We start from the raw sequence: 57,671 nt of genomic DNA on the forward strand, positions 1-57,671 counted from the left end.
GTCGCCACTACGCCTTTCTGTGCGGTAAAGATCCGCATGCTATAGTTCGTGTCCGAGTACTACAGTCGAGGTAAATGGAAGACGGCTCGACCAAATCAGTGAAACGAGAGACTGCCACATACACATTTACCACCATTGCCGACTGCACGGAGCACCCCATCTGGCCAAACGCGGACTTTGCATGCCGCCCCACAATCGTCGCACAGACCGTCTCTTGTTGGCATTTTTTCGAGAGTGCCCATATTCCCTACAAAGAGGGGCCCACATCGGATAAGACTTGGTACCAGATAGCATGATTGGTAGGGCCGTGCTAAATCCGAATGAGGGCGATATTTCTGCCACAGTTCTCGGGGATAGCACGACGCTCTCTATTCACCCCTCATACCGGTCCGTGTAGCTAACTATCGCTGTCTTTGAAGACCGGTATCGTAGATCGCGGAAGACCTCCGTCAAGGCACAGTATTGACCGTATTACTAACTATCTATCATTATATTTATCGCGGTGTGAGGGGGCCAATAGATTTTCAGGAAGACAGCGTTTTGACCAACCACTCACTGCAGAATCTGGCCACGATACTGCAGACCCTGAAAGCAGCTTTGTTGGCCCTTCTTTTCTGGGCCTCGATCTTCTTGCCGGTGATTTACATTCCGCTACTTATTGTTGGGCTTAACACTCCCCAAGAGGCAGTACTCTTCGTCGGGTTACTTGGAATACATCTGCTAACGATACTCTCGGTCCAAGTATTCCATCCGTAACTGCCGACTTCTCGGTTCATGCCGACCCCGACAGCCACTAGCTACTCAGTGGACGGGTCGCACCGAACAAAGCGAGGAGACGAAGACTTGGACGCTCGGACTTACGCTTCCGATTCTTCGAATTGGTCTACGAGGTGAACTGCGATAGGGATCGGGTCTTCTTCGACGAAGCGAGCGACTTCCTCCTCGTCGCGTTCGGCAATGACGGTCAGAATCAACTCAATCTTGTAGGCTTCGACCTTCGGCCAGAGTTTCGACCCGTCGTCTTCTCTTCTGACAGGGTACTGATGGACCCGCTCTTCAGGGATGTCGGCTGCCTCTAGTGCGACTCCGAAGTCGGGAAGCTGCGCCCGGCAGTCTGTACACCAGTCCCCACCTCAGACATGGTACTCCAACTCGTCTCTGCGCTTGCGAAGGGCGTCTACGGTGTCATCGTAGGCGTCTTCCAACCTATACTGGGTTCGGCTCCAACGTCTTAAGTGTCCACTCCTCGCTCATATCACAGAAGTATGGTCACGAGTGGCTTGAACCTCTTGGCCCCGAACTCCGGCGAAACGGGTTTCATAGTTGAAATCAGGAGATGTATCTGCAAGGGGAAGTGGACCGACAGATATGCCCGAACGAGAGATGAATGGCGTTATCATGGAGAAGTACGCCGGTGCTCGACCGCCGGCCTCCGCACCCGCTGTCGACCACTGTGGCGAGGACAAGATCCACCGAAGGGGATCCTTCAGAACCCTAACGATGCGCCAACAGCAGCTAGCGGCGGCTCAAGGGAATGAAGAGAAGACCGGTGAGATAGCATGACTAGCGAGGACAAGATCAACGATGCGTTCGTTGAGAGACTCACGAATACCGTCCAGCGCCTTCAGCGAGAGTCTTACCCGGTAAGCAAATCGCAGCTCTATGGGAAGCTCAACTGGGAAGTCGAGACGCTCGAAGACGCAATTGAGCGGGCGGTTGACGACGGGGTAGTTTACGATGCGAGCGCCGCGGAGTCCGCAAATCCCCTTCTCGCACACCCTGATGAGCCCCTCTCGGGCGATCCCGCCATCGTCGACGCCGAGGCTGTCGCCAAGCACGGCAAGCAAGCTGAATGACTATACGTCGATTATCTCGTAGATATTGGCACGAAACAAGACAGTAGATGCTGATATGTGATTATGTGCTCAGCAGTCATCGCTAGTAGCGGTGAACCGAAATGGCAACCACCGAACCAACAGTAGTCAACGGCGTCGACGTCTCCGCGCTCGAGGGCGCGGTCGAAGCAATTAGTGACGACCCCGAGGTCGGACGATTCACTTTCCGGGCCGAAACAGCGTGGCAGGACGCGCTCAAGTCCGTGACGACGATCGACGAGTTCGACCAAGCAGGCGAGACAATCCACACGCAAGCATTCACGCTACAGGGCGACGAACCCGAACAGATTCTCGGCGAGCGCACCGGGCCAAACGCCGTCGAGCTACTCCTCGGTGCACTCGGGTCCTGTCTGAGCGTCGGCTACGCAGCCAACGCTGCACACATGGGCATCGAGCTCGAGGAGCTCCGCTTCGAGATGAGCGGTGACGTCGATCTCCGCGGGTTCCTCGGCATCTCCGAGGACGTTCGTCCCGGCTACGAATCGCTCACCTGCACGGCCTACGTAACCGCCGATGCAAGCGAGGAAGAACTCGCGGAACTCTGCGAGCGCGTCGAAGCAACCTCGCCACTAATGGACGTGATCATGAACGAGGTTCCGCTCGAAACCCGTCTCGTTGCGGAATAACCCGTTGTTTTTTGTGAGCTGTCGATTCCACGAGCTACCCATAGAGAGAGCTATCACTGTCGTTCACAAGTCGTAGTCCGTCGAACAGATACTTAGCTATCACACCGCATCATCCGGCTCGTGACGGTCGCGCATCCGTTCGGCCTCCGCTGCGTATCGCTCCCGGAGCGACGTGTCGTCGACGGAAGCCAGCTGTTCCTCGTCGACGTCGATTGCGGCCGTAACCGTTGGACCGGGTTGACTCCCAAAGCGGTTGAACGCTCGTTCCTTGCGAAGATAGCGTTGACCGTCTGGCGTCGCGTAGACGACGACGAGGATGTGTGGCGAGTCCGCCGAGAATGTCCGTTCGACCATCCAGACCCGTTCGGTCTCCGCCTCCGGCTGTAATTCTGTGTCGGCCATACCTGACTGTACGCGCTCAACAGCCAATAACCGACAGCCGATTCTCAGCAGATGGGAATCGAAACCCCCGATATCCGCACCAGCTCAGCTACAGAAAGAGCTACGCGTCCGGATGATAGTAGCACTACTATGGCGTCCACTGATGATTCTGACGAGCTAGCGACGATTCAAGACCAGCTGGACGAGCTGACAGCCGTGCTCGCCTACGATGCCGGACTGCCAGTGAGTCAAACCACCGGTGGGCCGCCGTCTGTCGAGACATCGCTTGATTCCTGGGTCAACTCGAAATCCGGGCAGGCAGGGACCGTGTATCTCGTTGACCCTGACGATGGCTCGGTCTCCAGCGAGGAGTACGATTTGATAAATATCGATGGGAGTGGCTGGGTACGGTGTCGGGATGAGACTGATGAGAGCGCCACGGTCAGCTATCCGCCACATCGTGTTCGGCGGATTGAACAGTAGCTCACGTAGCCGTATTCTATGTAGCTCAGGTACCGCCGAACGAATGTGTTGCTCGTGACACACCTTTTTACACTGTTGTATAGTCCTCCTCCATATGGATCCGAGAGATTTTCTCCAGAACGGGACAGTCAGCGTCTCGGACACATATGCAGTCTGCCGGACCGATCACACTCATCCCTGTGCATTTGCGACCATCCAAGACGAGACAGAAACCACGGTGGTCGTCGAGCAGGATACCGTCGAGACGGTCGATGCCAATGAGATTGAGTCGGGGTGGACACGACTGACTTTCGAGATGGACCTCCCGTTCGAGCTCGTTGGCTTTCTGGCGGCGGTCACAGTGGTAACAGCGCGGAAGCCCACGGCTTCAGCCGTGGGAGGAAGCGCGTAAGCCACACTCCGTAAACCACCGAAACAGTACTGCTTACTCTCCCACGCTGTTCATAATTATTAATAAATAATAGACACTACTGTGACACAGATGGCGTGGGAGCTGACTCGAACAGTTCGCGTCTGCCTTGACGTACCCGATGACCGCAAGAGCGATCTCCACGCCACCAACACCAAATTCCAATACTGCGCCAACCGCACCGCAGACTGGGCATGGCGCTATCCTAACGAGGACTGCGTGACCAGTAAAAGCGAAGCCGAAGCCGCCATCTACGACGATCTCCGCGACGAAACAGACTACTTGCACGCGAACCTCGTGCAGAAAGCCATCAAACGCGCCACCGACGACATCGACAACTGCGTTGACAGGCTTGCTGACGGCGAAAACACCAGCAAACCACAGTACGATACGTTCAGCATCGTCTACGACAAGCGAGCCGCCACGTACCACCGTGACAGGGTTAGCCTCGCCACCGTCAACGGTCGGGTCGAATGCGAGTACGACCTACCCGAGAATCCCGACGGTACGCCCCACGGCAAGTATTTGCTGAACGAGGACTATTCCTTCGCAACCAGTGCCGTCCACTACGACAGTGAAAGCAACGAGTTCTACTTGCACGCGACGATGGAACGGGAACTTGCCGTGACCAGTCCTGAGAAAGCCGAGGATTCGAACGTCCTCGGCGTGGACTGTAACATCGATGACCACATCGCCGTCACCAGCACAGGGAGGTTCATCGGCAACGCTGACTCCCTCAACCATCAGCGGCGCGAATTTGAAAAGCGGCGTGCCAGCCTGCAACAGACAGGCACGCGAAGTGCCCACCTAACCTTCCAGCGTATCGGTACCAAGTTCGGACGCTGGAGTGAAGACTACCTCCACCAGTGTTCGAAAGCAATCGTGGCGGAAGCTTGTCGCCATGAGTGTACGCATATAGCATTCGAGAACTTGGAACGGATTCGAGAGCGTCTCAGCGACGAGAAGAAGTTCCAACAGTGGGCATTCAACGCGCTGCAAACGATTGTTGAGTACAAGGCCGAAGAGTACGGTCTCGTGGTGGACACAGTGAATCCGCAGTACACGAGTCAACAATGCTCGAAGTGCGGGTGTACGTTGGAGGAGAACCGCGACGGCCAGCATTTCGAGTGCCTTGAGTGTAGGTACACGACGAACGCGGATTACAACGCCGCGAAAAACATAGCGCGAAAGCTTGCGTTGCAGATCCAGCGGGGGCAGAAGTCCCCTGCTGGAGGGGTGTTCTGTCAGTACGCCCTGAAGTCAGGGAGCATGACCGTGAGCGCTACTGAAGTGGCGTCCGACACACCCGTGTCGGTAGAACGAGAGTCCACTGACAAACCCACCCCTTTAGGGGTGGGTAGCTGACGAGTCGCTATACGCGTCAAGGAGGTCCCATTCCTCGCGCATCAGTTCTCGAACACCATGTTCGAGGATTCCCTCACCGAGTGCAGTGGCTTGATAGTACGAGTAAAGACTGTCGCTGTCGGGCGTCTTCCGTTTTCGATTCTCGACGAGTCCCACGTCGACGAGGGTGTCAAGATGGTAATGCAGCGTGTTCGACGGAAGGTCGAGTTCCTGTGCAAGCTCTTTCGCACTCTGTGCTCCCTGTTCGGTGAGGAAATGGAGAATCCGAAACCGGGTTTCGTTCCCGATCGCTCGCTGCATGTCCAGATACGCTTCGAGCGAGAGCAGACTCTGCTCCGGCAGGAGGCCGGCCAGATCATCTCTATCAGCAGACGAGCGCTCGGTTTCGGCCATACATGCTAGTCACACAGGCAAATGCATAAGTGGTCGCTGACTCAGCATTCGCAGAAAAGTAGCTTATTTATTCTGCCATCACCGACCCCGCAAGACTCGCCAGCTCCCTCCTCGAAAGCGGTTCAATCCCAACCCGCTCACCTTCGGCAGTATAGAATAGACTCGCCGTCACCGCTCGATCACCGAACCACTCGTCTAACACGTGGTAGTACACACTGAGCTGTTTCCGATACTCCTCCTCACCATGCCGCCCGAGATCGGTCTTGAAATCAACAATCTCCACTATCCCGTCCCGAATATGTACGAGATCCACGATTCCTGAAATTGTCACCTGCTCACCATCGACAGTCACTGGCAGATACATATCTTCCTCCAGCCGCAATTCCCCATCGAGTGAATCAAGCAACGCCGCAACGTTGCGCTCATCGTCGTTCGACGGCGCCACATCTTTCCCAAGCGCATACTGCTCGGCGAACTCGTGTGTTTGTGTGCCAAACTCCGTCCCACGCCCACCCTCACCCGCTTCGAATACATCGTCTCGCATCAACGTATGCGGTGAGTGACCGACTGGACCGTCTGGTGTTGGCACCGATATCTGCAGGTTCGCCTGTGTTGTTCCACCACCGCGCTCCGTATCGACGTCAGGCACCACCGACTCGATCTCGACAGGCAACTTCTCAAGAAACGTATTCGGCGTCTCACCGGCGGTAAAGACGAGATGACTCTCCGCACGCGTCATCGCCACATAGAGCAACCGCCGTTCCTCGTCATACCCACGTGGCAGACACGTTCGGAGGACGTCGGTCCGCCAGTTGTCGTAGATGTGGGGATGCCCATGATCCTCGCCGAAGACGTTCCGCTGGCGTATCCCGATCGGTTCATCGAAGGTAATCGTTCCACTCTCTCCACCGGAGGGCGGGAAACGGCGCTCGTTCATGTTCGCGAGCACAACGATAGGATGTTCGAGGCCCTTCGCGGCGTGAATCGTCTGGACCGTCACCGAGTTCACGCCCGCACTAGCATGGACCTCTTGGGTCTGGCCACTCTCGATGCCACGTTCGATAAAGCGAATGAGCTCTCCCCGTGTCACCGTCGTCGTACTGTGTAGTGACTGAATCGTCGTCAACAACACATCAGCCGTCGCTCCATCATACCCGTACCGAGTACACACCCGCTTGGCGACCGCACCGACCGTCTCCAAGGCCTCTAGTTCTGTCTTGAACGTCTGCATGTTGGACGGATAGTCCTCGGTTTCTAGGTACTGCTGTACTTCGTCCAGCGTGTAGCCAGCTTCCTCAAGGACGACTGCCCACCCACGCTCCGCGTCGGACTCGAGAATGCGCAACCAGGCTAACAACAACTTCGCAGGATCGGTTCGGAACAACTCAATCCCACCCTCGTATGCCATCGGCACCGCGTAGTCCTCGGCAGTAGCCAGCAGCTCCCGGCCGAAATCACGCGTTCGAGTGAGCACGGCGATATCACCGTACTCCGGACACCGCAACTCACCGTCGTCCGCTTCGACCTGATAGTCCTCGTTGCCGACAATCTCCTGCAGTTTCGTCAGGACCGCCTCGTGTTCGTCCTCGTGACTGAACGCCTCGATCTGAGAGTTCTCGTACTCTGCATTCGAGGCAAGCGACACCATCCGTTCCTGCACCGCTTCACCATCGACCACGTCCGAACTCGCTGCGGGCGTCACCAGACTGTGTTCGGCAAAATCCAGAATCGCCTGTGTCGAGCGATAGTTCTCGATCAGTTCGATGTCGGTGATTGGCTGGGCCTCCCACGCGACTCGCTCGTGATCTGCGTTCAGCTCCGCAACGAACCGATCTAGCCGCGCCTCGAACTCGGTAATGTTCTCGACAGCTGCATACTGAAATGAGTAGATGCTCTGTTTCCAGTCCCCGACGACACAGACATTGTTCGTGTCGGCGAGTAGCAGCGCGAGCTTGAACTGGATCTCGCTAGAGTCTTGGAACTCGTCGACCATCGTGTACTCGTAGGCGATCGATTCTCGGAGCTGGTGGTCCTCACACAACAGCACGAACGCGAACAACTGGAGGAAGCCGAAGTTCAGGTAGTTCCGACTGAGCGCGAACTCGAGATACTCGTAATAGACGTCGTGGACGAACTGCTGCAACGCCGCACGATCTTCGTCGAACACCTGCTGGGCCACAGACGCAGGCACTTGCTTCGTGCCCCGCTCGCCACGAAGGTCAGCCTTCGCCGGCGCCTCCGGCCGGTAACATTTATCTCGCCCGTAGCTGCCGAGCTTCGAGCGCAGCCGGGACTGCTTGCTCCCGCCATTTCGGGGTTGATTCAGCTCGTCGAATCGGTCTTGAAACGCCGCAAAGTCTCCATCCAGATGCTGTTCACCGTTTCGATACCAGCCCTCCGTCGTCGGAAACACGCCCTTCGCGGCGAGTTGATTGAGCAAACCGAGGAGCTCGTCGGGCTCTGTGACCGCCCGAAACAGATCGTCGTACTCGGGATGAGCATCGCTGAACTGCCGAATGAACTCACGGAACTGTGCCTGCTCGACGTTTTCATCCTCAAGGATGCGCGTCGACCCGGTGATCCGGTCGTCGATGCCCAAATGTGTTGGCGCCTCGAAGCCGTGTTCCATGAGGATGTCGTGACAGAGACTATGGAACGTCTGAATCGGGGCCTCGGAAAGATCACGCATCCCGTACTCACAGTGGCCGACGATGCGCTCTTTCATCTCCGTCGCGGCGTTGTTCGTAAACGTCACCAGCAAGACGTCTGCAGGCTCGACATCGTTCTGCCCAACGATCTCAGCGTACCGGCGCGTGACAGTGAAGGTCTTTCCAGTTCCGGCCCCAGCGTCGACAACATGCAGTCCGTCGGTACTGTCGATCAGGCGCTGTTGTTGGTCGTTCGGTGACGTCATCGTGAGCCCTCCTCCAAGAGACAGTCCCGGTGATCGACGTACCGATAGTTCGGCTCGCCGCCGGCCCCCTCTACGGGGAACCGTTCGTCACCGTCACGACGAGCATTCAATTCAGCAAGCCGATCTTCGACGAACGCCTCGAAGGCATCCACATCGTCGGTGAAGTAGTTCTGAGTACGGATTCGGAGCAAGTGCCGTAGTGCCTGCTCACACCCGTTCCTCACATATTTGTAGTCGCCGACCACCTCCTGCATGCGCTCGATGAGCGCTTGCCCGAATGAGGAAGCAATGAGTTCGTCGCTATCACGTGTCGCTGGGAACGCTTCGGCCTCGAGCACAGCCTGATACGTCTCGTAGCCTACCTTCGAGAAGGTCTTATTGCAGTCGTTCGCCGCGTCTTCCTGTAACTCCGTAAAGACGGCCGGCCGCTGGATATACGCCTCGTAACTGCAGGGATAATACGAAACCGTCGTCAGACAGTCATCCAGTGACGCGTCGCCAGCCACGAGCTCGTCGAGCGTCTCCAAGAAATGGAAGAACGTGAACTGAAGTTCCTCGTCGGGTTGCTCAGTGCGATAGTGAGCTAGATACAGCAGTGCCTGAAAATTCGGCGTGTCACTTGGCGGGTCGAGTGCCGAATTTTTGACCACCGAGTAAGCGGACTTCTTGGCTCCGCTCTTGTAATCGAGGAGCTGGGTCGGGCCGTGGACAAGGTCGAGCTTGCCCTTGAGGCTAATCTCGTCGTTCTCGAACCAGCACTCAGTATGTGGTGTCTCGACTGGCCGGTCATAGTACTCCGCAAAGAAGTTCTCTCCCCAGCCACCGTCGGCGGTGAGAAATGCCGTGCCCTGTGGTGGGTTCTCGTCGAGATACTCGACGATCGTCTGGAGCCCCAGCCGGTATTCGGTGCGCCGAACGTCTCGATCCACACGCCGCAGGAACGGCTCGACTTCCTCGAGCATGACGTCCGCAACTGCATCAAGCTCGTCCTCTGTAACGACGTCCGGGTGTGCTACGTAAAACTCCGCAAAGTCGTGGAAGAGATTTCCCTCCACGAAGTGGTCTTTGTCGGGTCCATCAACTAGACGACTATAGAAGTAATCGCGAGGCGAGTTGACGTAACTACTGAGACTCGATTGGCTGATCAGCTCGACTGAGTCCGTCGAGACATCGATGGCTTCTGTCTCGAACCCATCTTGGCTCGATCGAGATGTCCGTGAGTACGAAATTGACTCGAGATCGCTGAACCGCTCGAAGGACTCGTCGAACAGCTTCTCGAAATAGAGACACGGCGTGACTGGCGTTCCGCCAGCAGTGTCCTGAACGAGATAATACTGGTCGACGCCATTCTGCAGCAGTAACTGGAACTGCCGAATATTTCGTTCGAACTCCTGGTCACTATCGACCCATGGCCGGCGGGGCGAGGAGTGGGTCCAGTCCTCGTCGACACCAAGATAGAAGACAATGGGCCGGTCGACATGAGCGGCCGATTTAGCATCCGCGAGTAGGACTCCATCGTTCTCCCGATCCATCGGGACGTCGTAGGTCCGGAGATAGAATTCGAGGCGGTCGACCGCCGCCTCGGTGACATAGTCATCTAGAATTCCGAGGGTCGCAAGTTCATCGCGGAACGCGTCGAGTTGGCTATCCGTAATATCCTCATAGGCATCGATGGCTGCATCGAACGTCGTAGTGCTGATCCCATGCCTGAATTCTAATAGCCACTCGGCGGCTGGGTCGTCAAGATCCACAAGCCGCTTCTCATCGTGTTCAATGCCGATCGACAGTCCCAGCTGGGTCAATACTGGTCTAACGTCACTCACCGGCGTCTCGTCGCCCGCATGAGCACTCCGAAGCAGTTGGAGAAAGGCTCGATGGTCTGACTCGTCGGTAAAGCCCGGTCCACCATAGTAGGGAATGTCGGCAGCTTCGAGCGCTGATTCAACAAGTGCAGAGTAATTGCTGGACGCGTCAAGCACAACCCCGACCTCATCGGCGTTGTCCGTCGTGACGGTCTCGAGCAGCGTGTCCACGATCGCGGCTGGCGAGTCGAGAATGCGGAAGGGTGGGTGGTCGAATGCCTCGTCCGTGAATGGATCGATGGTCTCGTATTCAGCTGGTAGAATCGAACGCTCAAGTTCGGTAAACTGCTGGTATCCCACAACGGCAACAGACGGCTCAGCATCGATTTCGTACTCGGTGAGGCGACGTGATGTCGTATCCATGTCGGCGATACACTCAACCGCGGTGCGAGTCGCAGGCGTGTCGAACGCCTCGTACTCCAAGATCGCATCGACAGTGCCCTGGTACTCCCAGCACTGGAGGATATTCCCGACGACATAGGACGCTTCCTTCCAGCTCAGCGCTGTCTGTTCGATGACCTCGAGAAACGCCAGCCGATCCTCGGCTGCTTCCCGTCGTTGCGCAGCCAGCCGGCGTGGAGTAATCGCAAACGGGCCGAAATGTGGTTTGTCGAGGTGGCGATTCAAGGCACTCGCCAATGGGGCATCAGGGACGAGAACGAGATCGAAGTCCTTGCAGTCCGTATACAGTGTGTCAAGAGATTTTGCCCGCGTAATAGACATATCCTGGCGAATGTAAGTAATGCGTAAAAATGTAATGCTGGTAATATCCTGATGAAAGTAAAGGAGATACTGCAGGACCTGTGGCTGAACCACTCGCGTGTTGGCCTGAGACCTATCTGCTGCAACTCAGACCTGCTCGAGAGCCCCGTCAACAGTTAGTGGGACCTCCTCACCACTCACACCGAACCTCTGGAACCAACTCTCGTGCATTTCTCGCTTGAGCGTTATTCTGATTTCGGCATGTGGATTACTCTCTACGAAGTTTTGAAGCGACTCGTCACTCTCCCAGGCAGCAACTGCCCAAAATTTCTTCTGGGCTAGCTTGGCACGCAGCGCATAGCCAACTAGCCCATCCGACTCTGCAAGCTGTGTTTCGATCGCCCGAGTATGCCAGAGAACCTTTGGTACTGTCCGGTATCGCGATGGGTGCAGATACCCGACGACGCCTTGGAGTTCGGCTTCCGGGTCCGGTTCGATGAAGGATTGCCACGTGAAATCCATGGTGTTAGTTAACATATAACGCAATCCGAGATAGCCTTTCCGTTATTGCTCTACAGAGATGGTTGTGAGAGGTACAGAGCCGTCGGTGACGATAATGGTAGTTCGTGGAGCCGATTGCTGAAGTCGATCTTCCTGGTCAGCGATCCAGTTCTGCCGAGTTTTAAAGGTTGAAACAAAGCCCGTAGAGTAAGAGATGTCTGGTCAGTATTGTCTGCCATAGCGGTAAACTTACTCGTCACCTTCCAATTCGGTAGTATACTCTGGGTTTGTTTGCAGCGTCGAGAATGAGACATAGCGATGTCCCTGTACGAAGGCAACGGTCCGGTTGGAGTCACTGGCCGTCTTATTGTTCGTAACTGGGCGGTCGATCTCGATATCATCATCGAGGAAGATGACCTTCTCAGTCTCGCCATGCCGCTCTGATCCATCTTCCTGAAATTGTGTGACTGCAGCAAGCAGTTGCTCTCGCTGTGTCTCTGAAAGATCTGCGTGATTCCGAACTGTGTTTTCGGTAAGTTCGATACTCTCGATCGCATCCATTACTTCTGGGACAGCCGTTTTGATTTCACCGTCAGTGTAAAAGGCAAGATGGGAAACGGGTTTGAACGATCGATTCGGCTGGCAGAAGTAGAGTCCATGCTCTTGATACTCGGGCCAGGCCTTACGCGCAGCGACGACTAACACTCGGTCTGCTTTGCCACTCACGAGGTCTTCATCATAGAGAAAGCGGCTGAGCTCGCGTAGCAGGAACGCTTCTCGTTCTGTGGGGACGGACATGCTCGCCTCGACAGTCCCGACATCTCGCTCAAGCACCGTCTCAATAGTATCGATAAGCATATCGAAATTGGTCCACACGATCCGCTCATCATCGACTACTGCGACCTCATCGGGACATCGCCCGTCAGGAGTCAACACGAGCAGACGCTGTAGTTCTGCTGCATCCTCATTAAGCGCCTGTAGATGATTGTCGAGTTGTGCTCTGTCGACGGCATCACGACTCGTCTTTGTCTCAAACCAGAGGGCAGTCGAGCTCCTGATAGCAGCATCTGGGACTGAGTCTGTGCCAGCTACCTGATTATCGAACGAGACGAGTGAGAGATCTGATTCGTCGGTTAATGCTTCCAAGATATCTTCCGCTAATTGGTTGTTGATGTGCTCAAGGACAGCAACGATAGTCGATGTGACTCTGTTCTCACCCTGTGTGTATGTCGAAAAGAGTGGGTTTGGCATGCATCTGAATATAAATGGCCATCCCAAAAACAGTAGGGCCATTCAAGCGATTGTCACTCAGACAATCCATTCTTCCACTGGGGTTCTGGAGTGTGAGTGACAGGATAGGCCCGTAAAACACAGATCAGCTGAGTCGCTCTAATACACTGACTATTGGATCATGAACTCAGCAGCAGACCGGTTTGAAGACCGCAGAGAATACTGTTCATGGATCAGGCAGTTCTAGTTGGGGTATAAGTCAACTCAGAAACCACATCCAGATGGAACTGATGAATGAAGCCGGCGTATATGATCCAGACTGGGCAGACTTAGAGTGGTCCCCGTGGCTCCAGCTTGATGCCGACGGCGACGAATTATCGACGCTGTCAACGGACGCGGGCCTCTATCGAGTCCGCCACGACGCCTACGAAGGGCTCATTTACATCGGCGAGACAGGACGCAGTCTCCGAGGACGAATCCGCTCGCTGATTCGGAACGTCTTCGAGACTGAGATGCCCTATAGCGATCCACATACTGCTTCACCAAGTCTCTGGGCGATCGTCGATCAGCATGGCCCAGGCTTCGAAATCTCAGGGGCCACACCGCCAGCAGCCACTGATAAGCAGCAACGAAAAGCAATCGAAGATGCGCTGATCGCACTTCATCGACGAGAGACCCGTACAAATCTAATCGGGAATTTCGGGCGGATGCCACCCGGCTACAGCAAATCGAAACAACGCAGCGCAGGCATTCGAGGCAATCGAACCGATGCAAATCAGCGTAGCTTTCAGGACGGAATTGACCCACTCACATGGGAAAACCCGGATGGACTTACCGACGCGGACTGGATGGGTCTGTCCTGGTCGACACCCACACGCCTTAGTGAACTCGACAGTACCGTCCCCGCAGAAGTGGCCTCTATCGACTCTGGGATCCCGATGCTGTGCCACCACTCGAATACATTGGTGAATCAGTCACGCTTAGCGATCGCCTGCGTCGTCACAAACGCAATCGTGACCCGAACCTCGCTGTATCCTACACGACTCCGGAAGCCTTCACTGAGAAATTTCAGTTGAGCCAAGCCGAATCGACGCTTCTCGGCGCCCACTGGCTGGCCTGTGGAATGGCGCCCCGCGATCAATATTAGCTGTCAGAGACCCAGCCAATAGACTTGTTCTCACTACACGTGCAGATAATGCCATACGAGGCAGTGGACCCGACGCTGTCATACGAATATTCCACGAACTTTACGTGACTACAAGCAACTGGTAACTTAGTGACAAACGACCGCCGGATGACCACCGACCGCTTCTACGGCGGTGTAACAAATCGATTAGACAATCTTCGCGCTTGCTTGGCGTATATCCACGAAAACTCGCCGACCCGCGAAAATCTCACGCAGTGGGTGATCGACAATACCCGCGCATCAAGCCCCGAGGCCATCGACCACCACCTGGCTTTCCTCGATGCGATCGACCTCATCCAACTCGATACAACGGCCTGTGAGTTAGCTTACTACGGCGAGCAGTGGCTCGACGATCAAGACCGTGCGACACTCTACGCTGCCCTCTCAGAGGGCGTCAAAGGCTTCGATACGCTCCTCCAGGCTCTCGCTGAGGAACCTCGCACTGACACTGACCTGATGGACATCCTCGTCAGCGAATTCGAAGAGGCGAAAATGACCAAACCCGGGCCGGCGATCCGCCATCGCGAGTGGCTCCAAGTTCTGGGCTATGCCAAGCGCGAGGGTGACACGACGTATCTCACCGACGCCGGTCGCGATGCGCTCGGAGAACAATACACCGGAGTGTACCACGCCACACACAGCCCGCCACCGGGCGTCGAGATCGGCGATCAGCTTACACAGGCGGATATCGAGACTATCTTCGACACGGGCTTTGGCTATCAAATCTCGGGCATCAACCCTCGCCGAGATGCGAGTGACAACCAGTATTTGCTCGTGTTTGCGACCGAGGACGGCCCCTACAATGATACCGTTACACAGGGCCAGTTCAAGTATATCGGTGAAGGTCTAGAGGGTGACCAGAGTACAAATTCACCCGGCAATTCCGTGCTCATCGATGCCATCGAGACGGATATCCCAGTCCATTTCTTCTACCAGGCGACCGATGCCACTGGCTGGGCCTATCAGGGGCTTGTCGACGTCCTCGAGTGGGAGTTTGAACCCCGTGATGGCCGAGAAGTGCTCGTTTTCACCATGGCCCATCAGGAGAGTACCAGAAGCGAGTGGACGACAGCTGTACGCGAACAACTCCAGCAGTATCATGACCTACACAACTCCGAGAGAGTCACTCTAGACGAGATCTATGACTTTGTAGCCGACGATCTCACACAGCAGTTCCCGGATAATGATGACGTCCGTGCGAAGATCCATCAACAACTCCAGATCCTCCGAGACCAGGGTGACGTCGAATTGCTCGACGATGCTAGGACGTATCGCCTCACGTTCGAGCCCGACGTCGAGACTGTCGAGACAGAGCTCCAAGCCAAGCTGGAGACAGAGCCACAGCTTACAAGCGACAATGAAGAGTTCACTGAACAGAAACACCGTGTCCGTGACCAGGCGTTCGCTCGGCTCGTGAAAGCCGCCTACGATAATCGCTGTGCAATCTGTGATCGCCGTCGAGAAACACCAGCAGGGACGCCTGAAGTTGAGGCGGCACATATCTACCCGAAAAGTGAGCAGGGAGCTGATGACCCACGCAATGGGCTAGCCTTGTGCAAACTCCACCACTGGGCCTTCGACACTGGGTGGCTCGCGATTAGCGATGACTATACCATCGTAGTCGCCGACGCTCCAGAGCGAGATGGCTATCACGAGTTCAAGCAACTCGAAGGGACACCACTCAGTCTGCCAGCGAACGAGGCAATGGTGCCCCATCGACTGTTTCTCGAACACCATCGCGAGTTGTGGAACTTCTGAGCTAGCACAGCACTACACACCACTAGCTCCCAAAAGAGACGTTCAGTAGAGCGGTGTCTCTGGAAACGAGAGTTAGAAGGAGAGCTTCCCTTCGAACCGACGAGCCACCCATTCATGTGACAATACCTGGGCCAATCCGATCCTCAGTCGAACTTGATCACTGGCTTGATGATCCCTTCCTCCTTGCTATCCATGAGGTGGAACCCCTCGTCGATCTCGTCGAAGGCAAACTCGTGGGTGGTCATCCGCGTTGGGTCAACTTTCTTGGTTTCGAGCAGTCGCAACAGTCGCTGAAGCCGAAGGCGACCACCAGGACAGAGTGAGGTTACGATATCTTTCTCGGCCATCCCGACGCCCCATGCCTCCCGAGGGATATCCACGTATTCACCGTCACCGTGATAGCCGACATTCGAGATTACACCACCGGGTTTGGTGACCTCGATACAGTTCTGGAATGTCGTGTTCGACCCTAACGCCTCGATGGCCGCGTCAACTCCTTCACCGTCCGTAAGATCCATGATCGCTTCGACCGTGTCTACCTCGGTGTAATCGACGATCTCGTCCGCGCCGTAGAACTCGGCGAATTCCTGGCGTTTCGGAACATTCTCCACGGCGATGATCTGCCCTGCACCCTGGAGAGCTGCCCCTTGCGTCGCCATGAGCCCGACCGGGCCTTGGGCGAACACCGCGACGGTTCCCCCGACAGGGATGTCCGCTCGTTCGGCCGCTCTGAAGCCGGTACTCATCATGTCTGTGACGTACGCCGCAGCCTCGTCGCTGACGGAGTCCGGGATCAGAGCCATGTTCGCATCCGCGTCGTTAACGTGGAAGTAGTCGGCGAACACGCCATCCTTGACGTTCGCGAATTTCCACCCACCAAGCGCTTGTTCGGACTGTGAGGGGTGACCGTCTTGGGCGGCCAATGACCCCCAGTCCGGCGTGATCGCACCGACAGCAACCCGATCGCCCGGTTCGAAGATTTCGACTGCCTCACCGACCTCTTCGACGATTCCGACGGCCTCGTGGCCGAGTGTGATATCCTCGCGCTCTCCAATGGCACCGTGGACCGTGTGAACATCTGAGGTGCAGACGAGGCCCAGTGTCGGCTGAACGATCGCGTCGTTCGGCCCCGCCTCAGGTCGGTTCTTCTCGACGAACCCTGTCTCTCCAATCGAACGCATCACGTATGCTTGCATGATCGAACAGTAGGAACTGACGAGAGCAAGACACTTGGTAACATAGACGGCATTCTACTCAGCTCTCTAGCAGGTATGGGCGATTTCAGAGTCAAAAACGGACCTCACACTGTCAAGACTTCACCATACTTCACTTGGCCCGATAGCCTCGCTCATTGAGAGCGGGCCTTGTCCGTGAACTCGACCTCGAACCCGTTCGGATGGACGTCGAAACGGAATGATGGGTATTGTGTATGTGCACAAATGCAGCACCACGAACCCGAGTAGGACGATGGCCCCGTTGCTCCCCTAGCTGAAGAGATTATCCCGCTTGACCACTGTAGGTTCTCTATGCAGTGGTTCGAGCAGTTAGTGAACGCCTCGGAAAGCGAGGATGTGTGGATCAGGGTCCAGAGCTTAGAGGGGCAAGCGGCGTGACCGAAGCCCCCCTCCCGGCCGAACATCTCTCGCCGCTCGCCACACTCGTCGAGGAGGTACTCGCAGACGTCGGCTACGAAATGCCGGCAGCCACCGACGCCATCAACGACGCTGTCCCCGGCCACGGCGGTCTCTTCGACCCAAATACCTCTTCGTCCGAGTTGCGTCGCGCAATCGAAGATCTGCCTGCGTCGGGACTCACTCGCCCACCCGTTCCTGATCCGGCCGACGATACGTTTGTCCTCTACGTCGACGGCAGTTCACGGGGCAACCCCGGCCCAGCGGGCGCTGGCGCTGTCATTATGGACGCCGAAGAGACCCAACTCGCCCGCTTGAGCCGCCCCGTTGGTTCCCGGACAGGAAACAACACCGCCGAGTACGTCGCCCTCCAGCTCGGACTTGCCGAATTATTGGCTCGCTACGAGCCACGCAAACTGGAAGTCCGCATCGACTCGATGACGGTCATCCACGACGTCTGGGAAGGGGATGACCCGACGATTCCGGGTGTCGAAACGTATAGTGGGGCCGTTGCGACAGCACTGTCGAATATCCCCGACCACCAGTACACGCATCTGGCTGACAGCGATCCCAACCCTGCCGACGCACTGGCAACAGTCGGAGCAGATATCGCGGCACTCGGCCCTGGGTAGGGCAGAGATCAATCGAAATTCGAATTGTCCGTTCTATCGACAACCGAGAATTCTACTGTTGGAACTGCTATCCGACCTCGCAAGTTACTCTTCGGTGAGTGAGTTGACTACGATTCGCGTAGCTTCAAGAAGTGCGTCAAGTTTTTCTTCGTTGATCTGGGTAACACACAGCTGCTCTCTCTCGTAGTCTATCACCCCTGCCTCATCGAATATCGGCAAGTGAACGTGGTGAAAGTCGGCAAGCAGATCGGCCTCGGACGGCGCGGGCTCGCTTGCCTGCTCCTGAAACTGCAGAATGAGCTCTCGACAATAGAATGGGCTCTCTGCTTCCAGAAGGAGTTCGAGCACTCGAATCCGTTGTTCGTCCTGAAACAGGTCGAATGCCGTGAGCGCTAGCTGAGTTGTACTGGTTCCCGGCATTACCAGTCACCGCCCCGAAACAGTCGCTTGAGGACAGAACGACCAAATGATTGAGTCACCGAGTCCCCGAATCCGTTGGTTCCTCTTTGCGAATATCGCTCGTTCGTGAACTGACACTGCATACCCGAGAGAAATTGAAAGAAGGAATTGAAGGTTAGTACGGCAGTATCGTTACAATCAATACTACCGTTCGAGATGACTCCTGTACGCCACCCTCTCTGAGCGATACTAACGACAGATCCCTTCAAAGATACCAATGGATTTCCCAGACAACGTCCATATTATGCCGTTTGGATTCGAGCAAGACCGTATCGTCGAAACTGCTCGACAGTCAAACGCCGATAAAGTGATTCTGCTCGATTGGCTCGATGGCATCGAGCGGCCACCGTTCCACAACGACGTTCGAGAAGCCCTCGCCAAGAGTCCTATCGAGAGCGCTGAAATCGAGTGCGATATCTTCGATCTCTACGAGACGATTGCGACCATCTCGGAGTTGATCATTGCCGAACACGACGCGGGGAACACAGTCTACGTCAATCTCGCGACCGGGAGCAAAATCACCGCCATTGGCGGGATGATCGCCTGTATGGTCACTGGTGTCGCAGAGCCATACTACGTCCGGGCGGAAACGTATTCGACGGGCGACGAGCCCATCGGACATGGGATCGAAAAGAAAATCGATCTCCCGAAATATCCAATTGCAAAACCTGATCCACAGCGAATCGAGATTCTGGGGTATCTTGTCGACGAAGCTGAAGCTACTCGCGAGGGCATCTCCTACTCCGTCCGAAAGAAGGACCTCATCGAATTTGGTTTGGAACAGGAGCTGCCATTTGCCGCTCACTACGACGGCGATTCCTACAACGGATACTATCGTCGGCTCGAAAATCACGTTCTAGAACCGCTACAGGAGAAAGGGTATATCGAGATCGGCAAGCGTGGGCGACAAAAAATCGTCAAACCCACCGAACTCGGTAAGCAATCGTACGTCGCGTTTCAGTACGTGCACGCCGAGAGGACATAGACGTACGCTTCGCTACTGGTCCGAGATACGGACCTAGATACAAAACATGAATTGAGCAATTCGTCGGAAGTCGTTGAGACGGACGATGAGGTCAACTACAAGAGTGAGGATCCTGAGCGTCAACCTGTTTGCAGACAAAGTGAGGGCAGACAGAGATTGACCGCGAACTAGCGATTAATATTGGGGCGCAAACGCCATCGCATCGGCCTCGAATGAATACTGGGAGATTCCGGCATCCTCACAAACCGCAGACAGAGACTCGGGCGAAACGTACGAATCCTCAAGTTCGTCGTCGAGGTGATGCTGGAAAACTACAGTGACGTCGTCCTTGTCCACCGTAGCGACGACAGCGAGGTCAGGATCACTATAGTCGGGCTTGATTACATAGTCACCAGGGGTAAAGGGGTGTTCAGCGTGCTGCAGGTTCGTATGCTTGTACGTGTAGAGTTTGATATCCTGGTCGTCACAGTACGACGCGAGTTTTGCAGGATGAATCTCTCGCCAGTTGCTGGGCCCATCATCAAGCATATTCGGGAACGCGACACTCACTGCTTCCCCATCCATTTCCTGGCCATAGAGTGTCGCGTTCTTTTCCGGTGGGAGAACTTCAACAACGACAGCTGTGGAAGCATCGTTATCGCCCACCTTGATGACGCGATCACCAGGGCGGAACGGGTTCTCGGGTTTCTGGTTCAGATGGGCTGTGTTCGGCCCAAGATCGTGCAGTTCGTTCATTGGCCGTGCAGCCAGATGAGCGAGTTTCTCTGGCTCCTCGCCGGAGTACTGTTCCTGTGTCTGAACTTTTGACGTGAGAGTCTCAGTGCGCTCCCAGCCAAGTAAAATGAGCGCATCCTCATTGTCACGGTGCCAGACGAGCACTACGATGTCGTCGTCGGGGTCCTTCTCAAGCAGCGAGGCAGGACGAAATGCAGAGACGTCTCGGGAAGTTTTGACGTCGACGGTATAGTCAAACACCTCAAAATCGTGCCCAGAAAAGCTCTCGGGGTTACACCGCCGCATCGCTTCCTCGTTTTGCCAGTGCCACATCTCCACGGGGAGGTACTCACGGCAGAACTGCTCGAAGGCGAGTTCGCCTAGATTTCCAATACGTCTGGCGTCAAGATCGTCGGCGCCCTGAATGATCGCTTGGTGGTGGGCACGTTCCCGGTCGATCTCGTCAGGCGTATAGAGATACACAATCCAACATATCTATAAAATATATAATAGTTCTTTCGTGTCTTGAGTGTCGTTACCTGTGAGAAGCGAGTCCCGTTGCATCGGACCATTGTCAACAGATCCGCAATCGCGGTGCTATTCTATACCGTAGCCATCCGTCTGTGGAGTTGACGTCTCCCACGAGGACTCCTTAGTAGCTGGTCGTGGCGGGGCGTCGTAATCTGGCATCGATGGCTGGTCACCGGGAACCGGCTGGTCGCGCCAATTACCGGTGGGAAAATCGCCGACCTGAGCCTGCTGTTCGAGCGCCGCAAAGATGTCAGTCACCGTCTCACTCCCCTCAGGCCTAGCCCTTTCGATGTCGGTCGGCAGGCTCGTCGTGAACGTATTGTCGTGAAAATGGTTCCCCTCACCGGCAGGTTGTCCGAGTGCAAGATCTGCTTCTTGGGACTTTTCAACGCGATTGTCGCGAATCTCGTTGTCCGACGGTTCGACGATATGTGGCTGGACGACGATCCCAAACCGATCGTGATCGCGCACGTGATTCTCAGCAACGATGTTCTCGGAGCCACCCCACAGTAGGATTCCCACCCCGAGTAACGGGTATGCCGGGAGGGCTGGTGCATCCGGATTGTTGTTCGCGTATACTTGGTTGTCGACGATACAGGAGCCACGCTGGGGCGGATCCGCCTGGTCAAGCGTATTCGGGAAGATGCCCACTTTGTTGTGACGCCAGACGGACTCACTGACGGTCAGTGGCCCGCCAGTACTCGTCCCTGAGTAGCCAATCGCATTGTGCTCGGCAACAACATCGGTGACCACAGCATCATAAGGACGATTACGACCGAGGTAGAACCCGGCATCGGGATGCCCCGACGCGTAGCTATGTTCGAATCGGCCGTCTCGGGCATCATAGGCGTAGATTCCGTAATAGCCATTATTGTATGCGGTTAGGAAGCTGCCACGGAACCCGTTGACGCCGGTCCAGTAGAACGCTGTCCCGCGATAATGTCGAGCAGTCAGGTTCTCGAGAGCGACGCCATCAGATCCCACCTCGATAGCAGTGCCCCGTTTGAACTCTCCATCCAGAACAACTGCATTCCGGTCGCGTCCTCGCACCGTTACATTCGGTGTCGACACGGTGAGTGTCTCTGGATACGTGCCTGGAGCCACCAAAACGAGATCACCAGCTTCAGCAGCGTCGATGCCAGCCTGTATCGTTGGATATTCGTCGGGTACCCGATGGGTAGCAGACTCACGCCGCCCACGGGTTGTCGTGGCTGTGGAGTCAGTGACATCGCCAGTCTCGTTCGTGCTGCTGGTCTGTTCTCCACTGTCTCCCCCTGGTGGCGTCATGCCACACCCGGCTATTCCGGCGATGCCGAGGCTACTTGCCATCCGGAGCACGTGACGTCTCGACACCGGGCTCATGGTCACTGAATTCACAAGCAGGCTACTTAGTCAGTCGCTCCGTTCAGCGATAGTTCGCGGTTACTCTGGGTGAATCAGTCTCCCAGCGGCGATTCATCTTCAAAAGAGTCCCTGAAAAGTGTGATAGCTCGGCGTGGAGGAATCTACAGGCGGAACAGACAAAGTGCTTCAGGACCGTCGGAGACAGCGGAACCGTCTCGTGCTGACGAAGCGCACTACTATGCCCGGAAATACTTGTATGGATGGGCAGTAGCACTACTATGACTGACGACGATCCACCAGTGCGGCACTGCACCCTCCCCGAACCAACAGATATCAAGGATACACTCGAACGAGTTGGTATCGAACATCTGGATGTCGACGACGAGCGAACAGTCGTCATCTACCAACAAGCGATTCTCAAGGTTACCGCGACAGATGGCCAAATAGCCGCAGCTCAGGAAGTCGACGTCGAACTCTGGGAAGCAGCGCCAGGCTCGACAGCGGCGGACCAAGACTCGCTCCTTACGGCGTTCGCCGACGAACTGGGAGCGGCCAAGACAACCCAGTAAGCAAACACGGCTTCACACCAGCCACTGAGCAACAGTCCATCGACGGGCACCTCGGCGTCGAGAACCCGGCACGAGAGCGTCAGTCGGGCTCGTACGGATCCGTCGCTGTCTCGAGGCGATAGACATCGTCTGCGACATCGAAGTCGTCATCGAACGCATACAGATAGCCCAGGCCCTCGGTCTGCATATATGCGATCAGACAGGCATCGACGAACGAGAGTGGTTCGTACTGCCGGAATAACGCTTTCCCGTCGCGAGGGGACCAACAGAGAGCGACTCGATGTGAAAGCGTGCGTTCTCCTCAATCCGATCGAGCAAGTCCACAGCAGCGTCGTGTCCGGCGTGGGTCGTGAGCCCGTTGAGCGTCTCCGCAAGCACGTAATCGAGGACGACTGCCTCCGGAAGCGAACCATCGTCGATGCCACGGAGTATCGGGAGTGCCGCGTCGTGGGCACTATCTCGTTGATACGCTGCCGCAAAGAGGACGGGCGTCTCAATCAGTGCGCGGGGCATTTACTCAACGTTAATGCCCTAGGCGTCGTAGCCGGTCGTCACGTCGGTCGCCTCGTCACCATCGTATCCGTCGAACTCGGCAAACGTGCCCGACCGCTGTTGAATGACCCATACCCGAACACTGCCGTCGTCTTCGACCTGCCACCGGAGCTGGTCTCCGTCGTCGATGTCAAGTTCACGCCGAATGCGCGCTGGGATATTCGCTTGGTTGCCCGAAACTTTACTTTCAGCGTCGATTCGGTCACTACTCATATGACACAGTAAGCGGCAGAGACTGAAAAGAGAGTGCGTCGTCACATTACTCGGCTGTACCCGCCTCTACACTGTGAATGGCACGCTCCCAAACAAGGAATCCCGGCACCCTCTTAACGATGGATCGGTCAGCGTCAATATGCGTCGTCGATCTTTTTGCCGACAGCTCTTTCATGCCAGTCTGTGCCCCCTCCCTCTACTACTGATGGATTCACGCGGTGGTCGGCATGGTTCATCATTCGTCTATCTTTCCGCGCTCTGTTTCACCTGCATTACCCACTCGATACCATCGAATTCACCGAGCAAACGCGCTGACTTCTCGTTGTACTCGCTATCTCGATACGCCCGGTTCACGTCTACCATTGTGTCGAACTAGCCGGAGCTGATGACTCTCGAGATCTCGTTCACACCTGCCGACGCGTATCCACTAGTCGCGAAACGATGTATCACCGAACTTCGGAAGATGCAGACGAACGCCGAACTGAACGAGGCGGACCCGACAGCTATCTGGAAGCATCTGTTCTGAGGGTCGCACTGAACACGACGAATGCCCCGAGGCTCGGCCTCGGGAATGAGCTCACTATACAGTGTACAAACCATTTCAATGACATCTGTCTGACGTAGATATTTGTATCTTCGATATGGATACAGTATCTGTATATGGCATCATTGCAACGGGCAGCAACATACGTAGAGAAGGGTGGCGTTGGGAAAACGACCAGTGCCGCCCACATCGCCGTTGCTGCACACAATATGGGCCACGAGGTCCTGCTCGTCGACCTCGCGGGGACACAGAACGACTTAGCCACACAGTTTGGCCTCTCCATCGTTGAGAGAGATAGCGATACCGATAGCAGTGTCTCGATCGACGCGCCGATCTCGGCTGTCTTCGGTGACGATTGGGAATTCCTGCGAGACAACATCGACGACCTCCTCGACCGGATGACGTTCTCAACCGACGAAGGGCCGGACCTTATTCCGGCAGACCCAGGACTGGGCGGTGCCGACAACAACCTCGCGAACGTCCCACTCGAAGAACGCTACCAGAAACTCGATGAGTTCGTTGACGACCTCGTCGCCGAGCAGTACGACCTCGTCATCTTCGACCTCCCCGGGAAGGAAGATAACATCGCCCTCAACGGTCTCTTCGCTGCCCGGAACGTGGTTGCCCCACTGAAGCCCGGTGCCTTCGAGCGTGACCAGTTACAGAAACTGGATGCAACGCTGGACGAGATCAGTGCTGACCTCAACGTGGATCTCGGCCTGGCGCTGATCATCCCCACGATTATCAGCAGTCAAGAAACCCTTTCAGAATCGTTCGTTGCACACGTATCCGAAGAATATCCAGGGATCGTCGGTGAGCCCGTTACAAAGACTGCCGATATCGGCAACAACCAGAACGCTGGCCGGACGCTCTACGCCGTTCCTGACGACGAACTCTATGCGACCGGGAAGCGGGCCCGTGAGGCGTACAGTGCGAACACTGAGCAGTTACTTTCACAACTCACAGACCGATGAGCGACACTAGTGACGACCGTGATCCCGAAGCACTACTCGAACAGTCCAAAGAACAGAAGCGCCATCGTAGCCAACCCCAACAGAATAACGAGGCTGAGTCTCAGGGTCCGCCGCTGGAGGAGTACATCGCCGATGTCTACGACGAGCTCGACGCTGGTGAAGTACCGACGAACCTGACCATGCGGGACCGGAATCTCGCAGCACTAATTCGTGGCCTCGACGAGGCGGGCCAACTCGATGCTGTCGGTGCCGATGTTCGCGACCACCTGGACAGAGATGCTGCCGATTCAGAAAGTCGGGGATCAGTTCTGGGTCTCCTTGTCCGAGTAGGACTCAACGAGGTTCGCCCCGATCTTATCGAAGCGGGCGAAGCAGGGTACGAGACGTTCACTGAACGCCAAGAAACACAGTTTTGAGCCGCCGTTTTTGCGTCGTAAATTGCCTCAAGGTCACGTGGTTCGAGAGAGCAACGCTCTTTCGATAGTACGAGACGGCTCCGTTGTCTCGGACGATACTCGGCTGTTCCGTCTGGAGAGCGCAAGCCTACAGCGTTCTTCTCGCTTCATGACTTGTATACATATCTCGTATCTGTATCCAGTATCTAGACTATGGATCTGTATCTTGAATCTGACTAGTATATAGGGTTCTGTATCAACGTTGTACATATTGGTGACGAATCCCTGGGATAGATCTGTATTTTGTATCTAAATTCTGTATCCATCTCACGTATCCGCATCTAGAATCCTGATTTCAGATTTGTATTAGATATCGCGATTCCGTATCCATACTGCATATCCGAATAGACGATTCGTCTTCCGATTACAGAAGAGTCTCAGATGGCGTCAGATACCTCGAAGAGAGGATATTATTCCGCGATCACAACCATATAAAGAACACTATCCAGTGCAGTTCAGCAAGTAGCAATGTCAAGATACAGTAAATCACTACTCGTCGGAGAGGATCTCGTCAGTGATCTCGGCGACTTCTCCGGCTTTGATATCTGCATACATCTCCGACGTGGTACTGGGGTCTTTGTGCCGGAGTGCTTTCTGTGCCGCCTCATGGCCATGCCCTTTGTATAGCGCTTTGCCGATTCCCCGCCGAGCTCCGTGTGGCTTCAGATACTCGTGTTCTCCTTCAATGTCTATACTGCCCTCGGAACACAGACGCTGGAGGATGTTCCGAACTGTAGTAGTCGTGATGCTCGGTGGTTGGAGATTATTCTCCGCGAGATACTCATCGAGTGGTTCATCATCGCCACGGTCACCGTCGGCCCGATTTTCGAGCGACGCGAGCGTTGGCCGATGTCCTGTTGGGAACACTGGCCAGTCGTCTGTAGGCGGTTGCTGGACGCATTTCAGTTGTTCGAGGGCAGTATGGGCCATCGGTGGATACTGAGCGGACTCTATCTCCTGAGATTTCCCAAGGACAGTCAGTCGGTTTTCCTCTGGATCTAAGTCCGACCAGTGGAGACCATCGCGGCGGTCGTCACTTGGATCGCGGAACAGTTCAGCACTCCTCGCACCTGTGTACGCGAGCAGGTAGACGATCGCACGGTCACGAACTGGACGACTGGCATCTAGCCCGTCGTCATCGATAGCCGCGTGTGCTTGTTCATCGACGTAGGCGACGAGCTGGTGTCGTTCGTGCTCCGACCACGTCTGTTCGTCGCTGTTATCGACGCCAAGACTTTGTTCTGGGAGTTCTTGCACGACGTGTTGCTGTTTGGCTGGGTTCTCGGCGAGATAGCTCCACTCGACACAGTAGGAGAGAAATGATCGGACATAGCTGTAGTATTGATGTGCAGTTTTGCCTGTAATGCCATCCTCACCGTCGGGATCATTGACTCGTGCACGGACACGCTGCGAGAGATACTGCGCCCACTTTCCAAGGAGTTGGTCGGAGACGTCGTCAACGTTCTCAACACCGCGGTCGTTGGCCCAGGAAAGCCAGTCGCCGACAACTCTATCGAGTTCTCCCGCGTATCTGCCTCCAGTTCCTTTTCGGCGCGAGTTCACAAACTGCTGCTTGGCCTCTTCGAGGGTCTGAACCCTGGAAGCAGCGCCGTTCTGAGTCTGGTCCATATTCTATGCTTCCCGTAGGGCGTCCACCCACTAGAAACTACTTGCCCTTACGTGAGTAAGCACAAGTAAACTAACGGCGCTACTATTATTCCAAATTAGTGCGCATCAGTACCTGTAGCGCTTAAATTGGTGTGCAATAGCCCACCATAAATCACATTCTGCTATACATAATGGTCGCGTCTAGCGACACAGTTTCGGAAAGTAGAACACTACCAATAGCTTGATTTTCATCTCTATCGGTGCAAACTCATCCTCCCGTCACTGTTCGCCGCTTTTCATACTTGAGGTATCACCTATATCCGGGGCAAAATGATGTAGTCACACCTGCGACAGATGTCTGAGAGGTTTCCGCAAGGGAATCGCCGTCGACTACATTTCCATCACTACCCATTTCCGACCTGAAAGAGAACGAGCAGCTATGCCCAGCAATTCCGATTCGAACAGTGTCGCGTCTAGCTGGAGGGCGGACGTACTCCGACGACAAGCGGAACCTCATCATCCTAATCTACGCGACTCCTAACGGTAGCAGTACTACCGCAAGGAGGGGGCGTTCAATCCCTTCACTGACGTCCGCGACACGACGGCTGCTGTCGTCGCCGACCCGAGCGATCTCGGTTCAGTCAATGGCCCGACCTGTAGGAACAGTACGCCGCCGAGGTCCAGCGAATGCAGGAGGTATACGACCCCGGTGGTATAATCTAACTACCGTCAACGCGGGGGCATCTATCCGTATTTATTCTTATATATAGAGACACGCTTCTATTGTATCCGTAAAAACTCTATTTCCCTCTAAATAAGGTGTGTTCGTGTATTTCGCCATCGCGGCTGCGGTTCATGAAGTCAGTCCTGCTATAGTGACAACTGATGCTTCCGATAAAATCTAGTCAGGCGAACTCGAACGTCTCAGCCGAATAGCTTTCTTCCCCGTGTCTGTGTAAGTGCTCCGCGATAGCGATATCTTGTGAACCCAGACCGATCGGCACGAATACGACTCGATCATCCGGATCTATCGCTCGTTCGTACCCTCCGTCGAGTACTTCACCGATGGTTGCACTTAGGTCAGTAGCTGTCAGTTCGTTACGCTCCGCTAGATCGGCTAATGCCCCACGTTCGAGACACTGTTGCGGATGGTCAACGAAGATGTGGTCTGAGTCAAGGATCGTCTCTTCTGGTAGTTCCCGATACGAACCGAGTGCGATAATGAATTCGTCGCCGTCGAGCCACGCTTCTTTCAGTACGGGCGACTTCGAATTCGTGACTGTAATAATCGCATCGCTCTCGACGACAGCGTTGGGAGAGTCTTCAACGACGATATCCGCATCAGTCTCCGTTTCGAGGCCGCTCACAAGAGAATTGGCGGCTTCGGCATCGATGTCGAACAGTTTGAACGTCTCCACATCGGTGAGACGGTCAATCGTCTGTATCTGGAACTTCGCTTGAAACCCCGCCCCATAGACGCCGACCGAAGCAGGGCTCTCTCGTCGGAGTTGTCTCAGTCCGATGACGGACTGCATCGCGGTCCGAACGCCGGTGATATACATCCCTTCCATTATCGACGTGAACTCGCCTCTGTCAAGGTCGAACAGCAGGATCTGAGAGCTGATTGGTTGATCGGTATTAGCGTCCCACGTTGCGACCGCCCACTTCATACCTGCGACCTCCAGCCAATCGACATACGCCGGCATGTCAATGGAAAACGCGTTTCTGTCCGGCCAACCGCCGTCATCTCCGAGATGCATCGTCAGCTTCGAGGGATTCAGAACGCGTCCCCGAGCGGTTTCCACGTAGGTCTTCTCCATCACCTCTAACACAGCGTTCAGTTCGAGGCGAGATTCGATGTCACGTTTCGAGTAGAGTTTCGTAGCCATGGTATCTCTGAACAGTTTACGTGTCGTATACGCTACGGCGTCTCGATTGAAGAGCGTACGATACGCCTCCGACACCGCGTGATTCCGCCAAATGCGGCCTTGTACCGTTCGTAGTTTGGCCGCCCTATGTCATCCGTTATCTTGTCTCGTCGTATCGCTATCGTTCGGCTGTCGGTTAGGGGTCCGTCCGATAAACCGCTTTCTCGTGCGTGTAGAATTCGTAGGCCGTCTGTCCCATCTCTTTCTGGGTCTCGGACGAGGAGGCTTTCATCCCACCGAACGGCATCTGTATCTGCGAGCCGGTCGTTGTACCGTTGATCTTAACGACGCCTGCTTCGATGGCGTTAGCGAACCGGCGCGCGGAGGCCATATCGGCGGTGAAGACACTCGACGAGAGTCCGAATTCGACGTCGTTCGCCATCTTGATCGCCCCGTCGAAGTCTGAAGCCTCCATAATCGAGAGGACCGGGCCGAAGACCTCCTCCTGAGCAATTCGCATATCACTGGTGACGTCAGTAAACACGGTCGGCTCGATGTAATATCCCGATTCCAATCCGTCCGGTCGGGTTCCACCAGTCAGTAGTGTTGCACCCTCTTCCTTCGCGATATCGATGTAGTCGAAGTTCGTCTCGTCCTGCTCTTCGGAGACAGCTGGGCCCATATCGGGGTCGTCCATGCCCGGTCCGATCGAAAGGGACTCTGCTCGCTCAACGACGGCGTCGGTGAGCTCGTCGACGACGTCTTCGTGGGCGATGAGACGGCTGGTAGCGGTACATGCCTGGCCGGTGAGGCCGAAAGCGCCTCCGATGGCTGCGTCGGCCGCATCTTCGATATCCGCGTCCGGAAGCACGACCTGTGGATTCTTCCCGCCCATCTCTGTCTGGATAGGGATTCCACGGTCGGCGGCAGCCTGGGCGATTTGTCGACCGACGCCCGTAGACCCGGTGAACGAGACCCCGTCGATGCCGTCGTTCATCGTCAGTTCGTCGCCGACGGTCGAGCCGGACCCGACGACGAGATTCACGACGCCGTCGGGGATACCGGCTAGCTCGAGCAGTTCGACCAGCCGTTTGGCGATCATCGGAGTCTGCGATGAGGGCTTGAAGACGACGGTGTTCCCCGTGACCAGCGCCGTCGCGAGCTTCCACGACGGCGTCGCAATCGGGAAGTTCCAGGGCGTAACGAGCGCGACGGTCCCGAGCGGTTCGCGGATGGTGTACGTGAACGTGTCGGGATCGCTGGAGGGAATCGTTTCCCCGGTCGCTGTCCGGGCATAGCTGGCGAAAAAGCGGAAGATTTCCGCGGCTCGGGAGACCTCACCGCGACTCGACGAGATAGCTTTGCCTTCCTCTTTCGTCAGCGTCTGTGCGAGTTCGTCGACGTTGTCGTCGATGAGGTCTGCGACGTCGTACAGCAGCGAATCGCGTTCGTCCGGCGTGGTTTCTTCCCACGTCTCGCTGGCCTCGGTAGCGACGTTCACCGCGTTGCGTGCCTGTTCTCGATCGGCCCGGGGAAACGTAGCGAGTGGATCGTCGGGGACAGCAGGGTTTCGTACTGTCATCTCGTCGTCGCTGTCGCCCTCAATCCACTCGCCGTCGATGTACTGGTATTGCGTGTCGGTCATAGTTGGGTAGCCTTAATGGGTGGTCGACCGGACTTCCGAATCGGTGCGCCACACCACTTCCGAGCGGGACACAAACCGAGGTTTCCGAGTCGCGGACCGGGCATTTGGGTCAACCCGACTTCTAGCGACCGTCAGACTGGTTGCGTCCGTTCTATTCAGTCGTACAAGATAGAGCATTATAAAATCACCGGTAACCCCGTACTCTTAGTCCGATTCGTCCGACTCTTGTGGTCAGGTACAAAGGTATGTCGTCGCGCTCGGCGAAGGACTTACACCGCCCGTTCCCAGAACCGGAGGAAGTTTTCGCCCAGAATCCCCTCGACCTGTGCCGAAGGGAATCGCTCCCCGAGTTCCGCTCTGATCACCGGCCAGTCCGTGTACGTTTTGAAATCGCCGATTCCGGCTGCGATGTTTCGCTGCTCGACCTTCTCGCGGTCGAATCCTAGCTCGACAATGTGTTGCTTGTAATACTCGAGCAGTTCGCTGGGGAACTTTGCGTCCGCGGGATAGAAGTCAGTCCCGATACCGACATTATCCGCACCGATGATTGAACGCGCGTAGTCGAGATGCTCAAAAAAGATATCGAGCGTCGGCTGGGTTTCGCCCGGAGCGATGAACCAGGGTAGAGTCACGATGCCGACGTACCCGTCTGCGTCGGCGAGCGCTTCCAGTTCCGCATCCGACTTGCCGCGATAGTGGTGCGAAACGCTCTGACAGGTGGCGTGTGTCACTGCGACCGGCTCGTCGGAGTATTCGATAGTATCAAGCGTTGTCCGTTTTCCGCAGTGAGAGACATCGACGACCCCGCCCAGTTCATTGACTCGGTCGACCGCCGCACGGCCGAATGTGGACAGACCGCCTTCAGAGGGGTCGTTACAGCCGGTTCCGAGCATATTCTGGTAGTTATACGTGAGCTGGAAAATACGCACTCCTTCGTTGTATAGCACGTCGATTCGATCCAGCGAGCCGTCGATGGCGGCCCCGACGTTCTGCGTGTTCAACACGATCCCCACGTCATCGCTCCGTGCCACCTGGCGTGCTTCTTCTGGGGAAGTAACTTTGTGTAACCAGTCTGCGGCGTCAAACCTGGCTTGCCATCGCGAGAGATCTCGTCGCTGCCCAGTCCGTTCGGAGACGTGTGACTCGTGCGTCCACGGGGTGACGCTGAGCAGATTGACGCCCGCAGCTTCGTAGATCCCTCTCACCTCGTCCCGAAACCCCTTGTCAGATTCGAAGGCCCGGACTTCGTGGTCCCAGATCGCTTCCCAACACTCGTCTTTTCGCTTTCCTGACGCGACCATCTCTCTGATCGCCTCGTTGATCTGTTCGCTCCCGCCGTACGACCTAATGACTTGCTCCCACGGCGCTGATGACGTATAATCGAATACCGGCTGTTGGTCGGCCATATCGTACATCTGGTGGGATGTCGGTTTAAATCTTGGGAGCCCACGCCAGAGTCTGACGCTGTCGGTACAGTCACGACCGGTCACAGGATGTCGCTTTTCGAGGCTGAGTCTCAGTCGGTGCTGTCACACGCCGGGTGGGCAACTCTACCAGAGACGTCTCTGCTCCTGTATCGAGTTATCGAACGACGCTGTTACGCTGTTTCTGACGGCGGGGTGAGGCCCTAATAGACCTAAACGCCATGATAGATGGACCACAACCTATATCACTAATGAACTGAACAATTATGACGGAGCGATACTATGGCTCAGTCAAGCGGGAGAAGCGTGTTCAGTCAGTTCGTAGATGAGATCGATACCATACCGTTCGCGTTCGGGGCGCTCGTTACCTTCGTGTTTATCGGGTTGGCAGCCTTTCGAACTGAATGGGTATCGAGTCAGATTACGACCGCGTTCAGCGTGTTCGGGGAGGGCCTCGCGTGGATGTACTTGGTAGCGATGCTAGTGATGCTCATCGTCTGTGTCTATCTAATGGTGAGCCCCTACGGACGAATCAAGCTGGGGGACGAGGACCCCGAGTACAGCAACTTCTCGTATCTGGCGATGTTCTTTTCGGCGGGTCTCTCGGCGGGGATCGTTTTCTTCGGTCCGGTCGAGGCCCTAACCCACTATGGGACCGTCCCACCCCTGTTCGGCGGGACTGCCGAGGCCGGGACGACGAGCGCGATGGTGCCGGCGCTCGCGTACTCGATCTTTCACTACGGCGTCTCGGCGTGGGGTGGATACCTTGCGATAGGTATTCCCGTCGCATACTACGCGTATAGACGCGATGCGCCCTTCCGAACGTCGACGGTTCTGATGCCTGTGCTGGGCCGTGAAAACCTCGATGGTATCGTCGGGCGCACGATTGACACCCTCGCGGTCGTTGCCACGCTCGGCGGTATCGCGACGGGACTCGGATTCATCGCGACGCAGATACTGACCGGTATCACCTATCGGACCGGGATTCAGTTCGGGAATGTCGAGACGGTACTGGCCATTACCGGGATAACGATCATCTTCACGATATCTCTGATTGCCGGTGTGGATCGTGGGATTCGCCGACTCTCGGACTTCAATATCGTCCTGATGACTATCCTGCTGTTCGCGACGCTCGTCGGCGGTGTCGTCATGAGCAGCATCTCCGAGCTGGCTGTGCTGAACACCGGAGCATTGGCCGTTGGAACGTACATTCAGAACTTCTTCAGCATGAGTCTGTTCACAGGTGTGGGGCTCGAAGGCGGTACGGGATGGACGTCCTTCTGGACGGTGTTCTACTGGTCATGGTGGATCGCATGGGCGCCGTTCGTCGGCCTCTTCCTCGCACGCATCTCTAAGGGTCGAACCATCCGCGAGGTGCTGTTTACCGCGCTGGTGACGATGACGCTCGTCTCTATTGTCTGGTTCACTATCGTCGGCGGTACATCGATGTGGCTCCAGCAGGCGGGCGTCGTGGACATTCTCGGTGCGGTCTCTCAGTACGGCGACGGTGTTGCCGGCTACGCGTTGTTCGGCGCGCTGCCACTCGGTGTACTCTGGCAACCACTGTTCCTGATCTTGGTGGTGACATTCTTCGCGACGTCGGCGGACTCCTCAACGCTCGCCGTTGCGATGTTGACCACCGGTGGGAAAGAGAACCCCTCTAGTCTCAACCGGCTTTTCTGGGGCGTCCTGCAGGGCCTCATTGCCTCGATCCTAGTCGTGCTCGGCGGCGCGAGCGCTCTGCGGTCGTCAGTTATTATTACCGGCGCCCCGTTCGCAATTGTGTGCGTTCTCTCGCTGTTCGTCTTCATGCGGGAGCTTGGATCCGACCACGGAGCGATGATATTCGACGGGAACCGAACGTGGTTCCGAAGTCCTGATTCCGCAAATCAGTCTACCGACGTCGTCGCAGAGGAACCCACCCACGCCACGGACGACTAAGGGAATCAACTTCGCTTCTGCCGCTGTTCACCCAGTTCCCGACGCGTTCTGGGCCGAATTTTCTCGTCACATCTCCTTGGACGACCTTGTGTGGATGTCGTAGCCTGACTGAGCGGTTCCTTCAGACCGGCTACCACGCTTGGGTTCCTCGATGCTAATCCAATTTCACCTGGAGCCAGAAAAACAGTGACTTTCAGCGCTAGATGTTGAAACCCCGTCGGTCCTCGTTCCGGACAGTACCGGCCGTCTTTCCCAAAGAAATAGTAACACTTTTTTGTTGGTACCGAATCCGTGCGAGTGTGGAGCATATACAGACAGATGCAGCGCCGTCTTTCGACGGACTTCCGATCGGACAGGCTACGAAACACGGAGACTCGATCTATCTTGCACAGTCGCCGCGGGACCCGGAAACCGAGGAGCTGGTCAGTCGGGACCCCGCCGAGCAGGCCGAACAGGTCTTCCAGAACATCCAGGCTATCCTCTCGGCCGCTGATTCGAACTGCGAAGATATCGTAAAGGCGACCGTCTACCTCACTGACCTTGACGACGCAGACGCGGTCAACCAGGTCTACAGGGAGTACGTCGGTGAACCGTTCCCGGCACGCTGTGCCGTTCAGGTCGACGACCTGGCGGGCGACATGAAGGTCGAAATCGACATCGTCGCGGCGGCCTAAGTCTGGCCCCGCGCTTCCCGAACCTCGTCAGTCGTCTATCGTTCTCGCCGACTTCGACCGGCAGGTCACTCTCGGCTACGACGTTGACATCGCCACCGACGCTCGTCGCCTTCTCGAGAGTGAGTCAGTCAGGACACTCACCGATTCCCCGAAGCAATCACCGAGTGGGGACTGAGCGTCCCAGTCGGCCAGCCTCGTAATGTGTCGCGAAGCCTGTTTACAGGTACTCCTCGGTGGCGGCGAGTCGCTCTTGGTGACACGCATGAGTGTAGCGATAGAGAACGATTGTTTCTATCTCGCGAATAACTCGGCCAAGATTTATACCGATGCTTTCTCTACTTCCATAGCATGACCGAGGACGAACCGAACGGGGCCGGAACGATTGGGGCGACGGAAACCTCGTTTGCCATCATCGAACGGTTACGAGAGAGCGAGGGGGAACGGGTTACAGCGCTAGCAGACGAACTCGAGTTATCGAAGAGTACCGTCCACAACCACCTCAGAACGCTCAACCGGTTGGGTTATGTCGTCAAGGAAGGGAGTACGTACCACCTGGGACTACGATTTCTAGACCTGGGTGACGCAGCGCGGGCCCGTAGAAACCTCTACGAAGTCTCGAAACAGGAGATGGACGAACTGGTGTCGACTATCGACGAACACGGTCACGTCATGGTCGAAGAGATGGCGCAAGGGGTGTACATCTACCAGTCGAGGACCGAGCGAGCCGTGCAGACTGACTCCCGTATCGGGACGACGGTCGATCTGCACGCTACCGCGGTCGGCAAATCCTATCTCGCTCATCTACCCGAGAACCGACAGCAGGAGCTACTCGACCAGCTCGAATTCGTACAACGAACGGAATCGACGCATACCGACCGGGAGGCGTTAGAATCCGAACTCGTGGATATTCGTCAACAGGGGTACGCTCTCAACGATCAGGAATCGTTCGCCGGAATGCGAGCGGTCGGGGCGCCCGTCCTCGGTCCGAACGAACGGGTGCTAGCGGCGATAAGCGTCTCCGGCCCGACGACTAGATTAAGTGGAGACCGCTACCGGGTCGAACTGCCCGAGAAGGTCCAGGAGACCGCTCGCATCATCGGTATCAGAGCGACCTATTCGTAAGTAAGAGCGAACAGTCGTTCGCTATCGGGATAATTTCCCTTGACGGGACGATACGGTCACAGTCCAAACACTATCCAAAATAATACCAGTACGTGCGTTATTTTAGTTGTATTCGTTACCGAGACGGTGGCTATTGAGGTTCCTCGAATATTGTTCCCAAACTACTGGCACAGGAAGCCATTGGATAGCACTCGTGTCGTCTCTCGGTCCGGCGGGATGCTTCTAGACGCCCTAACATCTGTACGCTCGTTATCCGACGTCGTCTAATCAGTAGGTCTCTCGGCTCACACCATTTCGAGTAAGAATACCAAGTGAGCCGATTTTGTAGCAATATAGAGAGACTGTTCGGTATCGGTACAATTCAAATATTTCGGTACGCTGGCTCTGCCAAGGTGAGCCCCGGTCATCGGTACAGCGCCGGTACAATTTTCGTCGGGATTCGGGCTTCTACTGCTCTCCGATCCGGAGAGAGCACTTCCCGCCTGTGTACTGGTACTCTCGAGAGACGACCCACTGTAGTTACCACCGAAGAGGCGTATCGGAATCTCTAGGCGAAAGATTTTTATACAGTCCTACATCAGTAGCGGATACATGCAACAGGCACAGTACGAATGCACGGCGTGTGGAAGGACTCTCAGTTACCAGACGACGAAACACAGGGGTTGCCCGGAATGTGGCTTCTTACCCGTTCACAGCGCGGACTGAGGGCCGGAGCGAGCGCGGTCTGAGACAGTCGCAGATGAGATTGAACTGTCGTCCTCGGCCTGACGACCGTGAGTGAGACACTGGACGAGTCTCTGCACTGCGGGTTGTAGTCGCCTCGTCAGAATCGGCAGTCCAATAACGAGGATAACAGACTTACTCTAAATCGAAGCCCGCGTCCTCGCGTGACCCCTCGAACGGCGGTGCGAGTACGCCGCTGCTGTACTCGAATATCTCTTCCCATATTTCTCGCTTGATCTCGACGCCCTCGTTGACCATCTTTCCGACCCGTTCCTGAACGTCACTCGGCCGGAAGACCGTCGTGAACTCGGCTGCTTCGTCTTCGACGAACTGATTGACGATTCCCTTCACCTCGTTCGGATACCGGGGATGGAGCGGGTCAATGCACACGGTCAGGAAACCCGACTCCGTCGTGTGAAGCGGGCGAGCAGACGGTTCCATCGACCGTCGTAGCAGTCGGTCCAGCAACCTCGTCTCGGCATTCGAGTAGCGGTTCTCTTCCTCTCGGTCGAAGAACGCCTGCATCAGCGGGTAGTTTCGGTACTGATGGAGGCCGCTCTCAATGGCGTTGAGTATCTTGACGTACCCCACTGATGGCTCGTCGAGTTTTCGTTCTGCGAGTAGCGGTTTCGGGTCCCCAGGCGTTCCGACGATGGTCCCCGCACCCTTTTCTGTATCCACGTAGAGAACTATCGGGACGTACCCTCGCTCGGCTGCCCGATAAGCCGTATGACCGATCGCGGGCAGACTCTCGTCGTCCGAACTGATAGAGGCGTAGGTAATTCCGATTCCGTGTCGATGGGCCTGTGAGCAACTGAGATTTAGTGCCGCCTCGCTTGAGACGAGGCTCGGCTGTCCCCCACTGTCGACCATCGTAATCATCGAGGCACGGTCGGACAGCGAGAGAGCGGCCCGGTTCCACTCCGATAACTCGTCTAAGAGGCGGTGGAGCGTCGTGAGTCCCGAGCCACGATACGCTTCGGTCCACCGGATGGCATCAGCGTTCGCCCGAGCGGTGCCGTCTGGAAGCCCGGCGGCGGAGAAACACTGCCCGGCGAGTTGCGGGACTTCTCGAATGCTTAGCAACATCAGTCGTCCCTCCAGTAGTCGGCCCGGTCAGGTCGCGACGGATACGCCCAGTAGGAGGTCTCGCCGTCGGGCAACTCCTCGCGTAGCGGTGCCCCCTGGAAGAACGTTCCTCGCACCCAGCCGATAGATTTCGGATGCGCCTTCTGAATCCCCCAGATGGCCTTGAGACAGGATATGAACGTCAGCGGGACGAATTCCTCGTCGATGGGATTGGCCCTCACTTCCGCGTAAGGAAGATTATGAACAGTCTGTATCCGCTCGGCGATCTCGCGATGCTCCGGGTATTCAAAGAGGAACTCGGCCACGGAATCGGCCGCGGGCGCCTGCTGGAGATCCGCGTATAGCTGCTGCACCTGTCGGGCGATAGCGGCGTCTATCTCGTACTCCTCGTAGTCGTGTTCCTCTCGCACGCCGATTCTGGGCTCTTCGTTCTCGACCGACCGGTACCAGACGTAGTGCTGAGCGCCGGACTGGGTCATATCGATGTCGAGCGCCCACTGGTAGCTCGACGTGATTAGCGACTCCAACTCGGCGAGCGACATTTCCGGTTTGACATCGCTGGTCTCCGCGGTGGTCAACGAGTCCTCCAGACCGTCACAGACCTCGGGGTAGACGTCGATCAACAGCGCGTGAAGGACCTCTTGCGTTTCCGCTTCAAGATTCGTTTTGGCCCATTCACAGAGCTGCGTCCAGAGCGTGTCGCTGCCGGAGTCGCCATACAGCGCATCGACCTGTTCTAACGCTTGCTCTAAACCGTGCGCGATACGGTCTTTCGAGTGGAAGAAGCGCTCAGTGTCGCTTTCGTCCTCGGCGAACCACGTCTCCGTGTGCTCGACGAGACGTGTGAACGTCTCAATGTCGTCGTCCGTCGGGTCTCTGGCCTTGGCACGCGCCAGCGCGACTTCTCTGGCGCGGAGCCAAGAGTGGACGAACTGAGGATGGTTGATCATATAGAGGATTATCCCGACGCCGGAAGAGTTCCCGGTACCGAGGTACCGCTTAATATCGTCTGACAGCGTGGCTGCGTCAGGATTGCGAGCCTTAGCCATTTCGTCAGCCAAGTCGTAGCCGAAGACACGGAGCATATACACGGCGAGCATCTGCGCCATGAACGGCCGTTTCAACGGATGGTCGTCGTCCATCGCCGCGAACACCTTGGTGCCGTTCAGTCCGTTTCCGTAATATCCAGAGGAGCGAGTCAGATACCCGCCCTCGGAGAGGAACTCGACGTCGGGCTGGTGGCCCGACGCTAGCGAGTCGACGATGTGGTCGAAGAACCGCGAGCTCCGGTTAGCTCTCGACCAGATCAGTACCTTTGGGGTAGCGCGGCCCTTCCGTACTTTCGGGAGTTCCTCAAACTGAGAGTCGATGAATTCCGGCGTCGCACGCCCTTCACAGAGGAACGTCTCTAGGTCCCACGACTCGGCGATAATCCGATCGGTGTTCTCCTCGTCGCTGGATTGTCGCGACTGGACGACGAACGAAAAGAGACGCGACGGGGTCTTGATATTGTACACCGCACGTCCGTTCCCCGCTTCGTCTACATCCACCTCCACGAGGTCGATTCGCCACTGTTCTCGCGCCATCTTTTCTATAAGGAGGCGCGCGAAGCTGAGTCGCGTCTGCTTGAGAGCGCCCAATCGTTCTGGTTGCATCAACTCTGACGGGTCTCGTAACAAACCCGTCTCGAACGGGTATTGGTTCTCACCGAGGGCCATATATCGCTAGCTCGCTATATTATTACTTAAAATTGGTGATGGACAGCAATGACAGGACTGTGGTTCCGACCAGAGTGTCCCTTCGCCGGAAATATTCACCCTGTAATGACGACGGGTCGGTCGGTCGAGTAAATGACGTCCTGCGCAACGCTCCCGACGAGGACCTTCGCGACGCCTGAGCGTTTCCGCCCGCCCAGAACGATCTCCGCCGCGTCGATGTCGTCTGCGTACTCGACGATACGATTCGTGACGGTCCCGGCGTCCGCGACGCGATCAACGGAGATACCCGCTGCCTCTATCTGCTCGGCAACCCTGACTGCCGAATCGACGTCGTCGAAACGCTGCTCGCCGCGGGAGGACTCCTCACGGGGCGTCACGTGCAGCACCGTCGCTTTCACCTCATCAGTACCGGGTAGTGACGTCACGTAATCGGCCTGGTGGCTCGCACGCTCTGCGTCCTGATCGACAGGGATGAGTAGCTCATACATCGCATCTAGAGGACTATCGACACATTTTATAAAACTATCCCAACGAGACATGATTGGTCTCGGTTGAGCGCGGCACCTGTCCCCTCTATCGCCTGTTTACCTCATCCCCTCGATCGAGGAGCGACGGTTCCTGTTCGAACTATCGATACGTGAGTAAGTGTGATTTACATTCCTATATGGGACTTACCCTACTACTTTTCCATGTTTGGAACTATATCTGGCTCTTTTTTCATATCCACTCACATATTTTGGCATTGGTATCTGAATATACACCTTAGTAGTAGGATATAGGGAGCTCCGGTCCAAATATATCGCTTTCGAACAATATTATGGACGACCAGTAGCGGTATTGCTCTGGTTAGTACACCTTTTCCAGTGCGTATGATATCTTTCCTCCCCGTCCTCACGTTTGAAATGTCACGGCGATGCGCCATCACTCGTTCCAAAAGAGTCAGTCCCACTTTGCTCACACACCAGCCTCCCGGCGTTTGCTCCTTGCCGCCAGCCCCTCCCTGTCGTTCACCGGAAACCCGGTATCTTTCGGCTATCTGTCTGCCCCACGCTCAAGCAGCTGGATTCCGATGTGTTACTCGGCGTTACAAGCTGAGCGTGAGAGATTGCCAACGTAGTGTCGTTTGTTGCTCTCGGCTTTGCCCGTCCACAAGCCTACGTCTTTTCTGGAGGGGTTCCTCCTGGAGGTGAGAGATTATAATCACAGATGACAATGTATCACCATATATGGCTGATAGCGAGTCAGCGACGAAGTTGGCCATTCCACCCGTCGGAGTAGTCGGTTTCGCCGTGATCGTCGGTGGGCTGCCCTTTCTCTTCCCAATCAACTCGCGCTTCGATCAAGCCATTCTCTGGGGTCTCTGGCTCTTGGCTGGTTTGGGGATACTGTATCTCGTACTGACCTTTCGACGGGTCTATGCAGAACACGGTCTGGCGGCTGCAGCAAAATGGGTGTGGAGTGGGAATCCTCCGCAGAAACCAGGGAAGCGCAACTAATGAACATCGATCACGATGGGAGTCGAACCGCTCACGTAGTTGTTCGGTTCAAATCCGGGCGCCTACTGACTTATTGTGGCGATTTTCGTGCAGAGTGAAAGGACGCCCCGTGCTAGAACACAGGGCGTAGTGGTCTGCGCCCCCTCTCTCGTAAGTAGGCAACGCGGACCACCGCTAGGTGAGACGGCATGCGTGAAAAGAGCACGGGTCGCTCAGTCGAGACCGACGAGACGGCGACCGATCCACCGAGCCACGTATATCGCTACTAACAGGCCAGCAGTCTGGCTGACTGGTGATTCAAACGCCACGAGCGGGATTGAAATAGCGACGAGGGCAATAACCACATAGACCAGAAATCCAACGACCCTTCGGGCCGCGAGTTCAACGACGTCGGCAGCAGACATTCAGCCCTCACCCCTGTTTGCTCGTTTACCACGAAGATTGTCATACACGTCGGCGAGCCCATCATCGTCTGGACGAGGCTTGTATCCGGTACTACCATCGAGAGCGACGAGGAAGCGAGCGGCTAGGTCGTATGCTTCGTAGACTTCGATCTCTCGTCGATCAGCAACGTCCTTGATTGCCCCATGCAGCGCGTAATCGATGTAATAGTGCGGTCGTATGCCGTCGTATCTCGCCGTCATTGGTGAATTTACATTCAATTTGAACGCTCATAGTAGTTTGGACTAACTAGGTAGCTTTTGGACCAAACTTTTATTGCTAGTGAGTGTGTTGTCTAGACTAGGCGTAAGAGGTGCTAGAACACTGATGACGTACGCCCCCTCTCTCGTCCATGTTCGAGCTAACGCTCCCCGACGATCTCGGGGACACGACAGCAGCGCTACTCGACCGTCTTGACACGGTCGAACGAAGCATTCTCGATCAGCTATCCTTCCAGCAGGTGCGCTCGGTCGCGATCCTGCTTGGAACAGCCGCAACGACATCAGGCGTGGCGGCCGCACAGAGCGTCAGTGAAGTGGGCAGCGCAATGTGTGGCTCCGGCGTCGGGCAGCTCGTCGGGTTCGGATTCATCGCCGGGTCGCTGTACTTCGTGCTAAAGGGTGTCGCGAAGGCCATGACCGCCATGGACAAGATGGGCTCAACGAAACAGCAGTCGGCCCGTGAAGGGAAGGAGGCGATGGCCGGCTCGGCGAAGACGTTCTCGGCAGCGTTCATTCCAGCCGTTGCGGCGGGCGTCTTCGAGGTGTTGGGCATTTCGACGGTCTCCTGTATGTCGCCGAGCCAGTGGAGCGTCCTCATGACCGGCGTCACTGCGCTCCCATTCTAACAGAGCCCGCCCGTGCCCGACAATTCTTCTGCACCGACGCCGGCAGAGACGCCTCCACCGTCGCCGTCGAACGCGAGGAATGGGACGGCCGGAGACGCCAGTGGCGGATTATTCCCGTCACCGATAGCGGCGGTGAAGTCACTCATTGAGTGGGCGGTCGACTCGGTCGTCGGTGGCGTGACGACTCTCATAGAGACGTTCAACGGGTTCGTCTTCGGTATCCGCCTTCCTGGGCGTGCTGGTGAGGTCGCGTCATGGGGCCCACCGGAGGCAGGCCTCTGGTCGGGCGCGTGGGCGCTGTACTGGACGCTCGTCCCGCTAGCTCTCGCACTGCTCGTCTTTCAGGCCATGCGTGTCCAGGGAACCCTTTCGGGACGAGAAACGAAAGCAAAACTCGGCGAAATCGGAAAATGTGGCGTCCTCATCCTTGCAGGCTGGCCGGTTGCAATCGGCGGCCTGCATCTCGCCGACTCTATCGCAATGGCGCTGGCCCCGGATGCTTCGGCACTGCTATCGACGCCGGGGAATATCGGGAAGCTTGGGCTGGGGATACTTGTCGGTGCGGGGCTGCTGCTGACTCAAGCTACCCTCGTCGCGACGGCGGTCGTCGTCGTGTTCGTCGAGCATGTTGTGCTTATCGCGGCCGTCGCCGGGTGGCCAATCTGGTGGGGACTTCGGCCCTCGGACTCCGGATTCGCGAACGCTGCCTCGGGAATCGGTCTCTCGATGTACGTCGGCGTCGCCGGCGCGAAGGTCGTGCAGGCCAGTATCGCCTTCTTCGTCTTTCACAGCGAGTGGTCGCTAGCCGGCGGCGTCGGTGACGCCGTGCTTTCGCTGCTAGGATCGGCGGTCGGCCTTGGTGTCGCCTTCGTGGGCGTCCCGGTCGTCATCGGTCGTAACTTCGTCCCGGAAGTGATGACCGTTCTCGGGACGCCGGGCGTCAAGATTGCAGAATCTTCCGCTAGCGTTGCGAGAGACAGGGCCGGTGGCGCGGCGGGGACAGCCAGTAACTACGCCTCGTCGGCACGCTCTCGGGCCGCGACGGCCGCTCCGTCGTCGGCTCCATCGCCGACATGGTCGAGAGGTGGTGACGAGGCCAGTGCCGCACGGTCGGTCCCTGACGACTACACACCCTCCCCGGAACCTGGGGCGCGACAAGCGTCCTCGCTGTCATCGCCTGACAGCGAGACCTCGTCGAATAGCACTACGAACACAAGCAGAAAGCGTCGTATCGAAGCCCTCAATGGGCGATACTAATCCTCTCACTATCAGGAATCCATGAGTAACAACTCTCAATCGGTAGAACAGACGCGCAAAGACCCCGGTCAGTTAGTCCCACCACGAGTGGACACTGACCCGGCACTACTCGGCGGCTACACCTGGAGCGACATGAAGGTCTACGCGCCAGCGACGGCCTCGCTCGCTGGGAGTGGCGTCGGCGTAGCGATGTCCTCGACAGCACTCGCTGTCGGCGGCCTCGCCGGCGGTATCGGACTGGGCCTTACTGGAACCTACCTTCGAGTGTCTGACAGGGCCTACACGTCGCCACGTGGCCGCGTCTCAGCGTGGTCGTCACACCTCCGCCGACAGTATTTCGATAGTCCCGACGACATCCTCGCGGATGTGACGGGCGTTCGTGGCATCACCGAGCGAGGATTCCTTGAGATGGACGACGGCCGGTATGTCGCGCCGGTTCCGGTCGAACCGCGGAACACGGCGATGCTTGATGCCGACCAACGGCACAGGCTCGTGGCGTCGCTGTCGTCGGCGATCGACGAACAGCTGGCCGACATGCCATTTCGGCTCTACTCGACGACGCGAGAGGCTAATGTTGATAGCGTGGCCGACCGCTACGAACAGCGCGCTCTGGACCCGGAGACGGACTCACTACAACAGTCGGTGCTGCTTGACGTCGCCGATTGGTTGACTGAAGCCGACGCACCGAACTGGGAGGCCCGCGACTGGCGGCATTACGTCGTTGTCGAGGCCGATGCGAGCGCGGTGACGGGCGCCGATGAACCGTCGTTCATCGATATGCTGAACCCACTGGCTGATGCCAATGCGGTCTCTGACAGTGCGATTGAGGCGACGCTGGCCGACCGCGTCGAGACTGTCCAGGCCGCTATCGGGAGCGTCACAGGCTTAGAGACGCACAACCCGACACCCCACGAGTCGCTGACCGTAGCGCGCGAGTACTGGGGACGCGATGACGATCTTCCGGATGAGTTGGTCGAGGATCTTGTCGGTGACAATCAAGACGAGGACCTCCCCGATCGTCTTGCCCGCATCGTTGAACCCGAAACGTGGGATCCACGAAATGGATGGGTGCAGGTCGGCGATCAATACGCGATGGCCCTCTGGTTGGCCGAGTACCCAACTGAAACATCGAGTCTGTGGCTCAAGGATCTCTGTACGCTTCGCGGTGTCGACGTCGATGTGGCGGTCAACGTCAATCCAGTCCCACTCGAAGACGGCGTCCACGAGGCAGGGGCGAAGGCCGCCGATATCGGTTCCGAAGGTGAGGAACGAGCCGAAGAACGGGATATCACGGCAATGGACACTGAGACTGCTGGCGACGCAACCCGCAAGATGCGCGAACTATTCCGACAGACGCCATCGCAACCCTGGCGACTCTCAACATACGTCGTGGTCCGAGCCGACGACCGGGATGCTCTCGACGCCGCTACTGACGAACTCGCGACATTCGACAATGTCGAGGGAGCAAAGCGGCGCGCTCTCCAGACCGCCTGCGAAACGGTACGCGATACGCTGACCGGCGCACCGGCGAATACGACGCCCGTCGCTCCCGGCGCTGCTCAAGAGTGTGCCTTCCGTGCGGCCTCGCCGTTGACGGGTGATCGGTGGGACGCCGAGACGCCCGCGGAGAAAGACCGGCTCGTCCCCGGCGCAGTTATCGGGTCGATGTTCCCCTTCGCCGCTCGAGACCAGCGCGAAGCGGCAGGCATGGACTGGGGCCACAACGAGGAGAACGGATCGCATCTTCGCCTCTCGCCCTTCGAGCGCGGTGGCGGGCCGCACATGCTCACGATTGGACAGACGCGGTCGGGAAAGACGTACTCGGCGTCGAAGGCAGCACTGCGGTGGTATCTCGAACGCGACGACCGGACGCTCATCGTGTGCGATACCCAACGCGGATTCGACGGCCTGACGCAACTCTGTGGCGGCGAGCACATTGTCGTCGACGGAAACCAGTCAGTCAACCCGCTTCGCATCGAACCCTCGCCGGATCACCGCGCCGAGGGTGCCGACGAGTTCCGCATGACCGTCGAGGAAACGGTCGGCTTTCTGGTCGGCTTGCTTCGAGCCGACGACGTCGCCGATGCCGGCGAGTACGCGCCACTGCTAGCCCAAGCCGCGGAACGAACGCTCACAAATGCGGGCATTGAGCCGGGTCAGCCCGAGACCTTCGACGCGGGGAACCCGAACCTCGCCGATCTCCTCGAGACGCTGACTGACATGACCTCAAATCCCGAGGAGTATACGATGGCCGATGGCGAGGGCCACGAAGGTGAGACGCACCTCGAACAGGTGGGCGAACTGCTGACGAAACTTCGGTCGTTCCAGGAAGGGGGTAAATATGCGAGTCTGCTCGGGGCTGATGAACTGGGGCTGCTCGAGGACGACGTCGACATGGCGTATCTCGACCTCCATGCTGTCGGTGGCAGTGATGACGCCGAGAAATCGGCGAATCTCCAGTTGATGCTTTCGCAGGTACGGGAGAAGATCAAGCAAACCGACGGTGAGGTCGTCTGTATGTTCGACGAGGCGCACGTCCTCCTCGACGCCGACCGCACGGCTGACTGGTTGCAGAAAGCAGCGCGGGAGTTTGCCCGGTATGACGCTTCGCTGTGGTTCCTCAGCCAGTCGCCGAAGGACTTCGTCTCAGGGGAGGGTGAGACTGACGCCCGGGACACGATTCGGGCGCAGTGTTCGACGGTGCACTTCTTCCGGACGCCACGAGTTGACGAAGATGTCCTCGCTCAGTTCGGACTCAACAGCGCCCAGCGGGAGTTCGTGCAGGATATAGCTGTTCGTGGGAAAGAGGGTCGAGGCTACTCCGAGTGCCTTATCGACGCGGAGGATATCGAGGGCTGGATTCCGTGCTATGTCGAAGCGACGCCACTGGAAGATCGAGTGCTGACCTACTATCGGCGCGAGGCAGGTAGTCACGGCACGGCGAGAGAGGAGTTTGTCGAACACATGACCGAAAGGACAGCCGATACCTCGAACGGTGAGAGTAGCATCTCACAGCCTGCTGACGCGACCAGTGAGAACGGGGGGCGAGAGTAATGGATTTCCTCGACCGTTTCGCCTCGACGACTAATACAGAGACGTCAGGCTACGAAACTACGCAGGTTGACGCCGACCTCGCCGAGGCGCTAACTTCGCCAGGTGAACGTGACGCTATCTCGGTGCGACCAAACCGTGACAACGGCGGGATTGAAGCGATGGACAGCGTTCTGGAGTCGCTGCACTCTGTCGAAACGTCATCAGGACTTCTCCGTGGTGACGAGAACATTAGTCCGGCCCACTCGTTCGAAGTGCGCTATACCCGGCCTAGCGACGGCGGCGACCGCGTACTGTCACTCCGGTATGTTGCCGGCGACGATCGCACGGACGGCCCACTCGAACGACAGTTGACTTCACAGTATCCCGACTCGCAACTCTCCAGAACTTCCTCTGAGTTACTCTCCGGGAGTGGCGTCGAGGGGCGACACATCGCTGGGGCGCGATTACAGCTCCGACGCTATACGCTGTATCCGATCAAGAACGTGGATCTGCCGGGGTTCACTACTGATCCGATGGGGAGTATCCTCGAAGAGATGGTCGGTCAGCAGGCTGAGGACGCGACCGACGCCGACGTGGTCGTCCAGATCCAGTTCAAGCCCGCCCAGCGAGATTGGACCGACGGTATCGAGAATGGCCACGGCGTGCTTGACGACAGTGACGAACGAGTCCGGGGCGACCCGAGCATCAAGTCGCTAGCGATGAACCTCCGAGAGCCGACGTTTGAGAAACAGTGGCGACTCTTTACCCGGGAGACTATCGAGTATCCGCCGTCTAAAGTGGAGAAACAGGTAGCAAAACTTCTCGAAGAACAGCAAGGCCAGAAAGGATGGCGACTGTGTCTCCGGGTGTTCGCGATCTCCGACGACCCCGACATCGCAATCTCTCGGGCTAGCAGCACTGCCGGGATGTTCCGGAACTTCTACGAGAACAACGCCGAGCAAACGTTCGTCCCCGACCCGCTCGACGGCCGCGAACTGCGCAACGTCGTCGAGAAAGCGGCTGGGCGAGAGTGGGCCGATAACGGTATCGTCAAGGCTCAACGAGAAGTATCGGGCCTGTTGAACGTCCCCGAGGCAGACCACGTTGCCACGAACAAGATGCGCTGGTCGATATCCCGGCCGGGTGAAGGTATCCCGCCGGGAACGCCGCGCTTCGACTTCCAAGCTCACGACGTCGCCGGGGCCGACGACGATATCCAGCAAGTCGCAATGCTCGACGAATCCTCAGTGGGCGATCCCTACTGGTACGGGTTCGGCAGTCGGCATGGCGTCGAAGCTGGTGTGACGCCAGAAACCCTCGAGACCCACCAGTTCGTCGGCGGCGGGACCGGGAAAGGCAAGACGACGTGGTTAGTCAATTTCGCTAGTCAGGTCATGCAGCGGGGCCACGGTGCCCTGATCTTCGACCCGAAAGGCAAGGACGCCGACGAGTTCGTGCGGGAATGGCCCGATGACCGTGATCGCGATGATTTCGTCTTTGTCGATCTCACTGACGAGTTCGATAAGCAGGTTCGGTTCAATTTCCTCGAAGTGCCTAGCGACGCCGACCCCGACAGTCGACAGTTCGCGTCGACCGTTGAGGCGCTGTGTGACGATCTCGCGAGTATGGTTGCACTGGCCGGTGGCCAAGACAACTACTGGGGCGCTCGGATGGATCGTGTCGTGCGGACGTTCATCCGTGGGATGGCAAAATCGGGGAAGACGTGCACGCTGCTTGATCTGGCAGCACTATGTACGGCTGAAGAGAACCGCGAGCGGTTCACCGAGTGGATGGACCGAGAACGGCTCCAATTCATCAAGCGAACGGCCGAACGCATCGAGGGTTTCGACGACACCGATCTCGAACCACTGGCTGGTCGGCTCGACCAGTGGATACAGAACGATGCGATTCGGGATTTGATTGCAGCGAGAGAATCGACGGTTAGCATTCGCGACGTCGTGCGCGAGGGGAAAGTCGTCGTCGTTCGAAACGCGCCGTCGTCGGGGGAGACCGAGAAGCGATTGTTCGCGACGGCGCTCATTCGCCGGGCGTGGGTTGCTGTTCGGGAGAACACCGACGCACCGCCGTTCTACGTGATTTGCGATGAGTTCGATAGCATCGTTTCGGAGCGGACTGACATCGCGAGTATTCTCTCAGAAGCGCGAGCTTTCGAGTTCTGTCTCACGCTGTCCTGCCAGAACCCCTCGAACCAGCTTCCCGAACGAGTACAGAAAGCTATCGAGAACCAGTGTGAGACGTTCATCTCGTTCAATCCTGGCGGGCGCGATGATGCGCGCCTGATTGCTGGTCAGCACTCTCGGGACGTAGAGCAAGCAGACCTGACGAACCTCTCGAAGTATCGGTTCTACATGCGGACCCACGACGCCGATGACGAACTAACCCACTCCTACAAGGTCGATGCCTTCCCGCCAGTTGGCGACGTTCGGGAGCAAGTATCCGGTGAGGCTGGACTGTCCGACGACGCCCTCCAGGAACTCAAGCGCGAGAGCGTTGAGCGGTATGGTGAAGAGGCCGAGTCGCCCGCTCAGCAGCGCCAGGCGAGTCACTTCTATGGTGAGGATGGCGATGGCGAGGCCGATGATGGCGACATCCGTTGCGACGACCAGACCGCTGAGCGGGCCGTACTGAAAGCCGTCTTCGACGAGAGCATCCACGCCGATAATGTTGAGATTGGTGGGCTCGTCCCGAAGGGCGACGTTGAGGCCCGAATTCGTGACTATCTCGACGCCGAGGGTGACGGTATCGCCGACGTCTGGGACATCGTCGAGCGAGTGCCCGAGGATCTTCTCGATCGGGATCATCGCGATGGCGAAACCCACCTTCGGACCACCGACCGCGGCCAGAGTGAGGTGTTCGCCAGCGGCGATGACGAGAATGCTGGCGGCCTGGAGCATCGGCAGTTGCTTCGAGACAGCTACGAACCGCTGACTCGCCTTGGTCTCTGCGTCAACATTGTGCAGCAGGATGGTAACGGCGACCTCCCGGATGCCCGCGCTACTCCTGAACCCATTCGCAGCGTCGATGTCGAAGAGCTATCGTTGGCGGAGACGCGTGTTGTAGCCGAAAACTTCGCCGAGGACTACCCGACGCTCGACCAGCTGACGGGCGGCGAAATGGTTAGCGTCGAGGCTGAGTGCGAGACGAGTACCAAGCCCGGTCAGACGATCAGGAACCTCGCACAGGCCGTCGATCGTGGTGAGCGGTGTCTATTCATTGCCCGGCCCGACGCCGCTCGCCGTGTTGAGGGCGCGCTCTCGGCTCCGCCGTTGCTGGCCGGCGGCGACCCGGAGGGTGACCGACGGTTCTACAACCGGCGCGACCTCCGCATCGACGGCGACCGTATGCTCCGGCCAGCAGACGCACACAACAGTGTGTGGCGGTTCAATGCCGACCAAGAGGCGTACATCCTCTCGGATAGTGAGGGCCGCGAGCTGGCGACGTTCGGCGATATTGAGGCCGTGTTCTCCGACGCCGACGCCTACCCAGCGACCAAGGATGACGTCGAAGATACTGAGGAGTGGCGGCCGGTCAAAAAACCAGTCGTGCCGAAGCGGCTATTCGGCGAGTCGAATCCCGGAGCTGCGACGTGGTACCTCCTCGTCGTTGACCCCGAAAACTACCCGGCAGACCTCGCACTTCGGGAGAATGGTGAACTGACGCCGCTCGTCGACAGCAATGAGACGATCGAGGGCGAGGGGAACGACGATCCTCTCGCCGACGTCGGCAAGCGACCGGCGGCGCTGTACGATCTCCTCGTCAACCACGGTGACGCCATTACGACGAGCGAGGCCCACGACCTCGTGGACACTGCTGACGACGACCGTCTCGATGTCGGCCGGCGGACTGTCGGGAACTACCTCGACGACCTCGCCGACGCTGGCGTGCTTGACGTCGAGCACAACGGCCCGGGCGAGGCGAACGTCTATCACCTCGATGATAGATAGCGCTGACGTCCGCTGACGCCGTCTCGACCCTCGTTTCCCACCTCGAAAATGGTCCCTTTCGAGGTTGGTGTTCCGACCCCCACCTCGAAAGCTACCTCGAAAACCGCAAATCCCCATCCTGTCTCCGTGTTTTATCCCCACCTCGAAAACGAAACCGCCGACCCCTATAGGCTGGGAACTACCCGGAACTAAACCGACGCGACAATAGGGGACACCCACCTGTTGCGGGACACGCTGAGGACACCCGAGCGATGCATAATATTTCGAAAACCCAATATATCTGATACACCTCGATACCGGGGTGTGACAATAGCCTGACCCGGCGACAACCACGGCGAGCCACTAACCAACATAACTGGCACAAGCGTTGGCTGTTGGTTAGCATCCGCGTGAGCTGAACAGCGCGCAGTTCATACCATGTAGACTCACTGACCGAGTACTATCGGTAGGCCACTGTGCACTCTTCCTGCTCTGAGTAGCGATCACTGATTAAATCGACATTTGCCATATTATAGATGTTAACAGGGCACTGGTCCCTATATCCTCTTACCAGTGGAATGTCACGTATGCTGATATGCTATATAATGACAGTAGTCCGCTGGTGGTACAATGACTGACCTAAGTGACTTCGGTGGCGGCGTCGATCATGACCCCGAGCCAGAAGACGAGGTTCGGCTGAAGTGGGGGTGAAGCTGGAAGTGGTTACTGCAGTCTGTGTCTCTCTGTCTGGAAGTTGCAAATTGATGAATTGACGGTGATGGCAAATCACAGGTATTGGTAGTTTGAGATTTGACAGGTGCCCCAGTCTGCCAATAGCTGGTGGACTGCCATGATTCATTGCGAGCTGTTGTATAGCCATTTCCCGGAGTCCGTTTCTGGGTTACCCGTTCCATGTGCTGAAAGCTGTAAAGAGCGACTGCCAGTTGTGTTCCGACATTCAGACCAGCAGTTAGCGTTCTCTGTCACTCACCGCTGACAGTACCATGCGTCGCAGAATGTGTACTGGGAGCAAGATTGACAAGACGTGCTAGCCAGCGTCTAACTGGGCGCTGGCGCACAGCCATTGTCATGGATGGATCGCTGTGGACCAGTTCCCGGTATCGGCATAGCTGTGAGGCCGTCTGCTCGGCCTCACTTTTGCCTGGATTGGTGGGTCAGTCACATCTATCACCCATCAACGAGGATATTGGCAACGGTCAGTAGCATCGACGTCCGTATTAGCACACTCTACAAGTTCGTCTCTGCAGTCTGTGACATCCACCCTGTAGTAAACGACGGGGCTACCCGTACCACAGTTGAGATATTTGCTGGTTTACAACACGACCTGTTCTCGCGGGGCGAAAACCCCACTCTCTGAATCGAACAAGTGTATCGAGGGCTGTGCCACACGGCCGTTACTCCTATCCTCGCCGTGAGGACTCGGAGTTATCTTCTGACGCATATTCTCCACCCCGTTGCAATCCGCGTTCCCGACCAACCCACATGACGAGCAGACGTACAACCCACGCTGCTTCCGGTTCGACTTCGTATCATCGCCACACGCTGAACACGTCTTCGAGGAGTTCCACTCGTTCTCCTTCAGCACCTCGACACCACGAATCTCGCCCTTGTACGCGAGATACTGGTAGGGTCGAACGCCCACGTGTAGAGTTTCTTGGTGCCTATCTTGCCCCAGTTGACTGTATAGCCGGAATGAGAACTGTGACTATTGAAATACCGTCTTGGGTGCGATAAGACCCTGTCTCACTCATCGAACAGGGTTATAAAGACGATGTGGGCGAGTATAGACTGAAGCTCCCGATAAATGACAGGGAAAAAACATCACGACAAAGTATATATTGATAATCTAGAAACAGTACGTACGCTTAGCCAGTACCTGCGACAGATAAATTTGTCTAGGAGGCAGTGAGGCGTCGCACAGACGGTCCATGAATATGAACTGGAAAACCATCAATTGTCACAAAGGGAATGCAACGGTAGTCAAAAAAACGAAGAGGTATATCTAATCGACGCCGGCGCAGACGTGAATAGGCTGAAAAAGGAGCTCACTCAGGACCACATTAATATCCTTATTATCACTCACTTTCATCAGGACCACTATCAAGGGGCAATAGGCCTACTTGAGAGTCCTGATGTTGTGGTTGAATCCGTGTATACCCCACCCTCATTTTACCAAGCAGACAACCGGGAGAGCATTGAGGGTGGTGCAAGCCTATCATTAGAAGAACGACAGAAAACTCTAGAAGACAAGGATTTCACCGACCTTCAAAAGGAAATAATGGCTGGGGCATCTGAAAACACGGAAATAAATGAAGACACAATAATCGAAAAAGAGGGTATAAGTATCAAAGGATTGGGTCCGAGGGTGCTGAGAGATATAAAAGAAGATCCCTCTGTTCTAAATAAAATACAGGATGCTGTTAATGACCCAGAAAAGGACGAGGTAGAGGTACTGAACGAGATGGGAAACGAGCATGGAAGCCGGATAGAATCGGCGGATCCCTCGAAACTGGCGAACGAGAACAGCGCAGTGGTACGAATTTCTGATGGGGAAGTGAGTCATCTCTTTACGGGTGATATCGGTCATCTGGCCGAATCCGAACATCTGCTCGATTACTACGGGGAAACTGAGCTCTCTGTGGACGTCTTGCATGTTCCTCACCACGGGGCAACCATAGACGATAGAAACTCAATAGGGGGAACCAAGGGGAACACTGATTGTTTTCTTGCTACTGTCAGTCCAAACATAGCTGTCGTTTCTAGCGAACTCGTCTCCAGACATAGCCACCCGGATCCAAAATTCTTCGAACGATGTAGCGAACAAGATATCGCGGTAGCGTGGACAGGGATTCACGGTGATATCGACCAAGAAAACGTTAGAGAGATCGAGGAAGGACTGGCGAAGTATGACCCTGATGAGTTGCTAAAGCTCAGGAGTGTACACCGAGACCAACGTGCCGACGCAGCCAAGAAATTAAAAGCTGAGAATGAAATCGTGATCTCTGATTACGCTCTCGATCCGGAACTTGTTAGCGAAGAGCGATACGACTGCAGTCTCTCTGAACTTGAAAATCAGTTATCAGGGAAAGAGACTTCATTGAATCTCGGGGACAACATTCGAGCCGGGATGATAGCGCAAGACGAGCGCAGTGATGCGATGAACTCTCTGGAAGGTGGAGAGCGAGTCAAACTAGATGAGTACTATCTCGACCCCAATCTTTTTACCAACCATGGATACAATATAAAAAAGGACACATCCCTGTCGGAGCAACTCGGAGAGCTCGCTGGTGGAACTGATCTCACCGAAAACGCAAAACTCGGCTTACTGGTTCCAGAGGACCGTCCGGAATCAATGGACGATCTGGACTGGCCGGTTAATATCGGAAAAGGCGATTACTCTCTCGTTGAAGCGGCAACCAATTCCAAGGGGAAAGTAAAATCTGGGGTGGAATCGTGCTTTTACGACCCTGCTACCGAACTCACAGATATCCCGCAGGTGGGAAAAGAGACGCAAGAAGCGTTGATTGACGAGGGATACGAGTCAATATCAGAACTCAAATGTGTAGTTGAAGATTGCGAGTTCTCCGAATCGGATTTATCTCGCGTTAGTAATGTTGGTGAGGCCACATATACATGGATTAAAAAAGAGGTGGAGCGAAGATTTGCTAAATAGATTCCAGCAGTTCGCTATCGTAATCAACCAATAGTGATACCGTTCGGTCTACAGACTTTGTTCCAGTAGAATCACGTTCAGCATCTCGTTGTACAGGGCATCGGTACGCTCCGTCGACGGCGTTCCGATTCGCCAGGCATTTGCGCCTAACCGTGCCTTGAGTCCTGCTCTCAGGAGCAGTCGTAGTTACGGGTGGGAACTTGCTTACAATGTGGACGAAATACCCACTGTTTTCTCTCCGTACCATGACAGAGTGCCGTGATCCTGTTACCGGAGATGCCACCGTCTGATGATAGTAATGACAGTGACTATCCTCGAATCGTGAGAGAACCACACCGATACTTCCGCGTGCGATAGCGGTCGCCTCGCGGATTTCTTTCGGTGTGTATGCCTGCCCTGGATGAGCTGCGAGAAAGGAAAGGACTTCCTCAGCGTTCGTGCGGCCGCCCGATTGGATTTCTTCGCCGGTCCTCTCCTCGAAGCGGTCGATATCGATTGGCATAGTACGTAATTGGTGTCAGCATGTAAATGATGTAATGGCTATCACCGGGTTACTCTGCGGTATTGGCGGCACAGTCAGTACGGAGGCAGAGGTTATCTTTTCAGAGTTTTCGCCTGGGGATGCCTGTAGTGGATTGGTCCGTCACACCCGTTGTGAGTAGGGAATCGGGACTGGTCGCGCCGTTCGTGTTACGAACACTCACTACACTCCTGTAAGAATGGGGTCGCTCCCGGTTACTGCAGCTAGCAAACAGCAACGCCAGCGGCAGCAGGGCACGTGCCACCGCGTCCAGCAGCGTCGGTTCTATGCCAATTCCCTTCTCAGAGTGCGCTCGGTCACAGGGTTACCCGGAAGACTCCACCACAACGAGTGTGACGCCGCCTGTGGTTGCCTTCCGGTCACCGTTCTCCAAGAGGTCAAGGCCGACGTACCGTTGCTCAACCAAGCTTTCGGCGGTCTCCATATCCATCGCGAGCAACTCAGTCTGCGTCTGGTGAATTCGTTCTCGATATACTCGCGTCCGAATGTTGGTCTCATTGTGGGAGTGGCACCTCGTAGTCAGCCGCCAGCTCCTGGAACTCGTCCCACTCCGGGAGCCGGTAGTCGTCGACTTCGCCGTGCGTCTCGAGGTAGCGGAACAAGGCGTCAATTTCGTCTTCGAGGCCATACTTCCCCGCCTGCTCTCGGAGATCCTCTTCATCGACGTCGACGTGGCTGAGCAAGAGGAGACAGTACGAGCGGTGACGGCTACCGTCGTCAATCAAAAGGGTGTGACAACATAGCTCCGCCGGCGAGACTGCGTTGAGCTCCTCGGAGTAGAAGTAGTAGCGGTGGCCGGTGAGCAGGAACTGGAGGTCGAAGGCTGTGAATCGAGCGAGGCCGGTTTCGTGGAACCCTCCCGCGTCGATCTCCGTCTCGGCCTGGGCGAGGAATTCGTCGTAGTCCTCCCAGAGAATCGTGCCCTTCGGGGCGACGGCTTCGAGGCGTTCCGGGTTACTGCAATCTGAGCGGCAATCACAGATCAAACTCTTATATAGGAGACACAAATAGGCCTCACTGGAATGTCTCTCATTGTCAAAGCCGCGGTGAAGGATGCACTGTCGGAGCACAATGTCTCGGCGGATTTCTACGAGTCACTTGACGAGGAAGTCGCCGAACTACTCGAAGAAGCTGCTCAGCGAGCTGAAGCCAACGACCGAAGGACAGTCCAGGCACGCGACCTCTAAGGCACACTCGAACCAATTTTTGTCTCGTTTGCGCTGAATCAGGCCCTGTTTTAAGAGGCCTGTGGGAGCACGGTACTACTATGAGTCTCTCAGCGGAGTCGCTCACAGTAGAGAACGTCGTTGCATCAAGCGCTATCGGCCAAGAGATCGATCTCGAATCACTCGCGATGGATCTCGAAGCAACGGACTATGACCCAGAAAATTTCCCTGGTCTCGTCTATCGGATGCACGATCCCAAGGCCGCGGCGCTAATTTTCCGCTCGGGAAAAGTAGTGTGTACCGGAGCGAAAAGCGTAGACGCTGTCGAGACTGCCCTCGGACAAGTCTTTGATGAACTCCGTAACTTGGGCGTCGAAGTTGACGACTCACCAGCGATCGATATCCAGAATGTCGTCTCGAGCGCTGATCTAAAGGCGAACTTGAATTTGAACGCGATTGCGATTGGGCTCGGTCTCGAGCATATCGAATACGAGCCAGAGCAGTTCCCGGGCCTTGTCTATCGACTCGACGAGCCAGATGTCGTGGCACTGCTGTTCGGCAGCGGGAAACTCGTCATCACGGGTGGCAAGCGATTGAGCGATGCCGAAGACGCGCTCACCGTAATCGAAGACCAGCTTAGCGATCTCGGCTTACTGGACTGAGTTTGTGCGATGAACTGGTCGCTGTACATGATTAGCGAGGAATCGCTCCCTTTCCAACTGCGATAACGGATTTGGAGGACGAGACGGAGACACCGGAGACACTTTGTGGAAGAGCAACTGGATTCACCACTCTCTGCTGAAAGAGACGATATATCATCGCTAGCGGGGAGCGACGAATCCGATAAATATCACTCTTCGGAAACATCATCCGATAGCCCAGAGTCCTTATCTTCGGCTGCCGATGAGACAGACGAAGAAAAACTCGCAGACTGGCACCGACGATCAGTCTGCAGAGCCTGACTCATCGGCTTCATCCACTACTGAATCCGAGTCCGATACCGACGCTTCGGACGACGAGTTCGGTGCGGCCGACTTCATGCAACTTGCACTTTTTCCCAATCGGATGAGCCCCGTTGACGGTGCGATTTTGCGGTCAATTTCGGCTGCTGGGATAACCGGCGGATGCACAGTATATCTCTTAGTCTGCTAATGGGTTTCTACGTGCCCATCCTACTTCGATGGTGGTACAGTGGTCGCTCTAGTCAGGGTCGCGGATTCGAACCGGCGAATTAGTAACTCTCTCAGTAAAGTTATTTCTTCGAATGTATAATGTCTTGAAAACGCAAGGCTACGAACGTCTGACTCATATCTTAATCGGAAATATTTGTCGTGACTTGCGGGAAACCGCAAGGCGGTAGTCGGATAAGTCAAAAACAATGTGACTCTTTATCTTGCCCACAGATTTGGTGCGGTAATCGCGATAGTAGCCGAGCAAACATATCGAGATTGGGAGTGTTTTGCCAAGGGCAGTCAATAGGTGGCTCACCCCCCGTCATCGATTTGTATTTCGGTGGCTACTGAACTTCTCACAGATCAGAGATGAAGTCACCACACGCCGATGCACTCAACCGAGGAGTGCCTCAATAGAGAGACTGCGCTCACTCACCTCGATCCTGTGAACAACCCCCTGCCTTGGCTGGCTGGCAGACCCACATGCTCGCGTTTTGTTCGGTCCCAGAACGATGCCAACCATCACCGTGAAACCGAGAGTGCATCGTGCAGCGAAAAATTTAGTTTCACACCCGGCCCTGGAGCTGTCGTCAGCACGCTTGTAGAGAATCTCCATACCGATCTCGCCTCCCTATCCTGGCATCGAATTACCTGAACACCAACACTTCATTTCGTGGCCTCACTGGAGATCACTCGTGGTTGTGATTTTCAGAGATTTCTCGTTCGGCTACGCGCTTCGCCACTGTGGGGAGTACCGACCCATCGAGTGAGTCCACCTTCTCTTCACCACCTCACCTACCTATCAATACGAGTCTGCCGCTAACCAACACTAGCCAGGAAAAGGCAGTACCGTTGGTTAGCGATGAACCCGATCGCCTAGTAAACTGGAACCTGTCGCTATCGATGTACGCAGTCCAGCAACAATCCATTCAGATACCCGGATCTGCTGCTGGCCAAAAT

46 protein-coding genes and 6 pseudogenes are annotated in these 57,671 nt (G+C 56.3%); 26 read left to right on the forward strand and 26 right to left on the reverse strand.

Annotated elements, in window-relative coordinates:
- The first annotated feature begins 504 nt into the window (after window positions 1-504).
- Window positions 505-756, forward strand: a complete 252-nt coding sequence (locus EGH23_RS27515) for a DUF8028 family protein (RefSeq protein WP_483867126.1) — start codon at window positions 505-507, stop codon at window positions 754-756.
- 101 nt (window positions 757-857) lie between these two features.
- Here EGH23_RS27515 and EGH23_RS27270 read toward each other — a convergent pair.
- A pseudogene (locus tag EGH23_RS27270) lies at window positions 858-1,254 on the reverse strand (thioredoxin).
- A 114-nt stretch (window positions 1,255-1,368) separates the two neighbouring features.
- Here EGH23_RS27270 and EGH23_RS19445 point away from each other — a divergent pair.
- The 3 genes from EGH23_RS19445 to EGH23_RS19455 all read left to right on the forward strand — a co-directional run bounded on the left by EGH23_RS19445 (window position 1,369) and on the right by EGH23_RS19455 (window position 2,521).
- Complete coding sequence (locus tag EGH23_RS19445; protein WP_220581649.1) at window positions 1,369-1,563, forward strand: hypothetical protein; 195 nt, start codon at window positions 1,369-1,371, stop codon at window positions 1,561-1,563.
- Window positions 1,560-1,856, forward strand: coding sequence for a hypothetical protein (locus EGH23_RS19450; protein WP_220581650.1), 297 nt, complete (start codon window positions 1,560-1,562; stop codon window positions 1,854-1,856). Before EGH23_RS19445 ends, EGH23_RS19450 begins: the two co-directional genes overlap by 4 nt.
- 101 nt (window positions 1,857-1,957) lie before the next feature.
- A complete protein-coding gene (locus tag EGH23_RS19455; RefSeq protein WP_220581651.1) occupies window positions 1,958-2,521 on the forward strand; it encodes an OsmC family protein in 564 nt (187 codons plus the stop codon).
- Window positions 2,522-2,620: 99 nt separating this feature from the next.
- Here EGH23_RS19455 and EGH23_RS19460 read toward each other — a convergent pair whose 3' ends face one another.
- Complete coding sequence (locus EGH23_RS19460; RefSeq protein ID WP_220581652.1) at window positions 2,621-2,923, reverse strand: DUF7967 family protein; 303 nt, start codon at window positions 2,921-2,923, stop codon at window positions 2,621-2,623.
- 129 nt (window positions 2,924-3,052) lie between these two features.
- Here EGH23_RS19460 and EGH23_RS19465 point away from each other — a divergent pair, with 129 nt between their 5' ends.
- From EGH23_RS19465 to EGH23_RS19475, 3 genes and pseudogenes are all read left to right on the forward strand, one after another.
- A complete protein-coding gene (locus EGH23_RS19465; RefSeq protein WP_220581653.1) occupies window positions 3,053-3,385 on the forward strand; it encodes a hypothetical protein in 333 nt (110 codons plus the stop codon).
- 94 nt (window positions 3,386-3,479) lie between these two features.
- A pseudogene (locus EGH23_RS19470) lies at window positions 3,480-3,737 on the forward strand (ACT domain-containing protein); the annotation flags it as partial.
- Between the two features lie 129 nt (window positions 3,738-3,866).
- Window positions 3,867-5,159: an RNA-guided endonuclease InsQ/TnpB family protein gene (locus tag EGH23_RS19475; RefSeq protein ID WP_220581655.1), complete on the forward strand. Its 1,293-nt coding sequence runs from the start codon at window positions 3,867-3,869 to the stop codon at window positions 5,157-5,159.
- On the opposite strand, the gene EGH23_RS19480 is transcribed toward EGH23_RS19475, so the two are convergent.
- The 5 genes from EGH23_RS19480 to EGH23_RS19500 all read right to left on the reverse strand — a co-directional run bounded on the left by EGH23_RS19480 (window position 5,142) and on the right by EGH23_RS19500 (window position 12,782).
- Window positions 5,142-5,552, reverse strand: a complete 411-nt coding sequence (locus tag EGH23_RS19480; protein WP_220581656.1) for an ArsR/SmtB family transcription factor — start codon at window positions 5,550-5,552, stop codon at window positions 5,142-5,144. The genes EGH23_RS19475 and EGH23_RS19480 overlap by 18 nt on opposite strands.
- A 67-nt stretch (window positions 5,553-5,619) precedes the next feature.
- Window positions 5,620-8,466, reverse strand: coding sequence for a UvrD-helicase domain-containing protein (locus tag EGH23_RS19485; RefSeq protein ID WP_220581657.1), 2,847 nt, complete (start codon window positions 8,464-8,466; stop codon window positions 5,620-5,622).
- Window positions 8,463-11,051 (reverse strand): PD-(D/E)XK nuclease family protein, encoded by a 2,589-nt coding sequence (locus EGH23_RS19490; protein WP_220581658.1) that lies wholly within the window; start codon window positions 11,049-11,051, stop codon window positions 8,463-8,465. The genes EGH23_RS19485 and EGH23_RS19490 overlap by 4 nt, the downstream gene beginning before the upstream one ends.
- A gap of 126 nt (window positions 11,052-11,177) precedes the next feature.
- On the reverse strand, window positions 11,178-11,552 hold the full coding sequence (locus EGH23_RS19495; RefSeq protein ID WP_220581659.1) for a hypothetical protein: 375 nt from the start codon (window positions 11,550-11,552) through the stop codon (window positions 11,178-11,180).
- Between the two features lie 228 nt (window positions 11,553-11,780).
- Window positions 11,781-12,782, reverse strand: a complete 1,002-nt coding sequence (locus EGH23_RS19500) for a hypothetical protein (RefSeq protein ID WP_236044954.1) — start codon at window positions 12,780-12,782, stop codon at window positions 11,781-11,783.
- Window positions 12,783-13,042: 260 nt separating this feature from the next.
- Here EGH23_RS19500 and EGH23_RS19505 point away from each other — a divergent pair, with 260 nt between their 5' ends.
- A complete protein-coding gene (locus EGH23_RS19505) occupies window positions 13,043-13,837 on the forward strand; it encodes a GIY-YIG nuclease family protein (RefSeq protein ID WP_220581660.1) in 795 nt (264 codons plus the stop codon).
- Window positions 13,838-14,037: 200 nt separating this feature from the next.
- Window positions 14,038-15,705, forward strand: coding sequence for an SRA domain-containing endonuclease (locus EGH23_RS27095; RefSeq protein WP_220581661.1), 1,668 nt, complete (start codon window positions 14,038-14,040; stop codon window positions 15,703-15,705).
- A 143-nt stretch (window positions 15,706-15,848) separates the two neighbouring features.
- Here EGH23_RS27095 and EGH23_RS19515 read toward each other — a convergent pair whose 3' ends face one another.
- Window positions 15,849-16,901 carry an NAD(P)-dependent alcohol dehydrogenase gene (locus tag EGH23_RS19515; protein ID WP_220581662.1) on the reverse strand — a complete coding sequence of 351 codons (1,053 nt, stop codon included), beginning with the start codon at window positions 16,899-16,901 and terminating at the stop codon, window positions 15,849-15,851.
- A gap of 413 nt (window positions 16,902-17,314) precedes the next feature.
- Between EGH23_RS19515 and EGH23_RS19520 the strand changes: the two genes are divergently transcribed.
- A complete protein-coding gene (locus tag EGH23_RS19520; protein WP_220581712.1) occupies window positions 17,315-17,968 on the forward strand; it encodes a ribonuclease HI family protein in 654 nt (217 codons plus the stop codon).
- An 84-nt stretch (window positions 17,969-18,052) separates the two neighbouring features.
- Here the strand turns inward: EGH23_RS19520 and EGH23_RS19525 are convergent, their stop codons facing one another.
- Window positions 18,053-18,388, reverse strand: coding sequence for a DUF7344 domain-containing protein (locus EGH23_RS19525; RefSeq protein WP_220581663.1), 336 nt, complete (start codon window positions 18,386-18,388; stop codon window positions 18,053-18,055).
- A 256-nt stretch (window positions 18,389-18,644) separates the two neighbouring features.
- Between EGH23_RS19525 and EGH23_RS19530 the strand changes: the two genes are divergently transcribed.
- Window positions 18,645-19,412, forward strand: coding sequence for an HFX_2341 family transcriptional regulator domain-containing protein (locus EGH23_RS19530; RefSeq protein ID WP_220581664.1), 768 nt, complete (start codon window positions 18,645-18,647; stop codon window positions 19,410-19,412).
- Window positions 19,413-19,586: 174 nt separating this feature from the next.
- Here the strand turns inward: EGH23_RS19530 and EGH23_RS19535 are convergent, their stop codons facing one another.
- Both EGH23_RS19535 and EGH23_RS19540 read right to left on the reverse strand, forming a co-directional pair.
- The gene (locus EGH23_RS19535) at window positions 19,587-20,609 is read right to left on the reverse strand and encodes a DUF7961 domain-containing protein (RefSeq protein WP_220581665.1); all 1,023 of its coding nucleotides are present in this window, start codon (window positions 20,607-20,609) and stop codon (window positions 19,587-19,589) included.
- A gap of 114 nt (window positions 20,610-20,723) precedes the next feature.
- Window positions 20,724-21,986, reverse strand: a complete 1,263-nt coding sequence (locus EGH23_RS19540; protein ID WP_220581666.1) for a right-handed parallel beta-helix repeat-containing protein — start codon at window positions 21,984-21,986, stop codon at window positions 20,724-20,726.
- A gap of 293 nt (window positions 21,987-22,279) precedes the next feature.
- Between EGH23_RS19540 and EGH23_RS19545 the strand changes: the two genes are divergently transcribed.
- Window positions 22,280-22,570: a hypothetical protein gene (locus EGH23_RS19545; protein ID WP_220581667.1), complete on the forward strand. Its 291-nt coding sequence runs from the start codon at window positions 22,280-22,282 to the stop codon at window positions 22,568-22,570.
- A gap of 79 nt (window positions 22,571-22,649) precedes the next feature.
- Here EGH23_RS19545 and EGH23_RS19550 read toward each other — a convergent pair.
- Together EGH23_RS19550 and EGH23_RS19555 are read right to left on the reverse strand one after the other, a co-directional pair.
- Window positions 22,650-23,083: pseudogene (locus tag EGH23_RS19550) on the reverse strand (PIN domain-containing protein).
- 18 nt (window positions 23,084-23,101) lie between these two features.
- Window positions 23,102-23,335, reverse strand: coding sequence for an AbrB/MazE/SpoVT family DNA-binding domain-containing protein (locus EGH23_RS19555; RefSeq protein WP_220581668.1), 234 nt, complete (start codon window positions 23,333-23,335; stop codon window positions 23,102-23,104).
- A 385-nt stretch (window positions 23,336-23,720) separates the two neighbouring features.
- Between EGH23_RS19555 and EGH23_RS19560 the strand changes: the two genes are divergently transcribed.
- The 3 genes from EGH23_RS19560 (at window position 23,721) to EGH23_RS19570 (ending at window position 25,269) form a co-directional block, all read left to right on the forward strand.
- Complete coding sequence (locus EGH23_RS19560) at window positions 23,721-23,861, forward strand: hypothetical protein (protein WP_220581669.1); 141 nt, start codon at window positions 23,721-23,723, stop codon at window positions 23,859-23,861.
- Window positions 23,862-23,995: 134 nt separating this feature from the next.
- Window positions 23,996-24,853 (forward strand): ParA family protein, encoded by an 858-nt coding sequence (locus tag EGH23_RS19565; RefSeq protein ID WP_220581670.1) that lies wholly within the window; start codon window positions 23,996-23,998, stop codon window positions 24,851-24,853.
- Entirely contained in the window at window positions 24,850-25,269 is a 420-nt protein-coding gene (locus tag EGH23_RS19570) for a DUF8115 family protein (protein ID WP_220581671.1), read from the forward strand. Before EGH23_RS19565 ends, EGH23_RS19570 begins: the two co-directional genes overlap by 4 nt.
- A 528-nt stretch (window positions 25,270-25,797) precedes the next feature.
- Here EGH23_RS19570 and EGH23_RS19575 read toward each other — a convergent pair.
- The gene (locus tag EGH23_RS19575; RefSeq protein ID WP_220581672.1) at window positions 25,798-26,937 is read right to left on the reverse strand and encodes a tyrosine-type recombinase/integrase; all 1,140 of its coding nucleotides are present in this window, start codon (window positions 26,935-26,937) and stop codon (window positions 25,798-25,800) included.
- Between the two features lie 428 nt (window positions 26,938-27,365).
- Between EGH23_RS19575 and EGH23_RS26535 the strand changes: the two are divergent.
- Window positions 27,366-27,639, forward strand: a pseudogene (locus tag EGH23_RS26535) (DUF7967 family protein).
- A gap of 182 nt (window positions 27,640-27,821) precedes the next feature.
- Here EGH23_RS26535 and EGH23_RS19580 read toward each other — a convergent pair.
- The 3 genes from EGH23_RS19580 to EGH23_RS19590 all read right to left on the reverse strand — a co-directional run bounded on the left by EGH23_RS19580 (window position 27,822) and on the right by EGH23_RS19590 (window position 31,835).
- Window positions 27,822-28,805, reverse strand: coding sequence for an ornithine cyclodeaminase family protein (locus EGH23_RS19580; protein WP_220581673.1), 984 nt, complete (start codon window positions 28,803-28,805; stop codon window positions 27,822-27,824).
- A gap of 175 nt (window positions 28,806-28,980) precedes the next feature.
- Window positions 28,981-30,429 (reverse strand): aldehyde dehydrogenase family protein, encoded by a 1,449-nt coding sequence (locus EGH23_RS19585; protein WP_220581674.1) that lies wholly within the window; start codon window positions 30,427-30,429, stop codon window positions 28,981-28,983.
- A gap of 269 nt (window positions 30,430-30,698) precedes the next feature.
- Entirely contained in the window at window positions 30,699-31,835 is a 1,137-nt protein-coding gene (locus EGH23_RS19590) for a dipeptidase (RefSeq protein ID WP_220581675.1), read from the reverse strand.
- A 300-nt stretch (window positions 31,836-32,135) separates the two neighbouring features.
- On the opposite strand from EGH23_RS19590, the gene EGH23_RS19595 reads away from it, so the two are divergent.
- The 3 genes from EGH23_RS19595 (at window position 32,136) to EGH23_RS19605 (ending at window position 35,590) form a co-directional block, all read left to right on the forward strand.
- A complete protein-coding gene (locus EGH23_RS19595) occupies window positions 32,136-33,794 on the forward strand; it encodes a BCCT family transporter (protein ID WP_220581676.1) in 1,659 nt (552 codons plus the stop codon).
- Window positions 33,795-34,093: 299 nt separating this feature from the next.
- Entirely contained in the window at window positions 34,094-34,468 is a 375-nt protein-coding gene (locus EGH23_RS19600) for a RidA family protein (RefSeq protein ID WP_220581677.1), read from the forward strand.
- Window positions 34,469-34,816: 348 nt separating this feature from the next.
- The gene (locus EGH23_RS19605; RefSeq protein ID WP_220581678.1) at window positions 34,817-35,590 is read left to right on the forward strand and encodes an IclR family transcriptional regulator; all 774 of its coding nucleotides are present in this window, start codon (window positions 34,817-34,819) and stop codon (window positions 35,588-35,590) included.
- A gap of 858 nt (window positions 35,591-36,448) precedes the next feature.
- Here EGH23_RS19605 and EGH23_RS19610 read toward each other — a convergent pair.
- From EGH23_RS19610 to EGH23_RS19630, 5 genes are all read right to left on the reverse strand, one after another.
- On the reverse strand, window positions 36,449-37,402 hold the full coding sequence (locus tag EGH23_RS19610; RefSeq protein WP_220581679.1) for a hypothetical protein: 954 nt from the start codon (window positions 37,400-37,402) through the stop codon (window positions 36,449-36,451).
- Window positions 37,402-38,988 (reverse strand): hypothetical protein, encoded by a 1,587-nt coding sequence (locus EGH23_RS19615; protein WP_220581680.1) that lies wholly within the window; start codon window positions 38,986-38,988, stop codon window positions 37,402-37,404. Before EGH23_RS19615 ends, EGH23_RS19610 begins: the two co-directional genes overlap by 1 nt.
- Window positions 38,989-39,215: 227 nt before the next feature.
- Complete coding sequence (locus EGH23_RS19620; RefSeq protein WP_220581681.1) at window positions 39,216-39,608, reverse strand: universal stress protein; 393 nt, start codon at window positions 39,606-39,608, stop codon at window positions 39,216-39,218.
- Between the two features lie 1,220 nt (window positions 39,609-40,828).
- A complete protein-coding gene (locus EGH23_RS19625) occupies window positions 40,829-41,020 on the reverse strand; it encodes a hypothetical protein (RefSeq protein WP_220581682.1) in 192 nt (63 codons plus the stop codon).
- Window positions 41,021-41,260 carry a hypothetical protein gene (locus tag EGH23_RS19630; protein ID WP_220581683.1) on the reverse strand — a complete coding sequence of 80 codons (240 nt, stop codon included), beginning with the start codon at window positions 41,258-41,260 and terminating at the stop codon, window positions 41,021-41,023.
- A gap of 149 nt (window positions 41,261-41,409) precedes the next feature.
- Here EGH23_RS19630 and EGH23_RS19635 point away from each other — a divergent pair, with 149 nt between their 5' ends.
- On the forward strand, window positions 41,410-41,904 hold the full coding sequence (locus EGH23_RS19635; RefSeq protein ID WP_220581684.1) for a hypothetical protein: 495 nt from the start codon (window positions 41,410-41,412) through the stop codon (window positions 41,902-41,904).
- On the opposite strand, the gene EGH23_RS19640 is transcribed toward EGH23_RS19635, so the two are convergent.
- Window positions 41,901-42,050 carry a hypothetical protein gene (locus EGH23_RS19640; protein ID WP_220581685.1) on the reverse strand — a complete coding sequence of 50 codons (150 nt, stop codon included), beginning with the start codon at window positions 42,048-42,050 and terminating at the stop codon, window positions 41,901-41,903. The genes EGH23_RS19635 and EGH23_RS19640 overlap by 4 nt on opposite strands.
- A 31-nt stretch (window positions 42,051-42,081) precedes the next feature.
- On the opposite strand from EGH23_RS19640, the gene EGH23_RS19645 reads away from it, so the two are divergent.
- From EGH23_RS19645 to EGH23_RS19655, 3 genes are all read left to right on the forward strand, one after another.
- Window positions 42,082-43,161 (forward strand): TrbL/VirB6 family protein, encoded by a 1,080-nt coding sequence (locus EGH23_RS19645; protein WP_220581686.1) that lies wholly within the window; start codon window positions 42,082-42,084, stop codon window positions 43,159-43,161.
- Between the two features lie 87 nt (window positions 43,162-43,248).
- Complete coding sequence (locus EGH23_RS19650) at window positions 43,249-46,215, forward strand: VirB4 family type IV secretion system protein (protein WP_220581687.1); 2,967 nt, start codon at window positions 43,249-43,251, stop codon at window positions 46,213-46,215.
- Window positions 46,215-50,159, forward strand: coding sequence for a DUF8128 domain-containing protein (locus EGH23_RS19655; RefSeq protein ID WP_220581688.1), 3,945 nt, complete (start codon window positions 46,215-46,217; stop codon window positions 50,157-50,159). The genes EGH23_RS19650 and EGH23_RS19655 overlap by 1 nt, the downstream gene beginning before the upstream one ends.
- A gap of 1,312 nt (window positions 50,160-51,471) precedes the next feature.
- Here EGH23_RS19655 and EGH23_RS19660 read toward each other — a convergent pair.
- Window positions 51,472-51,836, reverse strand: a pseudogene (locus tag EGH23_RS19660) (zinc ribbon domain-containing protein); the annotation flags it as partial.
- A gap of 277 nt (window positions 51,837-52,113) precedes the next feature.
- On the opposite strand from EGH23_RS19660, the gene EGH23_RS19665 reads away from it, so the two are divergent.
- The gene (locus EGH23_RS19665; RefSeq protein WP_268899488.1) at window positions 52,114-53,832 is read left to right on the forward strand and encodes an MBL fold metallo-hydrolase; all 1,719 of its coding nucleotides are present in this window, start codon (window positions 52,114-52,116) and stop codon (window positions 53,830-53,832) included.
- Window positions 53,833-54,677: 845 nt separating this feature from the next.
- Here the strand turns inward: EGH23_RS19665 and EGH23_RS26915 are convergent.
- Complete coding sequence (locus tag EGH23_RS26915; RefSeq protein ID WP_268899489.1) at window positions 54,678-54,803, reverse strand: hypothetical protein; 126 nt, start codon at window positions 54,801-54,803, stop codon at window positions 54,678-54,680.
- A 64-nt stretch (window positions 54,804-54,867) separates the two neighbouring features.
- A pseudogene (locus EGH23_RS19670) lies at window positions 54,868-55,323 on the reverse strand (transcriptional regulator TrmB); the annotation flags it as partial.
- Window positions 55,324-55,395: 72 nt separating this feature from the next.
- Here EGH23_RS19670 and EGH23_RS19675 point away from each other — a divergent pair.
- A complete protein-coding gene (locus EGH23_RS19675) occupies window positions 55,396-55,560 on the forward strand; it encodes a DUF1931 domain-containing protein (RefSeq protein ID WP_220581691.1) in 165 nt (54 codons plus the stop codon).
- Window positions 55,561-55,640: 80 nt separating this feature from the next.
- The gene (locus EGH23_RS19680; protein ID WP_220581692.1) at window positions 55,641-56,201 is read left to right on the forward strand and encodes a TATA-box-binding protein; all 561 of its coding nucleotides are present in this window, start codon (window positions 55,641-55,643) and stop codon (window positions 56,199-56,201) included.
- Window positions 56,202-57,671 lie beyond the last annotated feature (1,470 nt).

This window comes from Haloarcula nitratireducens (assembly GCF_019599505.1).

Coding starts and splice junctions, on each gene's coding strand:
- EGH23_RS19640 (WP_220581685.1), bottom strand. CDS start 42,050: ATGAGTGACTTCACCGCCGCTATCGGTGACGGGAATAATCCGCCACTG.
- EGH23_RS19625 (WP_220581682.1), bottom strand. CDS start 41,020: ATGTCTGCTGCCGACGTCGTTGAACTCGCGGCCCGAAGGGTCGTTGGA.
- EGH23_RS19555 (WP_220581668.1), bottom strand. CDS start 23,335: ATGAGTAGTGACCGAATCGACGCTGAAAGTAAAGTTTCGGGCAACCAA.
- EGH23_RS19450 (WP_220581650.1), top strand. CDS start 1,560: ATGACTAGCGAGGACAAGATCAACGATGCGTTCGTTGAGAGACTCACG.
- EGH23_RS19580 (WP_220581673.1), bottom strand. CDS start 28,805: ATGGCTACGAAACTCTACTCGAAACGTGACATCGAATCTCGCCTCGAA.
- EGH23_RS19530 (WP_220581664.1), top strand. CDS start 18,645: ATGGATTTCCCAGACAACGTCCATATTATGCCGTTTGGATTCGAGCAA.
- EGH23_RS19605 (WP_220581678.1), top strand. CDS start 34,817: ATGACCGAGGACGAACCGAACGGGGCCGGAACGATTGGGGCGACGGAA.
- EGH23_RS19620 (WP_220581681.1), bottom strand. CDS start 39,608: ATGTATGAGCTACTCATCCCTGTCGATCAGGACGCAGAGCGTGCGAGC.
- EGH23_RS19485 (WP_220581657.1), bottom strand. CDS start 8,466: ATGACGTCACCGAACGACCAACAACAGCGCCTGATCGACAGTACCGAC.
- EGH23_RS19460 (WP_220581652.1), bottom strand. CDS start 2,923: ATGGCCGACACAGAATTACAGCCGGAGGCGGAGACCGAACGGGTCTGG.
- EGH23_RS19515 (WP_220581662.1), bottom strand. CDS start 16,901: ATGCAAGCATACGTGATGCGTTCGATTGGAGAGACAGGGTTCGTCGAG.
- EGH23_RS19680 (WP_220581692.1), top strand. CDS start 55,641: ATGAGTCTCTCAGCGGAGTCGCTCACAGTAGAGAACGTCGTTGCATCA.
- EGH23_RS19500 (WP_236044954.1), bottom strand. CDS start 12,782: ATGCCAAACCCACTCTTTTCGACATACACACAGGGTGAGAACAGAGTC.
- EGH23_RS26915 (WP_268899489.1), bottom strand. CDS start 54,803: ATGGATATGGAGACCGCCGAAAGCTTGGTTGAGCAACGGTACGTCGGC.
- EGH23_RS19445 (WP_220581649.1), top strand. CDS start 1,369: ATGCCCGAACGAGAGATGAATGGCGTTATCATGGAGAAGTACGCCGGT.
- EGH23_RS19615 (WP_220581680.1), bottom strand. CDS start 38,988: ATGGCGCGAGAACAGTGGCGAATCGACCTCGTGGAGGTGGATGTAGAC.
- EGH23_RS19525 (WP_220581663.1), bottom strand. CDS start 18,388: ATGCCGGGAACCAGTACAACTCAGCTAGCGCTCACGGCATTCGACCTG.
- EGH23_RS19655 (WP_220581688.1), top strand. CDS start 46,215: ATGGATTTCCTCGACCGTTTCGCCTCGACGACTAATACAGAGACGTCA.
- EGH23_RS19475 (WP_220581655.1), top strand. CDS start 3,867: ATGGCGTGGGAGCTGACTCGAACAGTTCGCGTCTGCCTTGACGTACCC.
- EGH23_RS19495 (WP_220581659.1), bottom strand. CDS start 11,552: ATGGATTTCACGTGGCAATCCTTCATCGAACCGGACCCGGAAGCCGAA.
- EGH23_RS19490 (WP_220581658.1), bottom strand. CDS start 11,051: ATGTCTATTACGCGGGCAAAATCTCTTGACACACTGTATACGGACTGC.
- EGH23_RS19595 (WP_220581676.1), top strand. CDS start 32,136: ATGGCTCAGTCAAGCGGGAGAAGCGTGTTCAGTCAGTTCGTAGATGAG.
- EGH23_RS19590 (WP_220581675.1), bottom strand. CDS start 31,835: ATGGCCGACCAACAGCCGGTATTCGATTATACGTCATCAGCGCCGTGG.
- EGH23_RS19505 (WP_220581660.1), top strand. CDS start 13,043: ATGGAACTGATGAATGAAGCCGGCGTATATGATCCAGACTGGGCAGAC.
- EGH23_RS19630 (WP_220581683.1), bottom strand. CDS start 41,260: ATGACGGCGAGATACGACGGCATACGACCGCACTATTACATCGATTAC.
- EGH23_RS19565 (WP_220581670.1), top strand. CDS start 23,996: ATGGCATCATTGCAACGGGCAGCAACATACGTAGAGAAGGGTGGCGTT.
- EGH23_RS19540 (WP_220581666.1), bottom strand. CDS start 21,986: ATGGCAAGTAGCCTCGGCATCGCCGGAATAGCCGGGTGTGGCATGACG.
- EGH23_RS19585 (WP_220581674.1), bottom strand. CDS start 30,429: ATGACCGACACGCAATACCAGTACATCGACGGCGAGTGGATTGAGGGC.
- EGH23_RS19480 (WP_220581656.1), bottom strand. CDS start 5,552: ATGGCCGAAACCGAGCGCTCGTCTGCTGATAGAGATGATCTGGCCGGC.
- EGH23_RS19570 (WP_220581671.1), top strand. CDS start 24,850: ATGAGCGACACTAGTGACGACCGTGATCCCGAAGCACTACTCGAACAG.
- EGH23_RS19675 (WP_220581691.1), top strand. CDS start 55,396: ATGTCTCTCATTGTCAAAGCCGCGGTGAAGGATGCACTGTCGGAGCAC.
- EGH23_RS19455 (WP_220581651.1), top strand. CDS start 1,958: ATGGCAACCACCGAACCAACAGTAGTCAACGGCGTCGACGTCTCCGCG.
- EGH23_RS19545 (WP_220581667.1), top strand. CDS start 22,280: ATGACTGACGACGATCCACCAGTGCGGCACTGCACCCTCCCCGAACCA.
- EGH23_RS19575 (WP_220581672.1), bottom strand. CDS start 26,937: ATGGACCAGACTCAGAACGGCGCTGCTTCCAGGGTTCAGACCCTCGAA.
- EGH23_RS19560 (WP_220581669.1), top strand. CDS start 23,721: ATGACTCTCGAGATCTCGTTCACACCTGCCGACGCGTATCCACTAGTC.
- EGH23_RS19465 (WP_220581653.1), top strand. CDS start 3,053: ATGGCGTCCACTGATGATTCTGACGAGCTAGCGACGATTCAAGACCAG.
- EGH23_RS19635 (WP_220581684.1), top strand. CDS start 41,410: ATGTTCGAGCTAACGCTCCCCGACGATCTCGGGGACACGACAGCAGCG.
- EGH23_RS19610 (WP_220581679.1), bottom strand. CDS start 37,402: ATGTTGCTAAGCATTCGAGAAGTCCCGCAACTCGCCGGGCAGTGTTTC.